At 69.6% G+C, this 57671-nt stretch carries 50 protein-coding genes, 1 tRNA gene and 1 pseudogene (2 of these 52 only partly in view); 35 read left to right on the forward strand and 17 right to left on the reverse strand.

The window, feature by feature from the left end; genetic code table 11:
• Both D581_RS0117520 and D581_RS0117525 read left to right on the forward strand, forming a co-directional pair.
• Positions 1-665 carry the 3' portion of a WYL domain-containing protein gene (locus tag D581_RS0117520; RefSeq protein WP_018958516.1) on the forward strand. Its footprint begins 337 nt before the window's first position, so only the last 665 of its 1002 coding nucleotides appear in the window; the start codon falls outside the window, past its left edge; the stop codon is at positions 663-665.
• Between the two features lie 44 nt (positions 666-709).
• A complete protein-coding gene (locus D581_RS0117525; RefSeq protein WP_018958517.1) occupies positions 710-1351 on the forward strand; it encodes a nucleotidyltransferase domain-containing protein in 642 nt (213 codons plus the stop codon).
• 1467 nt (positions 1352-2818) lie between these two features.
• Here the strand turns inward: D581_RS0117525 and D581_RS1000000141310 are convergent.
• Positions 2819-3688, reverse strand: a complete 870-nt coding sequence (locus D581_RS1000000141310) for an endonuclease/exonuclease/phosphatase family protein (protein WP_486585847.1) — start codon at positions 3686-3688, stop codon at positions 2819-2821.
• A 403-nt stretch (positions 3689-4091) separates the two neighbouring features.
• On the opposite strand from D581_RS1000000141310, the gene D581_RS0117540 reads away from it, so the two are divergent.
• Genes D581_RS0117540 through D581_RS1000000139765 form a run of 3 tightly spaced genes read left to right on the forward strand, consistent with a single transcriptional unit; the run spans position 4092 to position 6824 of the window.
• Positions 4092-4487: a hypothetical protein gene (locus D581_RS0117540; RefSeq protein ID WP_018958520.1), complete on the forward strand. Its 396-nt coding sequence runs from the start codon at positions 4092-4094 to the stop codon at positions 4485-4487.
• 8 nt (positions 4488-4495) lie between these two features.
• Positions 4496-6325: an alpha/beta hydrolase gene (locus tag D581_RS0117545; protein ID WP_026290609.1), complete on the forward strand. Its 1830-nt coding sequence runs from the start codon at positions 4496-4498 to the stop codon at positions 6323-6325.
• Complete coding sequence (locus D581_RS1000000139765; RefSeq protein WP_486585844.1) at positions 6318-6824, forward strand: hypothetical protein; 507 nt, start codon at positions 6318-6320, stop codon at positions 6822-6824. The genes D581_RS0117545 and D581_RS1000000139765 overlap by 8 nt, the downstream gene beginning before the upstream one ends.
• Positions 6825-7033: 209 nt before the next feature.
• On the opposite strand, the gene D581_RS0117550 is transcribed toward D581_RS1000000139765, so the two are convergent.
• From D581_RS0117550 to D581_RS0117560, 3 genes are all read right to left on the reverse strand, one after another.
• Positions 7034-7933, reverse strand: coding sequence for a JmjC domain-containing protein (locus tag D581_RS0117550; protein WP_199787810.1), 900 nt, complete (start codon positions 7931-7933; stop codon positions 7034-7036).
• 41 nt (positions 7934-7974) lie between these two features.
• Positions 7975-8337: a hypothetical protein gene (locus D581_RS0117555; RefSeq protein WP_018958523.1), complete on the reverse strand. Its 363-nt coding sequence runs from the start codon at positions 8335-8337 to the stop codon at positions 7975-7977.
• A 177-nt stretch (positions 8338-8514) separates the two neighbouring features.
• Positions 8515-8757: a DUF397 domain-containing protein gene (locus tag D581_RS0117560; RefSeq protein WP_018958524.1), complete on the reverse strand. Its 243-nt coding sequence runs from the start codon at positions 8755-8757 to the stop codon at positions 8515-8517.
• Positions 8758-9548: 791 nt separating this feature from the next.
• Here D581_RS0117560 and D581_RS0117575 point away from each other — a divergent pair.
• Both D581_RS0117575 and D581_RS0117580 read left to right on the forward strand, forming a co-directional pair.
• Entirely contained in the window at positions 9549-10919 is a 1371-nt protein-coding gene (locus D581_RS0117575; RefSeq protein WP_051114595.1) for an NsdA family TPR-like regulatory protein, read from the forward strand.
• 260 nt (positions 10920-11179) lie between these two features.
• Positions 11180-11932 (forward strand): DUF6879 family protein, encoded by a 753-nt coding sequence (locus D581_RS0117580; protein ID WP_018958527.1) that lies wholly within the window; start codon positions 11180-11182, stop codon positions 11930-11932.
• A gap of 98 nt (positions 11933-12030) precedes the next feature.
• Here D581_RS0117580 and D581_RS1000000139770 read toward each other — a convergent pair whose 3' ends face one another.
• Positions 12031-12240 carry a DUF397 domain-containing protein gene (locus D581_RS1000000139770; protein ID WP_078625864.1) on the reverse strand — a complete coding sequence of 70 codons (210 nt, stop codon included), beginning with the start codon at positions 12238-12240 and terminating at the stop codon, positions 12031-12033.
• Between the two features lie 3 nt (positions 12241-12243).
• A complete protein-coding gene (locus tag D581_RS0117585; protein WP_018958528.1) occupies positions 12244-13092 on the reverse strand; it encodes a Scr1 family TA system antitoxin-like transcriptional regulator in 849 nt (282 codons plus the stop codon).
• A 213-nt stretch (positions 13093-13305) separates the two neighbouring features.
• Here D581_RS0117585 and D581_RS0117590 point away from each other — a divergent pair, with 213 nt between their 5' ends.
• A complete protein-coding gene (locus tag D581_RS0117590; protein ID WP_018958529.1) occupies positions 13306-13932 on the forward strand; it encodes an ATP-binding protein in 627 nt (208 codons plus the stop codon).
• A gap of 12 nt (positions 13933-13944) precedes the next feature.
• Here the strand turns inward: D581_RS0117590 and D581_RS1000000142140 are convergent, their stop codons facing one another.
• Positions 13945-14766 (reverse strand): helix-turn-helix domain-containing protein, encoded by an 822-nt coding sequence (locus D581_RS1000000142140; protein ID WP_486585845.1) that lies wholly within the window; start codon positions 14764-14766, stop codon positions 13945-13947.
• A gap of 233 nt (positions 14767-14999) precedes the next feature.
• Between D581_RS1000000142140 and D581_RS0117600 the strand changes: the two genes are divergently transcribed.
• From D581_RS0117600 to D581_RS1000000139775, 4 genes are all read left to right on the forward strand, one after another.
• Entirely contained in the window at positions 15000-15671 is a 672-nt protein-coding gene (locus tag D581_RS0117600) for a hypothetical protein (RefSeq protein WP_018958531.1), read from the forward strand.
• Between the two features lie 92 nt (positions 15672-15763).
• Entirely contained in the window at positions 15764-17191 is a 1428-nt protein-coding gene (locus D581_RS0117605; protein WP_018958532.1) for a hypothetical protein, read from the forward strand.
• Positions 17188-19023, forward strand: a complete 1836-nt coding sequence (locus tag D581_RS0117610; protein WP_018958533.1) for a DEAD/DEAH box helicase — start codon at positions 17188-17190, stop codon at positions 19021-19023. The genes D581_RS0117605 and D581_RS0117610 overlap by 4 nt, the downstream gene beginning before the upstream one ends.
• Entirely contained in the window at positions 18998-19771 is a 774-nt protein-coding gene (locus D581_RS1000000139775; protein WP_078625865.1) for a protein NO VEIN domain-containing protein, read from the forward strand. The genes D581_RS0117610 and D581_RS1000000139775 overlap by 26 nt, the downstream gene beginning before the upstream one ends.
• Here the strand turns inward: D581_RS1000000139775 and D581_RS0117615 are convergent.
• Complete coding sequence (locus D581_RS0117615; RefSeq protein WP_018958534.1) at positions 19657-20751, reverse strand: DNA (cytosine-5-)-methyltransferase; 1095 nt, start codon at positions 20749-20751, stop codon at positions 19657-19659. The two genes, D581_RS1000000139775 and D581_RS0117615, sit on opposite strands and share 115 nt — an antisense overlap.
• Before the next feature lie 196 nt (positions 20752-20947).
• On the opposite strand from D581_RS0117615, the gene D581_RS0117620 reads away from it, so the two are divergent.
• Together D581_RS0117620 and D581_RS0117625 are read left to right on the forward strand one after the other, a co-directional pair.
• Entirely contained in the window at positions 20948-21601 is a 654-nt protein-coding gene (locus D581_RS0117620; RefSeq protein ID WP_486585846.1) for an HNH endonuclease, read from the forward strand.
• Positions 21602-21699: 98 nt separating this feature from the next.
• Positions 21700-22998, forward strand: a complete 1299-nt coding sequence (locus D581_RS0117625) for a DNA (cytosine-5-)-methyltransferase (RefSeq protein WP_026290614.1) — start codon at positions 21700-21702, stop codon at positions 22996-22998.
• Here the strand turns inward: D581_RS0117625 and D581_RS0117630 are convergent.
• From D581_RS0117630 to D581_RS0117645, 4 genes are all read right to left on the reverse strand, one after another.
• Entirely contained in the window at positions 22933-23391 is a 459-nt protein-coding gene (locus D581_RS0117630; protein WP_026290615.1) for a very short patch repair endonuclease, read from the reverse strand. The genes D581_RS0117625 and D581_RS0117630 overlap by 66 nt on opposite strands.
• A 56-nt stretch (positions 23392-23447) precedes the next feature.
• Positions 23448-26405 (reverse strand): Z1 domain-containing protein, encoded by a 2958-nt coding sequence (locus D581_RS0117635; protein WP_018958538.1) that lies wholly within the window; start codon positions 26403-26405, stop codon positions 23448-23450.
• A gap of 49 nt (positions 26406-26454) precedes the next feature.
• Positions 26455-27984 carry an ATP-binding protein gene (locus D581_RS0117640; protein ID WP_018958539.1) on the reverse strand — a complete coding sequence of 510 codons (1530 nt, stop codon included), beginning with the start codon at positions 27982-27984 and terminating at the stop codon, positions 26455-26457.
• A 210-nt stretch (positions 27985-28194) separates the two neighbouring features.
• Positions 28195-29199, reverse strand: coding sequence for an SEC-C domain-containing protein (locus D581_RS0117645; RefSeq protein ID WP_018958540.1), 1005 nt, complete (start codon positions 29197-29199; stop codon positions 28195-28197).
• A gap of 423 nt (positions 29200-29622) precedes the next feature.
• Between D581_RS0117645 and D581_RS0117650 the strand changes: the two genes are divergently transcribed.
• From D581_RS0117650 to D581_RS0117675, 6 genes are all read left to right on the forward strand, one after another.
• The gene (locus D581_RS0117650; RefSeq protein WP_018958541.1) at positions 29623-30405 is read left to right on the forward strand and encodes a class E sortase; all 783 of its coding nucleotides are present in this window, start codon (positions 29623-29625) and stop codon (positions 30403-30405) included.
• Positions 30406-30442: 37 nt separating this feature from the next.
• On the forward strand, positions 30443-30670 hold the full coding sequence (locus D581_RS0117655; RefSeq protein ID WP_018958542.1) for a DUF3311 domain-containing protein: 228 nt from the start codon (positions 30443-30445) through the stop codon (positions 30668-30670).
• 2 nt (positions 30671-30672) lie between these two features.
• The gene (locus tag D581_RS0117660) at positions 30673-32277 is read left to right on the forward strand and encodes a sodium:solute symporter family transporter (RefSeq protein ID WP_051114600.1); all 1605 of its coding nucleotides are present in this window, start codon (positions 30673-30675) and stop codon (positions 32275-32277) included.
• Positions 32278-32360: 83 nt separating this feature from the next.
• The gene (locus D581_RS0117665; RefSeq protein ID WP_026290616.1) at positions 32361-32693 is read left to right on the forward strand and encodes a DUF6412 domain-containing protein; all 333 of its coding nucleotides are present in this window, start codon (positions 32361-32363) and stop codon (positions 32691-32693) included.
• 117 nt (positions 32694-32810) lie between these two features.
• Positions 32811-33581: a YidC/Oxa1 family membrane protein insertase gene (locus tag D581_RS0117670; protein ID WP_018958545.1), complete on the forward strand. Its 771-nt coding sequence runs from the start codon at positions 32811-32813 to the stop codon at positions 33579-33581.
• A gap of 138 nt (positions 33582-33719) precedes the next feature.
• Complete coding sequence (locus D581_RS0117675) at positions 33720-34580, forward strand: fumarylacetoacetate hydrolase family protein (protein ID WP_018958546.1); 861 nt, start codon at positions 33720-33722, stop codon at positions 34578-34580.
• A gap of 201 nt (positions 34581-34781) precedes the next feature.
• Here the strand turns inward: D581_RS0117675 and D581_RS0117680 are convergent, their stop codons facing one another.
• The gene (locus D581_RS0117680; protein ID WP_018958547.1) at positions 34782-35261 is read right to left on the reverse strand and encodes a heme-degrading domain-containing protein; all 480 of its coding nucleotides are present in this window, start codon (positions 35259-35261) and stop codon (positions 34782-34784) included.
• Entirely contained in the window at positions 35258-36436 is a 1179-nt protein-coding gene (locus tag D581_RS0117685; RefSeq protein WP_018958548.1) for a Gfo/Idh/MocA family oxidoreductase, read from the reverse strand. Before D581_RS0117685 ends, D581_RS0117680 begins: the two co-directional genes overlap by 4 nt.
• A gap of 73 nt (positions 36437-36509) precedes the next feature.
• Between D581_RS0117685 and D581_RS0117690 the strand changes: the two genes are divergently transcribed.
• The 14 genes and pseudogenes from D581_RS0117690 (at position 36510) to D581_RS0117755 (ending at position 52013) form a co-directional block, all read left to right on the forward strand.
• Complete coding sequence (locus D581_RS0117690; RefSeq protein ID WP_018958549.1) at positions 36510-37799, forward strand: ROK family protein; 1290 nt, start codon at positions 36510-36512, stop codon at positions 37797-37799.
• An 82-nt stretch (positions 37800-37881) separates the two neighbouring features.
• The gene (locus D581_RS0117695) at positions 37882-39240 is read left to right on the forward strand and encodes a hypothetical protein (RefSeq protein WP_026290617.1); all 1359 of its coding nucleotides are present in this window, start codon (positions 37882-37884) and stop codon (positions 39238-39240) included.
• Positions 39241-39366: 126 nt separating this feature from the next.
• Positions 39367-40137, forward strand: a complete 771-nt coding sequence (locus D581_RS0117700) for a GntR family transcriptional regulator (protein WP_018958550.1) — start codon at positions 39367-39369, stop codon at positions 40135-40137.
• 152 nt (positions 40138-40289) lie between these two features.
• Positions 40290-41414: a TIGR03364 family FAD-dependent oxidoreductase gene (locus D581_RS0117705; protein WP_018958551.1), complete on the forward strand. Its 1125-nt coding sequence runs from the start codon at positions 40290-40292 to the stop codon at positions 41412-41414.
• A gap of 5 nt (positions 41415-41419) precedes the next feature.
• Positions 41420-42214, forward strand: a complete 795-nt coding sequence (locus tag D581_RS0117710) for a phosphonatase-like hydrolase (protein WP_018958552.1) — start codon at positions 41420-41422, stop codon at positions 42212-42214.
• Positions 42211-43326 (forward strand): annotated as a pseudogene (locus D581_RS01000000137385) (ABC transporter ATP-binding protein); the annotation flags it as partial. The gene D581_RS0117710 and the pseudogene D581_RS01000000137385, both read left to right, overlap by 4 nt.
• Positions 43327-43519: 193 nt before the next feature.
• Positions 43520-44425: a 2-aminoethylphosphonate ABC transporter permease subunit gene (locus tag D581_RS0117720; protein WP_018958554.1), complete on the forward strand. Its 906-nt coding sequence runs from the start codon at positions 43520-43522 to the stop codon at positions 44423-44425.
• Positions 44412-45209, forward strand: coding sequence for an ABC transporter permease (locus D581_RS0117725; RefSeq protein WP_018958555.1), 798 nt, complete (start codon positions 44412-44414; stop codon positions 45207-45209). The genes D581_RS0117720 and D581_RS0117725 overlap by 14 nt, the downstream gene beginning before the upstream one ends.
• Positions 45210-45304: 95 nt before the next feature.
• Entirely contained in the window at positions 45305-46327 is a 1023-nt protein-coding gene (locus D581_RS0117730; RefSeq protein ID WP_026290619.1) for a 2-aminoethylphosphonate ABC transporter substrate-binding protein, read from the forward strand.
• Positions 46328-46568: 241 nt separating this feature from the next.
• Positions 46569-48113 (forward strand): alkaline phosphatase family protein, encoded by a 1545-nt coding sequence (locus D581_RS0117735; RefSeq protein WP_018958557.1) that lies wholly within the window; start codon positions 46569-46571, stop codon positions 48111-48113.
• A gap of 74 nt (positions 48114-48187) precedes the next feature.
• Positions 48188-49057 carry an HAD-IIA family hydrolase gene (locus D581_RS0117740; RefSeq protein ID WP_018958558.1) on the forward strand — a complete coding sequence of 290 codons (870 nt, stop codon included), beginning with the start codon at positions 48188-48190 and terminating at the stop codon, positions 49055-49057.
• 175 nt (positions 49058-49232) lie between these two features.
• Complete coding sequence (locus D581_RS0117745) at positions 49233-49799, forward strand: hypothetical protein (RefSeq protein ID WP_018958559.1); 567 nt, start codon at positions 49233-49235, stop codon at positions 49797-49799.
• Position 49800: 1 nt separating this feature from the next.
• Positions 49801-50535, forward strand: coding sequence for a class F sortase (locus D581_RS0117750; protein ID WP_026290620.1), 735 nt, complete (start codon positions 49801-49803; stop codon positions 50533-50535).
• Between the two features lie 431 nt (positions 50536-50966).
• Positions 50967-52013: a glycoside hydrolase family 6 protein gene (locus tag D581_RS0117755; RefSeq protein WP_018958561.1), complete on the forward strand. Its 1047-nt coding sequence runs from the start codon at positions 50967-50969 to the stop codon at positions 52011-52013.
• Between the two features lie 102 nt (positions 52014-52115).
• Here the strand turns inward: D581_RS0117755 and glxA are convergent, their stop codons facing one another.
• The 3 genes from glxA to D581_RS0117770 form a co-directional block, all read right to left on the reverse strand.
• The gene (gene glxA / locus D581_RS0117760) at positions 52116-54053 is read right to left on the reverse strand and encodes a radical copper oxidase GlxA (protein WP_018958562.1); all 1938 of its coding nucleotides are present in this window, start codon (positions 54051-54053) and stop codon (positions 52116-52118) included.
• A complete protein-coding gene (locus tag D581_RS0117765) occupies positions 54050-55978 on the reverse strand; it encodes a glycosyltransferase family 2 protein (protein WP_018958563.1) in 1929 nt (642 codons plus the stop codon). The genes glxA and D581_RS0117765 overlap by 4 nt, the downstream gene beginning before the upstream one ends.
• A 546-nt stretch (positions 55979-56524) precedes the next feature.
• Positions 56525-56598: transfer RNA gene (locus tag D581_RS0117770), tRNA-Lys, on the reverse strand.
• Positions 56599-56790: 192 nt separating this feature from the next.
• Here D581_RS0117770 and D581_RS0117775 point away from each other — a divergent pair.
• Positions 56791-57671: the 5' portion of a peptidoglycan-binding protein gene (locus tag D581_RS0117775; protein WP_018958564.1), read on the forward strand. The gene runs 409 nt beyond the window's last position; 881 of the gene's 1290 nt are visible here — the first part of the coding sequence; it begins with the start codon at positions 56791-56793; its stop codon lies off the right edge, out of view.

A 57671-nucleotide genomic window follows, 5' to 3' on the forward strand; every position in this document is an offset into this window, starting at 1 on the left:
CACGCCGAGTGCGCGAGCACCTGCCGCTCACCGACGTAGTGCACGTGGACAGCCGCCCCTGGCGTCAGGTACGAGCTTCCGGCACGACTCCGGCTTCGCTGATCGGCGCGGTGCGGCGGGGCCGCCGGTTACGGATCGAGTACGACAGCCCACGCGAGCCACGTCCACGCGAGCTACGGCCACCCGAGCCATACCCACGCGACCTGGTCGTGGATCCCTACGGACTGTTCGCCAAGGCCGGCAGTTGGTACCTCGTCGCCGACCGCGACCGAGTGGCACGGATGTACCGACTCGAACGCATCACGACGTGGAAGGAAGTCGACCAGCCCCGTCGCATCCGCGAGAACCAGACTTTGGCCACCGTCGCCGCGGCGCTCATCGAGCAGTGGGAAGACCGCCACGCGATAGAGGTCAGCGCCACCATCGACGAGACCCAGATCGAGCGTGCGCAGCGGATCTTCGGCCTACGGCTCATCCCGGGCGACCATGAAGAATCCGCCACCGGCCGCACGGTCACGATCTGCTTCCTGCGTCTGGAGGACGTGCGCGCACTCCTGCCGTTCGGCAGCGCCATCACCGTGCACGGCCCCGCCGAAGTCAGGGCTCACCTCCGTGACCTGGCCATCAGCCTCGCGGACCACTATGCGCCGTCACCGACGTCCTGACCCGGGCGTCGGTGTCCGCGGGTAGCTTCCTGTAGCTTCCTGCGATGAGCGAGCAACTGCCGGGCGGCGGCATCGAACTGTCACCCGAAGAGATCGAAGGCCTCGACGCCAGGTGGTCGTCCAGTTGGACTCCGGGTGAGGTCGCGCGGCGGCTCGCCGGGATCAGCACGCCGTGGTGTGTGGCGGCGGGCTGGGCGCTGGACCTGTTCCGGGGCGGGCAGACGCGCGTACACGGGGACATCGAGATCGCCATTCCGGAGGCGGGCTTTCCCGAGGTCCGCGGCCGCTTCCCCGGATACGTCTTCGATGCGGCGGGCAGCGGCCGGATCTGGGAGGACGCCCCGCCGGAGACACTGGCCGCCGTTCACCAGACTTGGCTCCGCGATCCGGCCACCGGCAACTACCTGCTAGACGTGTTCCGGGAACCGCACGACGGCGACACCTGGATCTGCCGACGGGACGAGGGGATCCGGCTCCCGTACCGAGAGATCGTCCACCACGCCCAGGACGGCATCCCGTATCTGGCACCCGAACTCGTACTCCTGTTCAAGGCCAAGCACGGCCGCCCGAAAGATCAGAGGGACTTCGACGTGACCGTCCCGCACCTGACCCGGGCGCAGCGCGCGACTCTGGCGGAGCTGCTCGCCCGCGTACACCCGGGGCATGCCTGGCTCACGGATCTGTAGCAGGGAACGACTGGCGCAACGGCGCACGGTGGTAGTCCGGTTGCGAGCCGGGTGGTGAGCGGGGGCGCACTTTTCGCGGACGTCGTAGCAGGTCGAGAGCGTGCGGTACCGTGACGACGACATCACGCTCTGTGCGCGCACGTAGGCGGGCATAGGGCGGCCCCCGGAGGTGCGTCAACACCCACCCGAGGGCCTAACACCCCCAGTGGAAAGAGGCCACTAGAAATGCTGCGTCATGTTATCGCGCCCTCATCGGGCTGGACCAAAGCCCCGCACACGGTCGTACGCGACCGGCGTATGAACAGCGATGCGAAAGTCCTCCTCCTGTACGTCCAGGGCCTCCCCGACTCCGCCACGGACCGCCCGCTCGGCGAGCTGGCACGGAAACTGGAGATCAAGGGCCGCACCTACCAACTGGCCAAGAAGCAACTGGTGGAGCACGGTTACGTCCACGAGTGGCGGGCCCAGGCCGATGGCGGACGCTGGGCGACGGAGCAGCTGTTCACGAACACGCCGCTGACGAGCGACGAGGCCAGGATCGTACGGGCGACGCTGGAGCCGGACGGCGGGCGCACGCCGGGAGTGGCGGCTGCCGCTGCCGCTGCCGCTTCGCCTCCGCCGCCGGGTAAGCGGTATCCGACGGTCGGCGGACCGGCTCCCCGGGCGGCCGGTGGCTATGAACCGGAGGAAGACCACAGTGATAAGACCACTCCCCACCCACCCTCCGAAGCGGAACGACCGGAGCAGCGCCGAGCGCAGCCGGAACCGGAACCGGGACCGGAACCGGGACCGGGACCGGGACCGGAGTCGGGGCCGGGGCTGAGGCCAGAACCGGAACCGGAACCGGTACCGGGGCTGAGGCCGGAACCGGAGCCGACACCGGAACCGACGCGGGAAGTCCAACCCTCTGCGGCCGATTCCACCGGGGCACCCCACGCGGCCCCGGCACCTCATGCGGCCCCGCCTCCCTACCCCGCCCCGGCACCCCACCCCGCTTCCCAACTGGCCAAGGCGGAACGGCTGCTGCTGTCGCTGCGCCACACACGCCGCGACCTGTTGCTGGGGGTGCGGGAGGCGCGCGGGCTGGCGGTGGAGGCGGTGAAGTGGCTGGAGGGCGGCTTGTCGGAAGAGGATGTACGGCACGCGCTCCTGGCCGCCAGGCCCGAGGGAGGGGTGCACTCGGCGGTGGGCTTCCTGCGCCACCGTCTGATCCAGAAATGCCCGGTGCCCCCGCTGCCCGCTCCGCCGCCCCCACCGCCCGTCAGGGAGCTGATCGCCTGCGCGGGCGAGGGGGAGGAGCACGTCTTCCGCCCGCTGGGCGACGAGACGCTGTGCGTGGAGTGCCGCAGGGCGGCGGCGTACGCGAGCTGGATGGTCGACACGGACACGTACGACTTCCCCGAGGACATGACCTGGAGGCAACGCGTCGAGGCGGTACGGAGGGCCGACGCGCTCCGAGCCGCGCACTCACCTCAGGAGGAGGCGGGCGGCGACGGGCAGATGGTCGCTGCCGGTGGCGGGCAGGGTGCGGATGTGGCCGACGGTGGCGGAGCGGGCCAGGACCTGATCGATCCGGGCCAGCGGGAGGGAGGCGGGGAAGCTGAAGGCGAAGCCGCGCTCGGCCACGTTCAGGCGTGAGGTGAGAGGCTCCAGCCCCCGGTCCTCCACGGTCCCATTGAGATCCCCGAGCAGAATCACCGTGTCGACGCTCTCGGCGGCGATGGCACGCCCGAGCAACTCGGCGCTCTCGTCTCTCCGTTCGGACGCGAGCCCACCCGCGCCGACCCGGACGGAGGGCAGATGGGCGACGTACGCCGCGACGTCCCCGTACGGCGAATCGACGACGGCACGCACGCCACGGCTCCACCCTTCCGCGATGCTCGGCGGCTTGATGTCGACGGCCCGCTCTCCGCTGAGCGGGTACTTGGACCAGAGCCCGACGGTGCCCCGGACGACATGATGCGGATAGTCGGCGGCGAGAGCCTTCTCGTACACGGACAGCTGCGGAACCACCAGCTCCTCCAGCGCGACGAGATCGGCGCCGGTCCCGACCAGCGCCCGGGCGGTCCCGGCAGGATCAGGGTTCTCGTCACTGACGTTGTGCTGGACGACGACGAGCTCGCGCCCCTTGCCTTCCGTACCGGGCAGGAGCAAACCGCCGAAGAGATGCACCCAGACCCCCACGGGGAGCAGCACCGCCACCAGGGTGACGGCGGACCGCCGCACCAGGGCGAGCACCAGCAGCAGAACGACGACCACGCCGGCCCACGGCAGAAAGGACTCCAGCAGACTCCCGACCCGCCCGACGGCGTTGGGTACACCCCGGTGGAACGCCATCACCCCGGCCAGCACCACGGCAAGCACGGCGAGGACCCGTCCCCGCCGGCCGTCTGCCGCTCCCGGGACTTCCTGCCCCGCCACCGCCGCCCCACCGGGGTCTGCCTGCTCCGCCATGTCTTCCCATCCGCTTGGTCCCGCTTGTAGGACGAGTGACCGGGCGGACAGGGTTCCGACCCACCACCAGGATCTGGAGCAGGGAGAACAGGGAGAACACGGAAGGAACAGGGCCGCATTTGATTTGGCCCACGGCAGCCGGAGATCATGTCGGCTCAACCCGAGGCGCCCGGGAACGGGGCTACGGGAAACGGGGATATCGGGGACGACGGGGAGAACTTCTACGGTGGCGTGGGACGAATGGGAGCAAATCAAAGCTGATGTCGCGGTGAGTGGTTCGGCGCAGATGCAGCTGAACCAGGCCCCGGCGGAGGGCGGAACCACGGGCGGCGCGACTTCGGGTGATCTGAAGTCGAACAGGAAGACGTGGGTCAAGGCCGGTGAGGGAGTCGCCGGCCTCAAGGACGGCGTCGGCAAGGCGCTCGCGAAGCTCGCCGACGGTCAGACGGGGCTGGGGGACACCACCGGGTCGCAGAGCGCGGCGGCACAGAAGGAGCTCTACGCCTCGTGGAAGAAGTACGTGAGCGATGTGAGCGGCCGCTGTGAAGCGTTGGGTGGACTTCTGCGGGGAGCGGGCCACGATCTGTCGAAGTCCGACGAGGAAGCTCAGGCGGAGCTGGAGAAGCTCAAGGTGAAATACGGGGACACCGAGCCCGTCGGTGGCCAGGCGAAGGAGAAGTGAGCCCGGTCATGGACCTTGCGACGCTCAAAGCCTTCAAGCCGTCGGAGTACGAAGAGGCCGCGGACGGCTATCGGACGACCGGTGACATGGCCTCCGAGGCCAAGGACGCGCTCGACAACCGGATCAGTGTGGAACTCCGCAACCAGCTGGAGGGCGAAGCGGCGAAGGCGGCAGTCGAGGAACTGAAGAGCCTCTCGAGGAACTTCCACTACACGCAGACCGAGTGCGGCCTGGTGAGCACCGCGCTGAACGGCTTCGCCTTCGACATCGCGGTGGCCAAGCGCAAGCTGGAAGCGGCCATGGAAGACGCACGGGCCGACGGCTGCACGGTGAACGCGAACGGCTCCGTCTCGTATCCGGCGGGCAGGAAGCCCGGTGACGAGAAGACGGCGGACGGCGGCACGGTGACCGGGAGCGCGGGAGGCAGCCCGACGTCCGACGCGCTGGAACGCCAGGCGATGAACATCCACCCGAACCCGTACTACGGCAGGGCGATGGCCTACGCGAACCGCATCGCCGACGCCCTGGAAGAGGCCACGGACGCGGACACGAAGTGGGCGCCGAAGCTGCGCGCACTGAAGGCCGACGACGACTTGGAGGTTTCCCACCCGGACTGGGCGGACGCGCAGTCGGACACGGGCGGAGTCCGCGAGGCGGGCAAGGCCTACCTCGACTCCCTGCCGGAGCCCCCGAAGGACGGCAGCCCGAAGGACAACGCGGCCTGGTGGAAGGGGCTCAGCGCGGAGGAGCAGTCGGCGCACCTCGCCCTGAACGCTGCTTCGATCGGAGCACTGGACGGGCTGCCCGCCGTGACGCGTGACGAGGCCAACCGCACGGTTTTCGCGGAGAAGCGCGGCGAGTACGAACAGGCCCTGAAGGCGATCCCGGCCGCGCCGACGAAGTACACGTACATCAACACCGCCAGAGGCCTGGTCAGGGTGCAATCCGACGAGTACATGGCGTGGGACGACAGATACAGCGACAGGAAAAAGGAGCTAGAGGGCTACCTCAAGGGGATGGACCAGATCCAGGACCGCTTCGACCGGACCGGCGTGCGAGGCCTCCCCGAAGCGTACCTGCTTGGCTACGACCCTGTGGGTCACTCTGACGGAAAAATCATCCTGGCGAACGGGAACCCTGACACCGCAGACCATACGGCCGTATATGTGCCGGGGACTAAAGCCAACATCGAGAAGATCGCTGAGGGCCCTGGCTTGGGTGACTTGGGTAGGAGCGAGAGGCTGTGGGCGGAAAGTGGAATGATGGCTCCGGATAAAAGCTTTTCCACTATCACTTGGCTCGACTACGACGCTCCCGACAAGGTAGTAGGCGAAGCCACTCGCGGGTCGTACGCAGAAGATGCCGGCCCGACGCTGCGCAGCTTCATGGAAGGAAACAGGGCCGCGCATGAAATCAACCCCGGAAACCCAGGCCACACGACGCTTATTGGGCACAGCTATGGAACCACTGTTGTGGGCGTTGCCGCCCAGTCCGACATCGGGCCGGTCGGGGAATTCGGGCCGACCCCACGTATTGCTGATGATGTGATCGTTGTTGGCAGCCCCGGCGTGCAGGCCGACCATGCGGCGGATCTGGGAATCGGCGCTCAGCACGTGTGGGCCATGGGAGGGCCCGGTGACGACCAAATCGTCCGTCAGGGAGGCCGCTTGGTCGGACTCGGCGACAATCTCACGATCCCTACCGACGAAGGTTTCGGCGGAAACATCATGAAGAGCGACTCGGCTGATCACGGTGGGTTTTGGGATCCTGAATCGACCAGCCTCAGAAATCAAGCGGCCGTGATTGCGGGAAAATATGATCGAGTCCAGCATGACTAGCAAGACACGCAAGGCTGCAGCCTGCGTAATCCTCTTCTGCTCGCTTCTTTTGGGGTGTTCCGGGATGAACGAGAATGGCGCCGACGCTCCGGTGCGTGCCAGTTCCGAAGTGCAGGACGAGGTCGAGAAGGTTTCGAGCTCGATCCTGGAGATCCTTTCGCTGAAAGCGAAGATGACCGAAGCGGGTGCCATGATCTCTCCGTGTGAGGGAGGAACCGTTCGGGCACATCACCCCTGGGGCGTCTACGGGCCTCCCGCTGAGAAGCTGGAAGAAGCGATGGGCAGATTGCGGGGCCAGCTGCCCAAGAAGGGGTGGAAGATTGTAAAGGACGGCCCAGATGATAGTCAGGGGAAGAGTCCGCAAATTGTCGCCGATTCGACCGATGGGAAATTCTCCGTCGATGCCCGTTTCCATGGCAGGCAGAGCGACGATCCGGCCCAAATTGAGGTCACCGTTCAATCAGCGTGCTTCCGCCCTGAGGCTGGATCCACGCCCTGAAGCTCCAGTCGGGGTGTGGACAGGGCGAACCCACTTCGCGAAGGGTAAGACGCAAGCCTGGACCTGATGGTGGTGTCCGGCTGCTATCAGGTCCCGGACGGCGAGAAGGTCGACCGGTTCTGAGTACGCCGCAGTGACACCGGAGCGGCGTGAGGCAGCTCGTGCTGCCGATCACGCCGCCCGGTTTGGTCGGCTCCTCGCTCAGCGGATCACGTCGTGTACTCCTTCTCCGATACGGCGGTTCGGGCCAGGAGCCGAGCGAAGTCGTCCACATCGAGACCGGCCAGGTGCTCGACCAGGGCCTGCCGGATGTCCCGCACATGTCGGGGCAGCTGTGGCCCCGTGAAGTCGCGGGGAAGGATGACGCGTCGGAAGGCGTCCTTCTCGATCACGCAGCTGACGAGCTTCTCCGCGACCCAGAGCGGCGTGCGTTCCCGGATCGCGAACGTCAGGTGGATGCTGCGGTCCTGCGCGTCGAGCGTATGAGGGTTGTGCACCCACCCTCTCGGCAGGACCAGGGACTGACCCGGCCGGAGGTCAACCTCCCGATCGGGCCCCACGGCTTCCCACTCCGGGATGAAGTCGGGCTGCCAGACACGGAAGGACTCCTGGTGCTCGCGCATCGGCGCGGGGAACTTCGGCCGCCAGAGCTGCCATCGCTTGACGCCGGCGATCTGCACGATCACGGCCATCTGCTGATCCCAGTGGTGGAGCAGCCCTTGGCTCCCGGGCGGGGTCACGAAGGCGTGGGAGTAGTTGCTGTAACCGGTCTCCTGCTGAATGCCGCGGGAGACGTCCGCCAGGAAGGGGACGACCCGCTGCAGGTTGCCGAGCCGGATCGTGTGGCCGTCCTCGTAGAGGCTCCGCAGCTTCGCCGGGTCGGTCCGGCCCGCCGTGCGATGGCGGTCGGGGTGCAGTGCCGTGCCGTCACTCACGACGGCGATCTCGTCGGCGGGCACGCACCCGGTGTCCAGGTAGTGGTCGATGGTCTCCGGGTTGATCACACGGTCGAGCTCGCCGGCCTCGCGTTCGTACACGCATGGCTCGTCCGGCCAAGAGGTCAGGAGCGCTGTCACGCCCGGTTCGGGCAGTAAGAGGTTGAGTGACACGGATGGCTTCCTCGCTTCACGTCACCGGAGGGGTACGGAGGTCAGGCGGGCGGGAGGGGGCACGGGAGACCGGGGTGGTGGTGGTTGAGGCAGCACACCACCGAGAAGGAGACCAGGCTCTGGGACTTGGTGTAGTGCACCCAGCAGACGTCGACCCCTCGGGGAAGGGAGTCCAGCGCGTGCGCGATCTTGTGCTCCAGGGTGACGTAGGCGCGGCCGCCGTCGTCCCTCTCCGCAGGGGGATTCGCCTCGTACGTGCTCTTCAGCCAGGTGACGGCAGCCACGACACGGGTCCAGGTGCGGTCTGTAGCCGTCTGGTTCTGCCGCATGAGCCAATGGCCGGTCATGAGGGGCGGCAGCGTCGAGGCGACGAAGGCCCGGGTCTGTTCGGAGTTCAGTTCCACACCCGGACGGCGTAGTGCCTCTTGGCCGTACGCGTCCCTGCTGCCGGTCCACGGACCATATCCGTGCCAATGCCCTGACCAGGTCATCTGCGCCCTTCGCTGGGGGAGAAGGGCCGGTCCGGAGACTGTCCGGTCCGGCCCACTACGTGGTGCTTCGTGCTCAGGAAGGGAGCCAGATTAGAGCGTCAGGCCCCTCGTCCTGACCCACCCGGTGGCGAAGTCGTCGAGCTCGGCCTCGGTGAAGCGCAGCTCCTTGCCCGCACCCTCGGGCTTGCTGTCACGGATGACGAAAGAGGCCGCCGCCCCGGGGATCGCGGCGAGGCTCACGCAGGTCTCGTTGGAGCCACCGGCGTTGCCGCCGCAGTAGGCGGCGAAGGCGTCGGCCGACGGGAGCGGCAGTGCGTAGAGGTTTCCGTTCATGGGAGAGTCCCTTTCGGTGCTGATGTCGCGGAGATTCGGTCTCCGCACCGTCGTGCTCCTGGCCCCGCCCGGCTGCCGACCGTCCATGGAGACAGCCGGGCGGGAGTCTGTGAGGCTGGATGGGGTGTGCCATTCAGGCCTGCGGTGCGTGGAGGGGCGCGGTGCCCGGCTACCGGCCTGACCACACCGCCGCGATGATCGACGAGCCGATGGCGGCGAGGCAGACGACGTACCCGATCTGCCAGGTCCGCTCGCTCACCGGCCAGTACCTCGCCCTCGCCCTGGTACCGGCCGTACAGGAAGGGGAGGTCGGGACGAGATCGCCCTTCCCGCATCTTCGGCGTCGTTCATCGCGGCGAGCTTCCGGAGAACCCGGGCCAGCGCTCGGACATGGCAGTGGACCTCATGCGACAGGGCGTCCGGAGCCGGAGGGTTGTCGAGGAGGTGGGTGGCCTCCAGGAGGTAGCCACGGTCAGCCCCACTCATGCCTCGCGCTCCGACCGACAGAGCGCCGGCAACGGCTACCGCCCGACGGCGCAAGGAGGCTGCCGCCTCGTCGAGTTCCGAGCGAGTGGTCGTACCGAGCCGGAAGGCGAGTACGCGCCGCACCTCGTCCTCCGTGTCCGCCTCCTCGCCTGCCGCTACCGCCCTGGGGCGGCCTGCGCCTGTCTTCATCACGTCGGTCACTAGGAATCTCCGCTCATGGCCGCTTTTGATCGCGTTCTGTGTAGAGATAACTGCGCGCCGTGCTCATCCCGGTACCGTTGGAGACAGGCGTAACCGTGAAAGCCATGAATTTCCGGGGAGTTGGTGTGCCCGTGCCACCTAGGAGCAACCGCAACTCAGGCCTTGAGAACCTCCTTGAACAGGCTGGATGGTCCCGGACGCAGCTTGCGAACGCGGTGAACCGCACGGCCGGAGAAGCGGGCCTGGCGTTGAGGTACGACCAGTCCGCCGTCTCGCACTGGCTGAGCGGGACGCAGCCGCGAGCGCAGGTCCGGCCAGTGATCGTCGAAGTGCTCGAACGGAAGCTCGGCCGCCCGGTGACTTACGCCGAAGCGGGCCTGCGCTTGCCGGAGCCGGGCCCGGCAGCGAACTCCGCGGACACCACAGACTCCCTCTTGGACCTCGGAAGGGCTGACATGGACCCCTCACGGCGCGGAGTTGTCGCAGCAGGCCTGTACTCGGCTGCCCTTGCCGTCCCTCTCTTCGCGGGTGAGGCCTACGCCGAGGAACGGGAACGTGCCGTCCGGCCGACCGGGCGCATCGGCGCGGCAGAGGTGGCGACCGTCCGCACGATGACGGACCGCATCGCGGAGATTCTCGACGAGCTCGGCGCCGGACACGCTCGTCCGATGGCCGCTGCGTTTCTCGTCAACACCGTCGCGCCGTACCTGCGGGCTTCCGCGACCGGACCGGTACGACGCGACATGCTCTCCGCAGCGTCCGACCTGACCTACCTCACCGGCTGGATGGCCATGTACGAGCGGGCTCACGGTCTCGGCCAGCAGTATTACGTGAAGGCGTTGCGCCTCGCGCAGGAAGCATCCGACCACGTGACGTACTGCCGTACGTTGCGCGGCATGAGCCTCCAGGCATCCAATCTGCGGTACGGCCGGAGGGCCCTGGAGCTCGCCGACTCGGCAGCTGAGGTGGCACCGGACGCAGGGCCTCGCTTGGTGGCCTTCCTCCGCGGCCAGCAGGCCCACGCCTCCTCGATGGTCGGAGACCGGCGCGCCGCCTTTGAAAGGCTGCGCGAGGCGGAGTCCGCGCTCTCCCGAGCCGATTCCAGGCGGCAGTCGATCGGAGGCTACGACCAGGCCGCCTACCAGTTCCACGTGGCCCACGTTCTGTACGAGACACGTGACCTGCCGGGCTCTATCGCAGCGCTGAAGACCTCACTCCGCGCGCAGCCCAAGCAGGAGAGGCAGGGGCGACTCCACGCCAATGCGGTCATGGCTCAACGGCAGTTCGAGTTCGGCCATATCGAGGAGGCTTGCACCACGTGGGGCACCTTCCTGGACGACTACGTAGGGCTCTCCTCGGCGCGCGGTGACGAGCACTTCACCACCATGCGCAAGCGCATCGCGCCGTACGGCAAGATCCGAGCCGCACGCGAGCTGCAGGAGCGGTCGCGGCAGGTGGCGGGGATGAAGGGGTAGATCGCCTGCCGATCGATTGCCGACTGCGGGTATTCAGCTCGGCTTCCACGGGCACTGAATGCTTCGGAAGGGGCGCTGTACCTGGCCGACTCGGTCATGCCGTTCATGGTCGGGTGACCGATTCGACGGCCGCGGCCGATGTTCGCGAACAGTTTCGTGAGCGGCGCGGTGATGCCGGTGATCCCCTCGGCATTCATGCGGTCCGGCGGCCAACCTTTGAACGGCGGGCGGAACACCCTTCGAAGTGAGAGGAGGCTGTAATGGCACGGCATCTGAGGCCCAGCGTCACGGGTAGCGGTGGCACGGGAAGCTCATCTGTCCATGAGGACGCGGCGAGTGGAGAGGCCATTGTTCACGGACCGCCGTCGACCGCTGCCGACGATATCGGCCAGCTCCAGCGCCTGGCCGAGGGCGAGGTGGCGGGGGTCGTCCCGCGTGAACTGTTGGTCGACTGGACGCCGAAGGGCCCGACCCGTCAGGCTCGGATCATCGGCCTGGACGAGTTCGAGGGGCTCTTCCGTACGTTTCGGCACTCGGCTTGGCGGTTGGAGGCCCGGCGACGCTTCGCCAGTGACGAAGCCACGGACACTTACAGCCAGTTCGTCGAGACCGGCAGTGTTGACTGGCCCGTGGAGGATCCGTACTGCGAGCTGATCCGTTCCCAGACCGCGCAGGGAAAGCGTGTCGAGCGGGTGCGGATCGTTGATCAGCCGCCGACCACAGGACAGCTTTACCTCCTCAACAACGCGAAGCGGAACAGTGGTCTGGGGGAGGACATTCGGAACGTATGGCGAGTGGATGCCGATCGTCTCCAACTCCCGGCCGACGACTACTGGCTGTTCGACAGTCGACTTGCCGCGAAGCTCCGCTTCGACGACGAGGACCACCTCGTGGACGTCGAGTTGATCACCGAGCCGGCTGAGGTCGTCCGATACTCCGTCATCCGTGATGCGGCATGGCACCACGCCGTGCCGTACGAAGAGTTCACGGCGAAGCTGAGCGACAGCGGGTAAGGGCAGAAGGCACAGACGCACGGAACGCGCCCGCATCGCATCCCGAAGTGCACCCGCTGGGTCGGCAGATCAATTGTCAAGGCGTGATCAATAACGGTTCATGCCTCAAGGTGTCCATCCTGAAGGGCCGACACGAAGGAAGCCCATGAGGTCGGCCGGAAGAGCAGAGAGCCCTCTTCGACGGCTTTCGAGTCGCGTATCGCCGTTGCCTCGCTGAGGCGCGCGGCTTCTACGCATTCAGTTGTATTACCGCCGCTGTGTGAGGATTTGAACCAGATCGGGGTGTCGCTGGACGAGGTGGAAGGCATGCTTCAGATCTCCTTGCAGACGCGTTCGATCACAGCTGATGACGCGCCCATGTCCAGCGCTTGCGCGCGCAGGTAGTCGAACGCGAGCCGGTACCGGTCGAGTTCGTGGTCCTTCTCCATGAAAACAGAGCCGACATGGAGATCTACGTAGACGACATCGAGCGAGGGTTCCGCCCCTCCCAGGATGACGAAGCTTCCCAGAGCCGCCGCGTGTGCGCCCTTGGAGAACGGGAGGACCTGGAGGGTGACGCCCGGCGACTCGTTCGCCCTGAGGAGGTGATCGAGCTGCTCCCGCATGATCGCGGGCGAGCCGACCACGCGTCGGATGACCGACTCGTCCAGGATGGCCCAGAGGTGCGGAGGACGTTCTCGGGCGAGGATCTCCTGGCGCTTCATACGGATGTCGACGAGCCGTTCGACTTCCTCTGGCGCCAGGCGCATCTCGTTGGCCTGCTGAATCGCGGTGCTGTACCCCCGCGTCTGCAAGAGTCCTGGTACGTACATGCAGGAGAAGTGGTCCTCGCGCGCCGCCTCGTCTTCCAGTGTGAGGAGGAGGTTCATGTCGGCGGGGATCGAATCGCTGAACGGCCCCCACCAGCCCTGCCGTTTCGCGTCCTTGGCGAGAGCCACGACTGTGCACCGCTCGGCCTCCGTCGCGTCGTACTGTCGGCACAGGGCGTCGACGATGGGCCACTTCACTGGGCCCTCCTGAGTCTCGTACCGACTGACGGTGGCCTTCGATACGCCCACCAGTCGGCCAGCTTCCTCAAGGGTCATGCCTTTGCTTGCTCGCAGCTTCCGCATCATCGCGCCGAGCTGGCGGCGACGCGTGGTGGTCGTCCTGACGGGCATCGAAGGCTCTTTTCCTGGCTGCAAACCACGGGCTGCGCGTGCAACAAGGCTAAAGCCAGGCGAGGTTAGGCACGGTGGATTCACCCGATCGAGGTCTGTGAGAAGTTACATGGCGAGACTTCTCGCTGACATACTCAACCTCGGAACACTACGCAGCGTCGCCGTTCGGATGCGGTGGGCGCGGATCCGTCCTGGTGTGAGGGGAGAGTCGGCATGTGTCACTGCGAGGGCGAGGATGCCTGTCATCGCTATGTGGTGCCGTTCGAAGCGGCGCCGGCCCAGCTGTCCGAGCTGCGCCGGGCGGTGAGATCTCAGCTCGGCTCGTGGGGTGCGTCAGCCGTGACGGAGGAGGCTGAACTCGTCGCTACCGAGCTGGGAGCCAACGTCATCAAGCATGTCGGTCGGGACGTTGCCGCCTCGCTCGTTCTTGAACTGAGGGAGGGGCGAGTCCGGCTTGAGGTCCATGACCGGAGTCCTGCCCTGCCCGCAGCGCCTTTGGGTGAGGCCTGTGCGGACAGTGCTGAGAGCGGTAGAGGTCTGCACCTCATCGCTGCGATGGCGCACGACTGGGGGGCAGTCCGCACGTCAACCGGGAAGGTCATCTGGTGTGAGCTCTCCTTGAAGCCGGCAGGGTGCGAGGCCCGCGTGGGGCGTGTGGCCGCGGTGCTGTCGGTGTACGGCCAATGCGGCAGCACCTCTAGCCTCCTCGACCTTGCCGCGCTTGACGACACGGTTACCGACGTCATTACTGACCTCCTCCATTGGCTTGCTGCCCAGGGAGGAGACCCGAGCGGCGCCCTTGGCCGGGCTCAGATGCACTACGACGCCGAGGCGGCCTGAGGTGACAGGAAGTCAAGCTCGGTCCTCCTGAGCCGCCGCTGCGAGCAGGAGGCCGGCGTCCGCGTACTGCTCGCTGTTGTGAAGTGCGGACGCGATATTGAGAACCGCCTGTGCGTCGCGACGGGCTGCGTTCGTGATCACTTGATCTGCCGCTTCCTCCATGCCCGCCGCTCGGCATTGACCGACGAAAATCTGGACATCACGGGCAGAGAGCGTGGTCGCGGCGCTCCACATCATGATGTCGGCGTCTCTCGACCGGCCAGCGGACAGGCTCTCGGCGAGCGTTCTGATCTCAGGCCAGGCGGCGTCAGCAGGTGTAGTGAGGTGCCGGTCCCCCCCTCGGAAGGGGACCGGCACCTTTGCTTGTGCCGATGCCCGCGGAATGCTGTGGCGCAGAGTCGAAAGCCGGACACGGGGTCGGCGCGGTCGGCGGCGGACGGGCTTAGGGGCCGGCGAACCTGTCACCGTCGGCTGAGGCTCAGGGGAACTGGTAGCGGCTTCGGGCGAACCGGCAGCGCAGCAGTCACAGTGCTTCACCAGCGCTTTGTCACGGAGTTCCAGCAACAAGGCCAACGAACAGGGCATCGGTCTCGATGACGTGGCCGCCTCGTCATCGATGATCTTGTAGAGCTTCTCGACGTGCTCGGCTTCGGGAATCCGGCCCCCGTTGAAGTGGTTCGAGAGCGATGTCGGAGCCAGGTACACGTCCTCTGCGATCTGCGCCTGAGTGCGGTCGCTGACCTCGCGAACCTTTCGCAGCATCAGAACGAAGGCGCGTTGAGCGGGGGAAACCGAGCTGCGCAGCTCTTTCCACTTGTGGGATCTCTTCGGCAATCTCTGCTCCTCAAGAGCGCAGCCGGGCCACTAGTACAGGTCAGTGCGATTGTCCGTGCCACGGTGCGGCTGGGGAAGCGGAGGGGGTTTTCCGTCTGCCCTCGAAACTCCGTCAGGGCTGGCACTGGGGTGCCCACAACCTCCATGGTGTTTCTCACGAGGACCCTCGCGGACTTGCCGCTCGGGACTCGACGCCTGTCGAAGCACCTGAAGTCTGAAGCGAGGAGACCCTGATGACTCTGCCGTCGTGGACGGACCCCAAGTTCGGCACCATGAAGCGCGCCGCCTTGTGGCTGGTCACCGTCGTAGGCGAGGGCAACGTCTTCACGAAGGAAGACGTAAAGGGCGCCTTTCCGGGGGTGAGTCAGGCCGATCGGCGGGTGCGAGATCTCCGCGACCACGGCTGGCAGATCGATACCAACCGTGAGGACGCGGGCCTGGGGCAGCACGAGCAGCGCTTCGTGAAGCCGGGGCTTCCGGTCTGGGAACCCGGCAAGGCTGCGAAGTCCGGGACCTCCGTCACACAGACGCAGCGCCGGGATGTTCTAGCGCGCGACGGACACCTGTGCCGTTCCTGCGGAATCGCCCCCGGAGAGGTGTACGTCGGCAGCTACGAAGCCGCACAGCTGGACATCGCCCGCCGGGTGGTGAAGCAGCCGGCCGGCGGCGAGCAGGTCGAGCTGGTCGCGGAATGCAAGCGGTGCCGTGTCGGTGGCCGTGGGCAGGCAGCCGATCTGAGTGCGATTCTGGGCCGCGCGGGCCGCCTTGGGTCGTTGGAACGCGGCCTTCTCCTGCGCTGGATCGATCAGGACAAGCGCGAGTTCAGCGCCGCCGAAGAACTCTGGGCCGTCTACCGGACGCTTCCGGCTGAGTCGCGGGCCAAGTTCCGTGAGGCACTGTCCTAGCCCGCTTGTACGTGACGGACGACGAACGACCCGCGCTGCCACGCTGACCGGCGCCTGAGCTGCTTCCCCTGAGCACAGAAAGAGAACTGACGATGAGCAAAGACTTCGGGCGCCCGCCTCTGGCCGCCGAGAACCAGGACCTGGTGGAGAACCGTTTGAAGGAGCTGCTCGACGCCGGCGGTGTCCAGGAATCGCTCCGCATCGAATGGCGGGGCCAGCCGACCCAGGTCGAAGTCATCAATATGCCGGTGCACATGCTGTACTACAACCCGGGTACGCACCGGATCCGTGCTCAGCGCACCCACGACCCGGTTCGCGACCGGGGTCTGGACGAGGACGCGTTCAGCACGGACAGCCAGGAGTACCTCCACTTTTTGCTGAAGGCGCTGCCGTCAGACCCGTCCAAGCGGGACCCGGACTTCGACGCTCTCCTGGAGAGCCTCCGCGATTTCAAGCAGAACGACCCCGGGCTCATCACGCGGGACGGCATTCTCGTCAATGGCAACACCCGGCGGGCAGCGCTCAAGGACCTGGGTGAAGCCAACATCCGAGTCGGAGTCCTCCCTTCTTCCTGCACGTGGGACGACATCAACCGAGTCGAGCTGGCGCTTCAGCTGCGTAAGGACCATCGGCGTGACTACTCCTACATCAACCGGCTGCTGGCCATCGACGAGCAGATCGGCCTGGGCCGTACGGTTGCCGACATCGCCCGGGAGTTCCGGACGACCGCGCGCGTCTGCGAGCAGGATCAGTGGATTCTCGCGACGCTCAACGACCTGGTCGAGCGGAGCAGGACCGGCGGTGCGCAGTTGCGGCTGCTCGACTTCGAAGACCACCAGGAGAAGCTGAAGGAGCTTCACCGGCGTTGGGTCAAGGAGTCGGCGTCCAGCCAGGAGAAGGCTGACCTGATGAAGGAGAGCCGGCTGACCGCGATCATCCTCGGATTCTCGAAGACTGATGTACGGCTCATCGAACCGGACTTCAAATCGCGGTACCTCGACACCCGTCTCCCCGAGGCCGTCAGGTCTCAGGTGCCGGCCGCCGCTCCTGCCGCGACGGTGGCGATCCCGGGGCTGAACCGTACGGTTCGTGCTGCTGATCCCAAGGTCGCCGAAGCGCGTGCGCTCACCGACTCCGTTCTCAGGGTGAAGGCGGTGGAGGCCGCGGGCGACAATGCCTCGCTGGAACAGGTCGCCGAGGCTGCCAAGACCATCACGGCAGTGAAGGCGGCAGTGGAAGAGGCGCTGGAGCCTGCGGGAAAGGATGCCCGAGTCCGGAAGCGGAAGCAGGCTGCGCCTGACCGGATCGTGGATGCCTGCCACGACATCGACCAGTGCATCACCGACCTCGTCCTTTCCCGCGCTTCGCGGAGTCTCGACGAGGAGATCTTCGACGAAGCGGTACTCAAACTGCGCGAGAGCCTGGGCAAGCTGGCGGTGGAGGCGGCCCGCAGCATCAAGGAGCCCGGGGACGGGGTCACCTGGCTGCTCGATGCCGCACGCAAGGAGGACGGGGCGTGACGGTCCGGGCAGAACCGTCTCTGCGGATCGCCTTCGACGTGACCCGTACACGTGCGGTCCTCCACGCTAAAGAGGGGCGTCAGTCTGATCTTGCCCAGTTGGCTTCCAGGTTTCCCGGTGGCGGTCAGAGAGGCCCGCTGTCCGCGGAAATCGAGCTTGAGGCGTTTCTGGTCGGCCTTGGCGAACTCGGGACCTGGCCATCGCCCGAGGACGTCGAGTGGGATGACGAACTCGCCCAGTTGGTGGGCGGGGTCCTGGATGACGCGGACGCTGCTCAGCAACAGCTGGAGGGGGCCGGCGGCGGCTCCCACCAGACCATCACTCACGAGGAGATTCCGGCCCTTCTCGGAGCTCAATGGGCCGCGCCGCTCACTGATTTCCAGCAGCGTGACATCGCCCGGCTGCTGTCCCTCCGCCACGGAGCGAACTTCAGTGTGCCGGGGGCTGGCAAGACCCGCGTGGGGCTAGCGGTCTTCGCCGCGATGAGAGAGCGCGGAGAAGCCTTCAGACTGCTCGTCGTGAGCCCCAAATCGGCGTATGAATCATGGGAGTTCGAGAACTCCGTCTGTTTCAAGGAGCCGCTCCGCTTCGGTGTGATGGGCAGCAGCCCCGATGCCACAGCGGAGATCATGGTGATCAACTATGAGCGGCTCGACCGTTCGCTGGCGGCCCTGGCCTCCTGGCTGCGAGCAGCGCCGTCGATGGTGATCCTGGACGAGGCGCATCGCATGAAGCTGGGAACGCGGGGCATCTACGGTTCCGCCTGCATGGCGCTCGGACCGCTCAGCAGACGCCGCCTCATCCTGACGGGTACACCGGCGCCCAACGGTGCCCGGGACCTGGAGAACCTGCTCTCCTTCGTCTGGCCCGGGCACGGTCGCCGCGTCGTCACAGGGGCTGTGGCCGGCGGCGACCTGGCGTACGCGAGCCAAGTGCTGCGCCCGTTGTTCACCCGCACCACGAAATCTGAACTCGGGCTGCCGCCCTTCGACCCGAAGATCCGGTACGTCGAGATGCCCAGCCTGCACCAGGAGATCTACGACGCACTTGTGGGCCGGTATTCAGCTCGCGCGGAGGCGACGCGGGACGACTTCGATGCCTTGGGCAAGGCCATGCTGCGGCTTCTGATGGCGGCGACGAGTCCCGCGCTGCTCGCTGAGGGCACCAGCCGGTACGAACCGCTGACCTATCAGGTACCGCCGCTGGATGTGCCGCACGGGGACTCCCTCTACACCTTGATGAGAGACCTGCCCAGCTACGAATTGTCCCCGAAGTATCAGGAGGCTCTCAGCATCGTCGCGGCCAACGCTGAGCAGGGGAGGAAGACGCTGGTCTGGACGACGTTCGTGCGCAGCCTCAGCACCATGGAGCGGATGTTCGCGGGCTACCAGCCGGCCGTGGTCCACGGAGGAACCCCCGACCGGGCAGAGGAGATCCGCCGTTTCCGTGAGGATCCTGACTGTTCGGTGTTGTTGTCCAATCCGGCAACCCTGGGAGAGGGAATCAGCCTTCACCATGTCTGCCACGACGCTGTGTACGTGGACCGGGACTTCATGGCGGGCCGATTCTTGCAGAGCCTGGACCGTATTCACCGGCTCGGGCTCGCGCCAGGAACGGAAACCAATGTCACGGTGCTGGCTTCGCGCGGAACGGTGGACGAGGTGGTCGCTCTGCGCCTCGAACAGAAGCTGGAGTTCATGGGCAGGATCCTTGATGATCCATCTGTCCAGCAGCTCGCTGACCTTCAGGAGGAGGCTCCGGTCGCTGGAGGGATGGACATGGCGGACGTCCGAGCGCTGCTGAGGCATGTCGATGTTGTCGCTGCCCGGTGACGGCACCCGCGAGGCGGCACTGCGCTGGCTGAGATATCTGCGGATCGCTGACGTCCCCCGGGTGCGCACGCTCTTTACCCATCACCCTCGCTACGCCGACCTCACCCCTGTCCAGTACGCCGAGGCTCTGGAATGGCTGCGCCGGACGGGCCTGATCACCGCAGCAGACCTTCCGGTCGTAGATGTCGGTGATCACTCTCCGCTGAACAGCGCCGTGGTTCCCCGCCTTTTATGGAAAGCGGCCGATGACGAAAAGAGGAGAGCGATCGGCACCGCGGGGGAGAGGGGTCTGCTTGCGCTTCTGCGGAAAGCGGGCCTGACGGCGGTGGAGCACGTTTCAGCGGTGTCTGACGCCTTTGGGTACGACATTGGCGCCACGACCCCGTCTGAAGAGCGGATACATATTGAAGTGAAGGCGACGACGGACCCGACCCGCCTCGTCGTCCACCTGACGCGCCATGAGAGTGAGGTGATGAACGCCGACCCTGGATGGGTCATGGGCGCTGTCCTCGTAGGCGAGCAGGGGGAGGCGCTCAGCGTCGCCACCGTGAGCCGGTCGTGGCTGCTCTCAGCTGTTCCGCATGACCGGTCGTCCCGCGGCAGGTGGGAGTCAGCCCGGCTGGTCGTGCCCTCTCAGGCTCTGACGCCCGGATTGATCATGGAAGGCGGGAAGAGTGTGCTGTCCGGCACATCGTTTGGCTGTCGTGGGGTCTGGGGCATGCGGGGTCGCGAAGTGGTGCCCGTCTGACTAAGAGCGGCAGCCAGACTTCGGCCCACCGCTTCCGCCACGGGCGGCGGGAAGGCGTTGCCCACCTGGCGGTAGACGGAGGTCTTGTTGCCGGCGAAGTACCAGTCATCCGGGAACCCCTGCAGCAAGGCCATGTGCCGGACCGTGAGCCGGACGGGAAGGGCGGTACCCGGCTGCGGGGGATCATCGGCGACGCTGGATCCGTTCACACCGAGTTGCGCCCATGCCTTCCTGGCGCGAGACGGTCCGAGGTCGGCGCCGCCGTGCTTTCGGGAACCTCCGCAGATCGTGGGTGCGATGGTCATCGCACCGTCGGCCCACTGCCGGGCCAGTTCCCAGCCGGCGGAAGCCATCGACTCATAGAGGACGCTGCCCACCGCGGGCGCCGTCTCGGGGCTGCTGGTCGGTGAGGGCCAGCGGAATCGCTTGAACACCTCTGGTCGCATGGCCACCAGGACGGCACGGGGCCGCAACTGCGGAACCTCGTAGTCGCAGGCGCGCAGGAGCCGCCAGTCGGCCGTGTAGCCCAGGCGCGTCAGTACGCTGATCACGTCCGCGCGATAGGCGGCGAACTTCGCCTGAAGGATGCCTTTGACGTTCTCCACCATCACCGCGCTCGGGCGAAGCTCGCCGGTGAGCCGGAGCAGGTCGGGGAACAGGTCCCGTTCGTCCGCAGGTCCCCGCTGCTCACCCGCCAGGGAGAAGGGCGGGCATGGCACTCCTGCTGCCAGCAGTCCTACTGGCTGGTCGTTCACGGTGAGGTCTTTCGCTGAGATGTCACGGACATCGGATTGCGTGATGTTCCAGCTGGGCCGGTTCAGCCGGAGCGTCTGTGCCGCGTCAGGGTCCAGCTCGACGAGAGCCGTGTGCTCGAAGCCCGCACGTTGCAGTCCCAGGGCCTGTCCTCCCGCTCCTGCGCAGATCTCGATGCAGCTGGCCGTGGCGGGCGGCAGGCTCTGGCCAGCGGTCCTGGTGGTCATGTAGGTCCGATCTTCCGGTGACGGGCGACGCTCCACCCAGAGAGAGCTTGCCGCCACTTGCCGCGGCAAGTGGCGGCAAGGTAGCCTCGTCACTCGAAAGAGTTAAGTCCGTTCGCGCGTTCGAATTTTATGGAGGAAGTACATGGCGTCTGATGGTCTGGACTGGCGTGACGGGTCACTTGGGGCCAGGGTCCGGGTGGCGCTGTGGTTGCGCGATGAGGTCGGCGTCGGGAACGTCTTCTCGAAAGCGGCGCTGCGTGCCGCGATCACCGGTACCGAACAGGTCGACCGCAGGATGCGTGATCTCCGACCCGCTGGCTGGGTGATCAGGACGAACCAGGACAAGCCCAGCCTCCAGCCCGAGCAGCTCTTTCTTGAGGAGATCGGGGCGCCGGTGTGGGAGAAGGAGTACCGGGCGGCCGGGCTGCGCCAGATCAGTGCGAAGACGAGGCGCTTCGTTCTTGAGCGGGACCTTCACCGGTGCCGCCGGTGTGGGGTCGGCGCGGCGGAGGCCTATCCGGGCGAGCCGGGTTCCGCGGCCCGGCTTACCCTCGGACATGTTAATCCGCATGCTTCAGGCAGCTCCGCGGGGGCTGAGGATCTCCTCACCGAGTGCGCGCGCTGCAACGAGCTGGTCAAGAACCTCACTGGTGTGCAGATGGACGCTGGTCAGGTGTGGACCAGGGTCAAGGCGCTGCCCCTCGCGCAGAAGCGTGAGCTGATGGAGTGGATGGGGGCTGATGCCCGGCCGCTGCGGCCAGTGGGCCGCGCCTGGGGTATGTACAGGCAACTGCCTGCCGTGCTCCGGGACGAGATGAAGAACGATCTGCGGGACCTGATGGACAGCTGAACGGGTCGCAGGGGGCGGGGCTCGTCTAGGGGGACTCCTGTTGTCACTGGCGGATGCGACACTTGCGTGTCTGTATCAGTCGCACCAGGAGGAGCCTCGTGGCCCCTAGTGATCGTCCGCTGACCTCCATCGAGATCTGCGCAGGGGCCGGCGGACAGGCCATCGGCCTCCACCAGGCAGGCTTCAAGCATCTCGCGCTCGTGGAGATCGATAAGCATGCGGTGGAGACGCTGGAATGGAATATCAAGCGCCGGGAGAAATGGGGCTGGGAACGGGAATACTGTGATGTAATTTCTGATGACGTCAATAATTTTCGGCCCATTCCGTCGGAGGATAGTCGCGACGCTGGTCTGAATAAGCCGATCAAATTTCTTGGACGGCAGCTGCGACGCGGCGAGCTCGACCTCCTTGCTGGTGGCGTTCCCTGCCCGCCCTTCTCGCATGCTGGTAAGCAGCTGGGGAAGGATGACGAGCGAGACCTCTTCCCGCGAATGCTGGAACTGGTTGACGAGCTGCACCCTAAAGCGGTGATGATCGAGAATGTCCGTGGGATCAAGGACGCAAAATTTGTGGACTACCGGACTTATATTGAGGCGCGCCTGGCGGGCGGCCGGGCGAAGAGGCCGGAAACTGGGCTTGAGGAAGATTTCGCTGGCATGGGCTACGAAATCTGCGAGTGGGAAGTCCTGGAAGCTAGCAATTTTGGGGTACCCCAATTGCGTCCGCGTGCAGTTCTTGTAGCCATCCGCGCAGATGTGCTCGGTGATATCAAATTTGTTTGGCCTAGTCCTGTGGGGGACGTGTGCAGCGTCTTCCATGCTCTGGAGAAGAGCATGGAAGAGCGTTATGCACCGTACATTTCGATGGGTGGCAAAACTGGAGCGATCGCCCAGGCTTCACTCGACCGCTGGATGGACAAGGCATTCAAGGCCCGGGCGAAGAGAGATGGGGGAATCGCTCCGACCTTGGTCGGGGGCTCGAAGAAGCACGGTGGGGCTGACCTCGGCCCCAGTAGGGCCAAGGCTGCCTGGGAGACTCTCGGAGTCTCCGGTATGGGAGTGGCAAACAACCACGAGCAAGGGGAAAAGAAGAAGAGCCAGGGGCGGGATCTGTTCGGCCCTGACGGCCCCATGCTGACGGTGGAGCAAGCGGCAATCATCCAAGGATTCCCGGAGGAGTGGGAGTTCACGGGCGGGAAGACCGCCCAGTATCGGCAGATCGGAAACGCCTTCCCGCCCCCTGTCGCCGCCGCGGTAGGCCAGGCGATCGCGGACGTGCTGCGCGCGGCCGACGAGCGTGATGCCGAGAACGGCGCACCTCAGCAGACGCCGCTACCCGAGCAGGTCGTTCCGGCGCTCGCGGACAGCGCTGATGATCGACAGGGCGCAGGCGTCTGAGCTCTGGTGCTCCCAGAATCGCAGGACGAGCCAGCCGGCGGCGGAGAGCCGCTGGTCGGTATCCCGGTCACGGGCGACGTTCTTGGCTACCTTCTCCGACCAGTAACCCGGGTTGGTCTTCGGGGAAACGTAGTGCTCCGGGCAGCCGTGCCAGTAGCAGCCATCGATGAAGACAGCCACCTTCGCTGGACCGAAGACCATGTCAGCGGTCCGGCGAAGGTCAGGCAAGGGCCTTGCGGCCACCCGATAGCGCAGACCGTTCGCATGAACGAGCCTGCGGACCAGACGTTCCGGTTTCGTATCCCTGCTCCGGATCGCCTGCATGTTCCGCCGCCGCGCGGCCGATGATGCCCACGAACCCTCTGGAGGGGTCCATTCATCTGGCTGGGGCACCACTGCTCGCTCCTTACCGGTCCGCCTGAGCTGGCACGCCTGAGGTCTGATCTCCGTTATCTCACGGTGTTGACGACAGCATCACCTGGGCGGGATGAGTCGATGGCACGGAACCGGACGCTGGTCATCTGATTACGCGCCGAGCCGACGGCAGGGATCAGGGCAGCTGCCAACACCACCTTCGCCGGATCGATAGCCCCGTCCGTCACCAGGTTCGCTGGGGCTCCAAGGGCGGGGTCCACCGTTGGGTAAAGGAGCAGCGCGCCGCGTCGTGGCTGGTGGAACTGGGTGGCGAACGGGTCGTCTTCACAGAGTGGCCGACGGCCGGCGATCCGTTCGGCTGACTGACGATGAGAGACGCCGGAGATGCGGTTGAACACTCCCAACGCGTTGCGCTTGCGCTGTACGAGAGTGAGCGCCTCGGTTCCAGGCAACTCCGCCCGGACACTGGTGGCGCCGGAGGTCTGGGGGAGGATCAGAACCCAGTCATCCGTCGCGCAGCCGGCGTCGCTGGCATCGCTCAGGTACTCCATGTGCGGGGCGAGCAGATCGGGCCGGCCCCAGACCAGTTCCCTCATGACGCCGAGCAGTTGGCTGTGGCTGAGCACGGCGGTCCTGGCCGGATAGCGGATGTAGCTGCCCTGGTCTCCCTCGGACAGGGTGACGAACACCTGAGGGTCAGGATCCAGTGACGCCAGCACCGGCCGCCACACCTCCGCGTTGTGGCGCAGGTCCGCCGCGGCGGTCGGGTAGGCCGTCGGTTCGACCCACTCGCCCGGGGAGCGGATCTCCACCAGCTCCGCGTTGAACATCTTGTTGCGGGCGGAGGGCTTCAGCCAGGACAGGTGCTGGGAGACCAGGGGCGGGATCTGGGCCGGAGTCACCTGCGGCTTGCCGTCGATCAGGGTGGCGTAGCGGGTGAGCTGGGCGCGGAACGTCTCCTCGTCGCGGCAGATCGCCTCGAAGGCCTCGTACAGGTCGACCGTTTTGGTCCTGCCCGCAGGTTCCGCACGGCCGATGTAGAGGCGTACCAGGTCGCGGTAGCCGGGGCGGAAGCCGAACCAGCGGCCCATCTGCATCAGGGTGTCTGCCTGCTGGGTTCTGCGGCGGTAGTACGTCACCGTCAGGCCCTCGACCGTGAAGCCGCGCGAGAGCTTCGTACCGCCGACCAGGATCTTCCACACGTGGGGGGTCCGGTCGAAGTCCAGCTCGGGCTGGTCGTAGTCGCGTTCGGTGTCGCCGTTGACGACGAGCACCGGCGTTCCGCCCGAGTTGATCAGTTGGCGGGCGCGGGAGACGTGCGGCCTCAGTTCCTCGTACGAGGCGGGCGTGGGCAGCCCGTCGTCGGCGAAGCGCTGGAAGTCCGAGGTGAAGAGGGCCGCCAGGCGGGCGTGGCCTTCCTGGCTCGTGTAGCCGGCCTGGTGCCATATCGAGCTGATCCGCAGGGCCAGGGCGGCGTGCTCGGCCATCCGGACGGACTCGTGGACGAGCATCGTGTGGTGCCGGAAGCGGCTCTCCAGAGACGGGTCGTGGGCCGCGCGGTACAGCTTCAGCGCGCCGGTGAGGACGAAGGCGTCGAGGGCCTCCGCGAGCCGGTCTCCGTCGGCGTCGTCGTAGATGCCGCGTACGTGTGCCCGCTCGGCGCTCCCGACGGTCGACTCGTCGGTACGGTCCAGGTCGTGGAAGTCCTGGACGCCCATGTAGCCCGTCGGGCGCGGCAGGGATATCAGGAAGTCGCGCGGGAAGATGTCCTCACCGTCGCACGGGTCGACGAAGACGTTGGCGAACGGCGTCGCGGTGTAGCCCACGTACTGGGCGCGGGGGAGGAGTCCCAGCAGTTCGGAGATCTGGCGGTTGATCGCCGTGCGGGTGACCTTGCCCTCCTCCCACTTCTTCGGGTCCGTCGTGTTGACGGACGCCTGGTCCGACTCGTCGTCGATGATCAGCGTCGGGATCTCGGAGAGCAGCGGGCCGCCGATCTTCTTGAGGTCCTTGATGAGCTTGCTCAGGACGGACTTGTTCTTCTTCACGACCATCACGCGGGCGGCGGCGCGGTGGAGGTTGTCCGGCACGTGCAGGGGCTGTGTACGGACCTGTTTGTCGAATTCGAGGGCGCGGATCCCGGTGGCGAGGCTCTGGTAGTCGTCGTCCCGGGTGGTGAGGCGCTCGATGTCGAAGGCGCCGAGCGTGGACGGGCGGCCGTGGTGGCTCACGAACTTCTCCGGCCAGTCCTCGTCGTCCTGGTAGTCGACGCCGATCAGGGCTTCCGGGTCGTCGGGGTCCGCGCCGCGCAGGATGTTCTCCTGGCCGATCAGCTCCATGTCCAGGCGGCGCTGGGTCTGCCCGCGCAGCAGGTTCAGCGTGCCGCCGAGGACGATGACGAGGCGGTAGCCCGCGTCGATGGCCTTCGCCGTGACGCCCGTGAAGTTGGCGGTCTTGCCGGACTGGACGTATCCGACGACCAGGCCCCGGGCGCCGTAGGCGTCGGGGCGCATCGGGTCCGCGAGCCGCTCGACCACGGCGTGGCTCGCCTCGTCGAGGCCCGTCACGGCGGCGTCCGACCAGCCCTTGCGGCGCAGGAGTTGTTCGTAGGCGGTCCAGTAGAAGGACCGGACCGCGGCCGTGTCGCGGGAGTACCAGGAGGTCGGCGTGGTGCTGATGATCGTGGGGCCGGGCTCCTTGAACACCGGGACCGCGTGGTCCAGCACCTTGCGCAGGTCGGCGTCGAAGCCGAGGCGGTCGTACGCGTCCGCTCGCCGCTCGTCCGTACGGGGCGGGGCCGCGGACCAGTCCGCCTTCTCCGCGAGGTCCCAGGCGGTGAGCGTCCGGTGCCACAGCGTGGTCAGTTCGTCGCCCGGCCCCGAGGCCGCGACACGGTCCCGGAACCGGCTCTGTTCGGTGTCGGCGGGCTCTTCCTCGTCGGCGAGGGCGAAGGCGAGCCTGGCGAAGTCCCTGGGCCCCCTGCGCATCGCGGCGAGGACGTCGCCATGGAGGTGGAGCAGGTGGTCGGTCATGTGGCGGATCTCTTCTCCGGCGGGAACGGGGCTGTCGGGACGGAACGGGTCAGCGCGCGAGTTCGCAGCGCGCGGCCGTCACGAGGACGCTGTTCCAGAGGGCGATGTTGTCGATGTGCGTGGCCCGGACCCGTTCCTTCTGGAAGATCTCGTTGACCATGAGGTACAGCATGCTCTTCACCACCGGGGCGTCGTTGAGACCGCCCCGGCGCCCGCCGTTGAAGACCTGGCGGTACTCCTTGTTGAGCTTCACCACCCGTTCCTCGCGGTCGAGTTCGAAGAACACGTCGGAGCGCAGGCTGTCCCAGCGGAACGTGATCGGGTCCTCGCCCTCCAGCTCGGGCAGCTCGTCGCGCAACGTGCGCTTCAGCCGCGGGTCGAGGCCCTTGCCCGCGGGGAGAACCGCCTTGCGCTGGGGTTCGGTGGCGCGCCGGGCCGCCTCCCGGTAGGTCGCCTCCGCCTCCTTGACGTAGGACGCGAAGTCGTTCCCCGCGCCGTCCAGGGCCTGCTCCAGGCCGCGGGCGAAGGCCGGGGTGACGCTCACGCCGTCCTTCTTGACCGTGAGGCTGAAGACGTCGTTCGCCTCGGCCGGCAGGTCGACGGCGATCCGGGCGAGGGCGAGGTGGCCCTCCGGGCTGCGCGTGCTGTTCCAGCCTCCCGCCTGGACGAGCCGGTCGTTGCGGTAGATGTAGAACCCCTGGCGCTCGGCGAGCGGGCCGATACCGCGGAAGCTCACCAGCGGGGACTTCGGCTGCCAGATGTGGGCGGTCAGCGGGACTTCGCCGACGCCCTCCACCGGGGCGGTGAAGGTGCGCGGGTAGCCGGGCCGGCCGGAGAGCCGGTAGCCGAACGGGTCGATCGGCTCGACGCCGCGGTGGTCGAGTTCCTCCCGCGTCGTCACGTCCTCGACGACGATGTCGACGTTGAAGTCGTCGCGGGCCAGGAAGCGGTGGAGGTGGAGACCGAGGTGGGTCTCCAGTTTCTCGATGGCGTCGTTCAGGAAGCGGTCGGCCTGGCCGGCGGTGATCGTCTCGAAGGCCCGGACCCGGTCCCAGCGGACGATCGTGCCGTGCCACTCGATCAGGCCGTCGTAGCGGTCGACGAGCGCCTGGCAGTAGCGGGGGTCCACGATGTCGCACGTGAAGTCGGCCCGGGCGCTGGCGGTCAGCCAGCGGCGGCCGGTCGACGGACTGCGTCGGGTGCGGCTGATCACGGTGAGGGAGTCGGCGTGCGAGAGCGAGGCCGCCTTGAGGCCGGCGCCGAAGTGACCGAGGGCGCTGTCCCCGTACTCCTGGCGTCCGCCGACCGTCATGGCGGTGTCGAGCGTCTCGTCGTTCATGCCGGAGCCGTCGTCCACGACCAGCAGCCCCACGAGCCGCTGGTCGTCGCGGAGGAAGCTGATCACGACGTTACGGGCGCCCGCGTCGATGGAGTTGTCGACGAGGTCGGCGACGGCCGCCTCGAAGCCGTATCCCTGGTGCGTCAGCGACTCGACGTAACGGGCCGCGGGCGGCAGGCGCTTGCTTCCCGCGGTCGGGATCTCGTACTGCCAGTCCGCGGAAGGCTGATAGGGCGGCATGGAGACTTCCTCACACACATGACGGGGCCCGTGTGGGGACGTCGGCCCTGAGTTGACTGTTGAAATGTGATCGTATGGGAAAGGTCGGGCCTCCGGGAATCATCGTGTGAATCGCCCCGTCCTATCGTCGGCCGGCCCCCGCGAACGAAGGGGCCCGGAACCCCGCACCCGTCGTGCGCGGTTCCGGGCCGCAGCCGTCGGAAACGGGGCTCACACCCCGTGGCACCGCCCGTAGACCTCCCCGCCCCCGCACCAGCAAGCGGCCGTGCGCGACGGGGGCCAGGGGACGGCGCGGCCCCGGGCGGCGAGGGTGGTGGCGTACTGGGGGAGGAGACCCGGGGTGGCCGGGGACGCGGCCTCGGAGGCGGCGAACGCCTCGTACGAGGGGACCGTGCCCGTGACGACGCCCAGGTTCGGGGTGCCCGTCGCGTGGAGGTCCCGGAGCGCGGTCTCCAGGCGGTCCAGGTGCGTGGCGCGGTCCACGTACTCCTCGGTCAACGCCGGGTAAGCGGTGAGCAGTTCACGCAGTTCGTCCTCGGGCCAGTGCAGGACGGCGACCGGGAACGGGCGGGAGAGCGCCGTGCGGTAGGTGCCCAGCTCCGCGCGGAGGCGGGTGATCTCGGCCTTCAGCTCGACCGGGTCCGAGGAGCCCAGCGACCACAGGCGCTTGGGGTCGTGGAGCTCGTCCAGGGGGACCGGGGCCGTGTGCAGCTCGCCGGCCAGCTCGTCCCAGGCGTCGTGGTCCAGGCCCATCAGCCTGCGCACCCGGTGGCGGCCGGTCAGCAGGGACTGGACGGCGTACGGGACCTCCTCGCCGGGGGCCAGCAGCAGGGTCAGCGCGGTCGAGAGGAAGTCGTGCGCCGACTCCAGCTCGTCGTGCGCCTCCAGGGTCTCCGCGGCCACCTGCCACGGCGCCGCGTCCAGCGGGCCCGCGGTACGGATGCCGTCGATGATCGCCCGGGCCTCGGCCTCGTGGCCGTACTCCCAGAGGTTGGCCGCCTTCAGGGACTTGATCAGGTGCGGGTGGTCGACGGTGGCCTCGGGGGCCCCGAGCAGGTCGTCGTAGAGCGTGCTCGCGCGGGCTCGGTCGCCCGCGAGTTCCAGGTGGGCCGCGGCCTGGAGGATCAGCGGTTCGTGGTCCTCGGGGTACTGCGCCGCGGTGCGGAGCAGACGCTCGGCTTCGGTGGTGTGGTCGGCAGGCGTGTCGGGGCGCATGGACCACACGGTACTGCCGGACGGCGGCGGCGTGGAGGAGAGGGCGGGGATGAGGAGGGGGATGAGGAGAGGGGATGAGAAGGGGAATGAGGAGCGGGGATGAGGAGGGGAGCAGTCTGGAGAGTTGTGGGGTTTGCCCCTACCGTGCGCGCCAGGTCCGTACGGGTCGCCGTGCGCGCCAGGTCCGTACGGGTCGCCGTGCGCGCCAGGCCCGTACCGGTCGCCGTGCGCCCCATGCCCGTACGGGACCGTGCCCGCCGTACGGGACCGTGCCCGCCGTACGGGACCGTGCCCGCCGTACGGGACCATGCCCGCCGTACGGGGCAGTGCGCGCCGCCGAGGCGAAGCGGAGAGGTGACGTCGATGCCAAGGGAGTGGGGAGCTGTGCCGGGACGCGGACGAGGGGTTCGGAGCCGGTCGGCCGTGCGAAGCCGTGCCGGCGGTGCGTCGCGGCTCTTCGCCCGGGGGCTGTGGGTGTCGGCCGAGGTCGTCGTGACCCTCGGTGTCGTGCTCCTCCTGCTAGTCGCCCACCAGCTGTGGTGGACCAACCGCGAGGCCCGCGCCGAGGCCGGGAGCGCCGTGCGGAGCCTCCAGCGGGAGTGGGACGAGCCGGCCCCGGAGGGCTTTGACGGTGACGCCGGTGAGCGGGAAGGGAGCCCCCGGCCTTCGGCCTCCGGTCGTGGGGCCGAGGCCGAGCCAGTCCCGCGGCCGGTGGCGTCCGACGCCACCGCCCGTACCCGGTCCGCGCGCCGCTGGGACCAGGCGTACGCCGTGCTGCGCATCCCCCGGATCGGGCTCACCGCCCCCGTCGCCGAGGGCACCAGCAAGGGCGGGGTGCTCGACCGGGGGTACGTCGGGCACTACGCCCGCACCGCGCAGGCGGGGCAGGCCGGGAACTTCGCGCTCGCCGGGCACCGCAACACCCACGGCGAACCCTTCCGGCGCATCGACCGGCTGCGGAGCGGCGACCGGATCACCGTCGAGACCCGGGACGCCGTCTACACGTACACCGTCGGCAAACGCCTCGCGCGGACCGCCCCTTCGGACAGCGGGGTCATCGCGCCCGTGCCGCGCAGCAACATCACGACCTCCGTCGGCTACAGCGCGCCCGGCTACTACCTCACGCTGACCACCTGCACCCCCGAGTTCAGCTCCCGCTACCGGCTCATCGTCTGGGGGAAGCTCACCTCCATGCGCCCGCGGTGACGGAGACCCCCGGGCATCGGGGGCGTAGGGTCCCTGGGTGTTCGGAGTGATCAGACGACGCCCCCAGTTGCTGTGGCTGCTCGTCCCTTATGTCCTGTATCTCGGTGCGCTGCCGTTGGCGAACCGGGTCACCCCCCTCGTGTTCGGCGTGCCCTTCCTCTTCGTGTGGCTCCTCGGGGCGACCCTCCTCACGCCGGTCGCCGTGTGGCTCGCGCGGAGAGGGGACCGCCGGGACCAGGACCGGCGCCGGGGTGGTCGCGCGTGAACGTGAACGCCGCCGTCGCCACGTCCGTCTTCGCCGTCTTCATGGTCGCCACCATCGCGCTCGGTCTCCTCGCCCTGCGCGGGCGCGGCAAGGGCGGCGGGCTCGCCGAGTGGTCCGTGGGCGGGCGGAGTCTGGGGCCCGTCTTCATCTGGGTGCTGATGGCGGGCGAGGGCTACACCAGCTTCAGCTATCTGGGGGCCGCCGGCTGGGGCTACAACTACGGGGCGCCCGTGCTGTACGTCGTCGCGTACATGTCGTGCGGTTACGCGATCGGGTACGTCGTCGGGCCGATGCTCTGGGAGTACGCCCGCCGGCACGGCCTCGTCGGGATCACCGACATGGTCGCCCACCGCTTCGGCCGGCCCTGGCTCGGCGCGGTGGTCGCGGTGCTGGCCACCGTCTTCCTGCTGCCGTACATCCAGCTCCAGATCACCGGCATGGGCGTGGTCCTCTCCGTCATCTCCTACGGCGCCGTCAGCCTGAACTGGGCCTACTTCGTCGCCTTCGCCGTCACCACCGGCTTCGTCGTGGTCAGCGGGCTGCGCGGCAGCGCCTGGGTGTCCGTGCTGAAGGACGTCCTGGTCATCGCCACCCTCGGGTTCCTCGCGCTGTACGTCCCGCTGCACTACTTCGACGGGTACGGGCCCTTCCTCGACCGGCTCGTCACCGAGAAGAGCGACTGGCTGACCCTGCCGGGACACGGGGGCGGCGGGGGCGGGGACGAGGGCGGGGACGGGGGCGGCAGCGGGTTCGGGGAGCTGTGGTTCATCAGCACCACGTTCCTGAACTCCCTGACCGTCGTCATCTTCCCGACCACCGTCGCCGGATACCTCGGGGCCCGGAACGCCGACGCGCTGCGCCGCAACGCCATGTACCTGCCCGCGTACAACGTCCTGCTCTTCGTCCCGATGCTGCTCGGCCTCGCCGCCCTGTTCGTGGTGCCGGGGCTGGCCGGGGCGGAGTCGAACCTCGCGCTCTTCAAGCTGGTCGTCGACGCGCTGCCCGCCTGGGCCGTCGGCCTCGTCGGGGTCGCCGCGGCGCTCTCCTCCATCGTGCCCATGGCCGTCTTCATGCTGGTCATCGGGACGATGTGGGGGCGCAGCGTGCTCTCGCTCGTGCCGCGTCTCGCCGAGCGGCAGAAGTCCGCCGCCCAGGTCGTCGTGGTCGTCGCGGGCGGCCTGGCGCTGCTCCTCACGTACACCGCCCCCAACACCCTCGTACGCCTCTCCCTCATCTCGTACGAGGGGATGGCGCAGCTGCTCCCGATGGTGCTGCTCGCCCTGGTCTGGCGGCGGCTCACCTTCCGGGGCGCGTTCAGCGGGCTGATCGTCGGCGTCGCGGTGGTCTGCGTCCTCGTCTTCAGCGGGAACGATCCGGTGGGGGGCGTGAACGCCGGGCTCGTCGCCCTCGCCGCCAATCTGGCTGTCGCGCTCGCCGTCACCTTCGCCGGGTCCCGCGACGCGGATCCGCGGCCCGACGCCGAGGTGCTGGCCCATGATCCGGCGGGGGAGGACGACGAGCCCCTCGCCGCCGCCCGGGCCGCCCGAAGCGCATCCGATGGCGCATCCGATGGCCCACCTGATAGTGCATCCGATCATCGTGTATAACGAATGGAGTGCCGTACGCACCCTCGTACGGCAGCAATGAGCCTCACGGAGAGGCGCTGACGAAGGGGCGGGAGGTGCACACCGTGCGGGACGCCACCGCCCTGCGCCGCGCCTTCGCCCGGCTGCTCCGGCCCGCCGGGTTCCTCGTCCTCTTCCTCACCGAGGTCCTCCTCGCCGAGGGCGGCAGCCTCTCCGCGGCCGTCGCGCTCGCCGCCACCGCCGCCGCCGGATCCGCGCTCCTCGCCTGCTCCGTCATCAGCGCCCGCTGCGCGTCCCCGGTGCCCCGCACCCGGGTCCGTACGGCCATCAGGGACCGGGAGAAGCGCACCGCGTTCCTCCCACAACGCGACCCCGACGCCCGGGGCCGAACGCGGCCCCGAGCACCTGGGCACGCCCTCCTGACGGCCGCCGCGTAGCGAACCCCGCACCTCTTCCCCGTGCGGCGCCCCCGCGCCGGTCGTCATGCCGAGTGATCACCCCGTACCTCCTCGCAGGTACCTCCCGGCACGACGAGACCCCCGGAGGGCTCACCCATGTCCGCCTTCATGTCCGCTTTCGCGAGCCTGGTCGGCTCCCTCGCCGACCTGCTCCAGCCGTTCTTCCAGACCGCGTCCACCGCCGCCGCGATCGTGCTGTTCACCGCGCTCGTCCGGCTGGCCGTCCACCCCCTGTCGCGGGCCGCCGCACGCGGGCAGAAGGCCCGCAGCCGGCTCCAGCCGCAGATCGCCGAACTCCGGAAGAAGCACGGCAAGAACCCGGAGCGGATGCAGAAGGCGATCATGGAGCTGCACGCCGCCGAGAAGGTGTCGCCGCTTTCCGGCTGCCTGCCGAGCCTGCTCCAGATGCCCGCGTTCTTCCTGCTTTACCACCTGTTCTCCAGCAGCTCCATCGGCGGCGAGCCCAACGCGCTGCTCAGCCACGACCTGCTCGGCGCACCGCTCGGCGGGCGCTGGCACGACGCGCTCGCGCACGGCGGCGTGTTCGGCGGCCAGGGCTGGGTCTACCTGGGGCTCTTCGCGATCGTCGCCGCCGTCGCCACGTTCAACTACGGACGTACCAAGCGGCAACTGGCCGCCAACCCGATGACGCCCGCCGCGGGTCCGGACGGACAGGCCGTGCCCGGCATGGGCGCGATGACGAAGGTGATGCCGCTGATGTCGTTCTTCACGCTGATCACCGTGGCCGTCGTGCCGCTGGCCGCCGCCCTGTACGTCGTCACCACGACCACCTGGACCGCCGTCGAGCGGGCCTGGCTGTACCGCGACATGCCGGTCGCCGGCAGCGCCATGGCCACAGCGGCGTAATCGGCCCGCCCGCCCCTGCCGGTCCAGTGTGTGAACGAGGTCTTGCGGAGTGATCGCATCTCTTGGACGATCGGCCAAGTCCTCCGTCGGCCGCAACCCGCCGGAGGGCCACCACCTCGACCAAGAGGAGTTGGACCGTTGAAGCTGCTTCGAGTCGGTACGGCGGGCGCCGAGCGCCCCGCACTTCTCGACCGCGACGGGACTCTGCGTGATCTGTCGGGGATCGTCCCCGACATCGACGGCGAGCTGCTCGCCGAGGCCTCCGCGCTCGCCCGGGTACGGGCGGCCGCCGACGCGCCCGGTGTGCTGCCCGCCCTGGACGCGACGGGGCTGCGGATCGGCCCGCCACTCGGGCGCATCGGCAAGATCGTGTGCATCGGGCTGAACTACCACGACCACGCCGCCGAGACGGGTGCGGAGATCCCGGCGGAGCCGATCCTGTTCTTCAAGGCCCCCGACACCGTCGTCGGGCCCGACGACACGGTCCTGGTGCCGCGCGGCAGCCGCAAGACCGATTGGGAGGTCGAGCTGGCCGTCGTCATCGGGCGCACGGCCCGCTACCTGGAGACGGCCGAGGAGGGCCTCGCGCACGTCGCCGGGTACGCGACGGCGCACGACGTCTCGGAGCGCGAGTTCCAGATCGAGCGCGGCGGCACCTGGGACAAGGGCAAGAACTGCGAGACGTTCAACCCGCTGGGGCCCTGGCTGGTCACCGCCGACGAGGTGCCTGACCCGCAGGCCCTGCCGCTGCGGCTCTGGGTCAACGGCGAGCTGAAGCAGAACGGCACCACGGCCGAGCAGATCTTCCCGGTCGGCGAGGTCGTCCGCTACCTCAGCCACTTCATGACGCTCTACCCGGGCGACGTGATCAACACCGGCACGCCCGCCGGGGTCGCGATGGGGCAGCCCGAACCGAAGCCGTACCTGAGGGCGGGCGATGTGGTGGAGCTGGAGGTGGAGGGGCTCGGCCGGCAGCGGCAGGAGCTGAAGGGGGCGTAGGCCGGAGCGGGCCGGGGGCGCTGTGACCAGGCCCCCGGCCCGGGCGCTGTAACCGCGCCCCGACCCGTACGAATCCTCCGTACCCTCCTATGGCCCCCGGCACGTGCGTACGCTCCTCAGGCCCCCAGCCCCGTGCGTCCGCTCCTCAGGCCGTCGGCCCGTACGTACGCTCCTCAGGCCCCCGGCCCGTGCGTACGCTCCTCAGGCCCCCGGCGTCGCCGCGAACCGCTCCAGCGCCTCGACCACCATCGCGTGGTCCTCGGCCTGCGGCAGCCCGGACACCGTGACCGTGCCGATCACGCCCGCGTCCTCGACCGCGATCGGGAACGAACCGCCGTGCGCCGCGTACGTGTCCGGGTCCAGGCGCGAGGACTCCTCGAACGTGGTGCCCTTCGCCCGGAACCGGGTGCCCACCAGATACGAGCTCTCGCCGTACCGCTCGACGACCCTGCGCTTGCGGTCGATCCACGCGTCGTTGTCCGCACTCGAACCCGGCAGCGCCGCGTGGAAGAGCTGCTGCGCGCCGCGCCGGATGTCGATCGCGACCGGTGCGTACCGCTCCCTGGCCAGCGCGACCAGCAGGCTGCCGAGCGCGAACGCGTCGTCGTGGGAGAAGTGCGGGAGGGTGAGCCGGCGCTCCTGGTCGACCAGCTCGGAGACGGTGGGGGAGACGGTGCTCATGCGCGCTGCTCCTTTGCCTGCCGGCCCTGCGTCTGCTGATCCTGCGCCTGGTGGTCCTCGTCGTGGTGGGGGAGGAGGGTGACGGAGACGCCTTCGCGGGCCGAACGGCGCGCGGCCTCCAGGACGTCCAGCGCGGCGGCCGCCTGTGACGCGGTGACCGGGTTCGGGCCGGCGCCGCGTACGGCGGCGGCGACGGCCGCGTAGTACGCGGGGTAGTCGCCGGGCAGCGTACGGACCGGGGTGCCACCGCCCGTCAGCGGGGACTCGCCGGAGCCGAGGCGGCCCCACAGCTCCTCCGGCTCCTCGCCCCACGGCTCACCGGCCGCCGGGCGCAGGCCCTCGCGCAGGGCCGCCTCCTGCGGGTCCAGGCCGTACTTCACATAGCCCGCCTTCGAGCCCAGCACCCGGAAGCGCGGGCCGAGCTGGGCGGTGGTGGCGCTGACGTACAGATGCGAGCGGACCCCGCACGCGTGGGTGATCGCGATGAAGGTGTCGTCGTCCGCCGCCGCGCCGGGACGCCGTACGTCGGACTCGGCGTACACCTGGACCGCCGGGCCGAACAGCACCAGCGCCTGGTCGACGACATGGCTGCCCAGGTCGTACAGCAGACCGCCGATCTCCTCCGGATCGCCCGACTCGCGCCAGCCGCCCTTCGGCTGCGGCCGCCAGCGCTCGAAGCGGGACTCGAAGCGCTGCACCTCGCCCAGCTCGCCGTCGGCGACCAGCCCGGCGAGCGTGCGGAAGTCGTTGTCCCAGCGGCGGTTCTGGAAGACCGAGAGCAGCAGCCCGCGCTCCTCGCCGAGCGCCGCGAGCTCGCGCGCCTCGGCGGCGGTCCCGGCGACCGGCTTGTCCACGACCACCGGCAGCCCGGCCCTCAGCGCGGCCGTCGCCAGCGGGACGTGCGTCCGGTTCGGCGTGGCGATCACGACGAGGTCCAGCTCGTCGGCGCGCTCCCACAGCTCGTCCGGCGAGGCGGCGAGGCGGACGTCGGGGAACGCGGCGAGGGCCTCGGCCCGGCGCTCCTCGTTCGACGTGACGACCGTGTCGAGGACCAGCCCGTCGGTCGCGGAGACCAGCGGGGCGTGGAAGACGGAGCCGGCCAGGCCGTAGCCGACGAGGGCGACGCGGAGGGGAGTGCCGGTGGCGTCGGGGGCGTTGGGGGCGTTGGGGGTCATGCATTCCACTTAAGCAACGCTGTTGCCAAAGTGCAAGCGACCGGCACAATGGGGCGGTGAAGAGGAGCGAACCGTGAACGGGACCCGCACGAAGGCCCAGGGCGGGGTGAATCTGCCGGCCCTGCGTCACCACAACGCCGCGCTGGTGCTGGACCTGCTGCGTGCCGCCGGGTCGGAGGGCATCAGCAGGCTGGAGCTGGCCGAGGGCACCGGCCTCACCCCGCAGGCCGTCAGCAAGATCACCGCCCGGCTGCGGGAGGACGGGCTCGCCGCCGGCGCGGGCCTGCGCCCCTCCACCGGCGGCAAGCCGCGCACCGTGCTGCGGCTCGTCCCCGACGCGCAGTTCGCCGTCGGGCTGCACCTGGACCGCGACGGGCTCACCGCCGTCCTGGTCGACCTCGCGGGCCGGCCGGTCGCGGTCACCCGCGCGCCGCTCGACCTCGGCGCTCCGGCGGACCGGGTCCTCGCGGGCGCGGCGGACGCGGTACGGGACCTGTGCGCGGCCGAACCGCACAAACCGGTGCTCGGCGTCGGCGTCGCCGTGCCCGGCCCGCTGGACCACCGGGACGGCGTGCTGCGCCGGGTCACCGGATTCCCGCAGTGGGACGGGTACCCGCTGCGCACCGCCCTGGCCGAACGGACCGGGCTGCCGGTGGTGCTGGACAAGGACACCAACGCCGCCGCCCTCGCCCTGGCCCTCTCCCTCGACGAGCCGCGCGGCGACTTCGCCTACCTCCACCTCGGTACGGGGCTCGGCGCGGGCCTGGTCCTCGGCGGCGAGGTGCACCGGGGTGCGCGGACGGGGGCGGGCGAATTCGGCCACCAGACCCTCCAGTTGGACGGCCCGCTCTGCGGCTGCGGCGGACGCGGCTGCATCGAGGCGCTGTGCCTGGCCGCCGAGGCGCGCGGCGACCGGGGGGAGGCCGCCCGGGTCCTGGGCGCGGGCGCGGCGAACCTGGTCGGCCTGCTCGGCATCGACCGGGTGGTGCTGGGCGGCAGGGTGGTGGCCGCCGACGAGGACGCGTACGTACGGGGCGTCCGGGCCGTGATCGAGGAGCGGGCAGCGCGGGGCGGGGCGGGCGCGGGTGTGACCGTCACGGTCGCCCGGGGCGGTGACCGGCCGGTCGCGGAGGGCGCGGCGCAACTGGTGCTCGCGCCGGTGTTCGGGCGGGTGGGGCGCGGATCGGGCGGAGAGTCGGGCAGTGGGCCGGGAAGCGAGGCAGGGAGTCGGGTGGACGGGCGAGGCGGGGAAGCGAGGCGGGGGGAGTCGGGTGGGGGGACGAGGCGGGGAAGCAGGGAAGGGAACGAGGTGGAGGCGCAGTCGGGTGATCCTATGAATCAAGTCGGCATGTCGACTCTCTGAGTCCGCGCGCGCGTGGTGGTGTCGGAGGCCACCACCGAGGCCCCCGCCCCGGTCGTCCGCGAGCAGTGAAGGGTGACCCCCCATGCCCCCCACCTCCGGCGCACGGCTGCGTGACGCCCGTGCGCTCGCCGCCCTCGGGCTGGCCGCCGGGATCACCGTGCCCGCCACGCTCCTGGGCGGTCCGCAGGCCGCCGCCGCCCTGCCGGCCGCGTCCGTACCCGCCTCCTTGGCCGCCGACCGGCAGCCGGTCTGCGGCGACCCGGAGGCCAAGGACTTCCCCATCGAGACCCGGATCCAGGACGCCCCGGACAGATACGCCTCGGGCGGCGGCTACGGCACCTGGTTCCTCGACCTCACCAACACCACCGACACGTCCTGCCGGGCCCTGCACCCGGTCCTCGTCCTCGCCGACCGCGACCGCAGGCTGACGTCGGACCAGATCCAACTGGAGTTTTCCGAGCCCGGCCGCCCCGGGATCGAACACCGGGTCGTCTGGGAGCGAACCGACCGCGACGAGCAGATCGGCGTCTTCGGCGGCGGGCCGGACGATCGGCGCGAGAAGGCGGAGGGCGGGGAAGAAGGCGAGGCGGGGACATCGAGTGGCACGGGCACGGGCACGGGGTCGGGGTCGGGGTCGGGGTCGGACGCGGGCACGGACGCGGACGCAGGCACACGCACAGCCCCCGATGCCGATGCCGATGGCTCCGGCGTCGACGCCTCCGGTGACGCGTTCCTCGGGTTCACCGTTCCCGCCGGCGCGACCGTCTCCGTGCGCGTCCGGATGGCCTTCACCTCCGACACCGCCCCTGGCCCGGTCACCGCCCACGCCGCCGTCGTCCAGCGCCGCCACCAGGACAAGGCCAAGGGCGGCGGGCGCGAGGACGGCGAATGGGTGGGGGAGTCGGAGGACTACCCCTTCGTGATCGTCGACGGCGCCACGGGCGGCATCCGCGAACCGGAACAGCCCCGGTCCGAGCGCCCGCAGCCGGAGAGCCGCCAGCCGGAGAGCCCCCGCTCGGAACGCCCCCGGCCGGAACGTCCCGCCCCGGATTCCGCCGCCCCGGATTCCGCCGATCCGGAACGCGCCGACCCGGAACGCGCCGACCCGGGCGACGACACCCGCACGGACCCGGGCGACGGTCCTCGTGCGGAGGCGGGCGACGGCACCCGCACGGACCCCGGCGCCGGCCGGGACCCGTCCCCGGACCGCGACCCCGGCCCCCGGCCGCCGACCCGTCCCGGAGCCGGGGAGGGGGGCAGGGGCGCCGACGAGGACCACCCCGGACGCCCGCCCCGCGACGGCCTGGGCCGCCCGCTCCCCGAACTCGCCCGCACCGGACCGGAGTCACTGGCCTGGACCGGGGCCGTCGCCGGGGCGCTCCTGCTCGGCGGGGCCGTTCTGCTGAGGTGTGCCCGCCGGGTCCGCCGCACCACGGACTGACGGGCTGTGGCGACCGGCCCTGGCTGTACGGTGCCGTGGCGCGGCCCACCCCGGCCCCGGCGGAGGCGGCGGCCGGAGCGAAGCCCGTAACGCCGCCCGTTCACCCGCGTCTGCAACCATCGGGCCGTGGACTACCCGAACGACCAGGCACCTGGCGCACCGATCCGCTCAGGCATCCCCGAGCACGGCCGTATCCCGAAGTACTACGCGGTCAAGGCCCGTATAGCGGTGCTGCTGGACGAGTTGGGCGAGGGCGGGCTCCTGCCCACCGAGCGGGAGCTCGCCCAGCGGCACGGGGTCGCGCGCGAGACGGTCCGCCAGGCCCTGCGCGAACTCCTCCTGGAAGGGCGGCTGCGGCGTCAGGGGCGCGGGACGGTCGTCGCCGGACCCAAGCTGGAGCAGCCGCTCTCGCTGGCCAGCTACACCGAGGGCGTCCGCCGCCAGGGCCGACGGCCCGGCCGTCACCTCATCGGCCTGGACCGCTTCCCCTGCCCCGAGGCGCTCGCCGCCGAGATCGCGGTCGAGCGGGGCGAGCCGGTCTGGCACCTGGAGCGCGTGTTGCTCGCCGACGACGAGCGCGTCGGCCTGGAGAGCACGTACGTCGGTGTCGCCCGCGTCCCGGACCTGGACACGGAGTTCGACCCGGACTCCTCCTTCTACGCCTACCTGCGCGACCGCCTCCAGATCGCCTTCGGCGACGCCGACGAGCGGATCGAGACCGTGCTCGCGACCCCCCGCGAGGCCCTGCTCATCGGGACCCCGCCCGCCCTGCCGATGCTCCTGATCCACCGGCTCTCCCGGGACGCCGACGGCCGGCCGCTGGAGCGCGTGCGGACCCTGTTCCGGGGCGACCGCTTCTCCTTCTCCGCCCGTCTGCGAGGCGAGGAGCGGAGCTGAGAGGGGCCATTCCTTTGCCTCCTTCGCCACGCGGCCCGACCTCTTCGATATCACGAGAAGGTAACGGGTCTGGTCCAAACTTGCGGGGTCGTTCACCGTCCCGTCGGTGAACGGATGCGCGCGGGACACCCGTCCCGAGGAGCGTGGCCGTCGTGAGAGTCATCGTCGTAGGAGCCGGCGTGGTGGGAACCATGCACGCCTGGCACGCAGTCAGTCGCGGCCACGAGGTCGTACAGATCGAGCGCGAGAGCGAGGCGCGCGGGGCATCGCTCCGCAATTTCGGACAGATATGGGTCAGCGGCCGGGCCGGCGGCGAGGAGCTGGAGACCGCCCTGCGCGCCCGCGAGCTGTGGGAGGCGGTCGGGGAGCGGGTGCCCGGACTCGGCTTCCGGGCCTGCGGTTCGCTCACCCCGCTGCGCACCGCACGCGAGGTCGCCGTCGCCGAGGCGGCCGTAGCCCGGCCCGACGCGGCGGCGCGCGGCTACAAGCTGCTCACCGCCGACGAGGCCCGGGCGCTCAACCCGGCCCTGCGCGGAGCGTTCACCGCCGCCCTGTGGTGCGAGCGCGACGCGGCGGTCGAACCCCGCACCGCCCAACTCGCCCTGAAAGAACACCTGCTGGCCTCCGGCCGGTACACCTACCTCGCCGGCCGTGAGGTGCGTGACGTCGTGGGGGCCGCCTCCGTGCGCGACGACCACGGCGACGTCCACACCGGTGACGCCGTCATCCTCGCGACCGGCGCCTGGCTCGGCGGGCTGGTCCGGGAGCTCGCCGGGCCCGAGCTGCCCGTGCGCCGCGTCCGCCTCCAGATGATGCAGACCGACCCGCTCGGCGAACCGCTCACCACCTCCGTCGCCGACGCCGACAGCTTCCGCTACTACCCCGCCTACCGGGGCGAGGCGCTCGACGCCCTCAACGCCGGACAGGCCCAGGACCCGATCGCCGCAGAGCACCGCATGCAGCTCCTCATGGTGCAGCGCCGCGACGGAGGGCTGACCATCGGCGACACCCACGAGTACGAGCACCCCTTCGCCTTCGACACCGTCGAGGAGCCCTACGAGCACCTCACCCGGGTAGTCGAGGCCTTCCTCGGCCGCCCGCTGCCGCGCGTCCGCCACCGCTGGGCGGGCGTCTACGCCCAGTGCACCGATACCTCACGCGTCGTCCACCGGCAGCAGGTGTCCGACGGGGTCTGGCTCGTCACCGGGCCCGGCGGGCGCGGCATGACGTGCTCGCCCGCCATCGCCGAAACGACCGCCGACCAACTGGGCTGGTGAACCACATGACTTCCCCGACCGACATCACGCGCGACCCCTACCGCCTCGTCGTCCTCGACATGGCCGGCACCACCGTCGCCGACGGCGGACTCGTCGAGCAGGCCTTCTCCGCGGCCGCCCAACGCCTCGGCGTGCGCCCCGGGTCCGACGAGCACGCCCGCCAACTCGCCTACGTACACGCCACCATGGGCGAATCCAAGATCACCGTCTTCCGGCACCTCTTCGCCGACGAGCACGGCGAGGACGGTGAGCACGGCGAGGACGGCGAAGGCGGCGAGGCCAAGGCCCAGCGCGCCAACACCGCCTTCGAGGAGGCGTACGGAGAACTCGTCGACGGCGGCCGTATCGCCCCGCTCCCCGGCGCCCGCGAGGCCGTCGAACGGCTCGCGTCCGAGGGCCGCACCGTCGTCCTGACCACCGGCTTCGCCCGCGCCACCCAGGACGCCATCCTCGCCGCCCTCGGCTGGCAGGACCTCGTCCCGCTCACCCTCTGCCCCGCCGACGCGGGCGGCCGGGGCCGGCCCTTCCCGGACATGGTGCTGGCCGCCTTCCTGCGCACCGGAGCCGTGGACGACGTCCGGCGGACCGTGGTGGCCGGCGACACCTCGTACGACATGCTCAGCGGCGTACGCTCCGGCGCCGGGATCGTCGCCGGGGTCCTCACCGGCGCCCACGACAGGGGCCAGCTGACCCGGCACGGCGCGACCCACGTGCTCGGGTCCGTCGCCGAGCTCCCCGGCCTCATCGCGCGCGCCGAGGCGGCCGGGCTGCCCGCCGCCGCTGTCCGGGCCGAGGCATGAGCGCCCCGGCCCCCGCCGGCGGTGGGCGCGGCCCCGGGCGGGCCGCCCCCGCCGCCCCCAGCGGCATCCGCTTCGAGGGCGTCACCGTCGCCTACGGCGGGAACGTCGTCCTCGACCGGCTCGACCTCACCGTCGAACCCGGCGAGGTGATGGCCCTCCTCGGGCCGTCCGGCTCGGGCAAGACCACCGCCCTGCGGGCCGTCGCCGGGTTCGTCCGCCCGGCCTCGGGACGGGTGTTCCTCGGCGGCCGGGACGTCACCGCCCTGCCCCCGCACCGGCGCGGCATCGGCATGGTCGTCCAGAGTTACGCCCTCTTCCCGCACCTCAAGGTCAAGGACAACGTGGCCTTCGGGCTGAAGGCCCACCGCACCCCGAAGGCCGAGATCCCCGGCCGGGTCACCGAGGCCCTCGAACTCGTCGGCATGGCCGCGTACGCCGAGCGCCACCCGCGCGAGCTCTCCGGCGGCCAGCAGCAGCGCGTCGCCATCGCCCGGGCGCTCGCCATCCGCCCCGGCGTCCTGCTCCTCGACGAACCGCTCTCCGCCCTCGACGCCCGGCTCCGCTCCGGGATGCTCGCCGAACTGGCCCGGCTGCACCGGGAGTTGCCGGACGTGTCGATCCTGTACGTCACCCACGACCAGGTCGAGGCCCTCACCCTCGCCGACCGGATCGCCGTCATGGACCGGGCCCGGCTCCAGGACTGCGGCACCCCCCAGGAGCTCTACCGCCGCCCGCGCACCGAGTTCACCGCCTCGTTCGTCGGCAACGCCAACCTCCTCCCGGTCACGGTCACCGGTGAAGGAGCCGTCGAGTTCGGCGGCCACGCGCTCGCCGCCCCCACCGACACCGCCGCCCCCGGAGCCACCGCGACCCTCTGCGTCCGGCCGCACCTGGTCGGCCTCGGCGACGGGCCCAACGCGCTCACCGGCAGCGTCGCCGAGGTCCAGTGGCGCGGCTCCACCCACCGCGTCCACGCCGACGTCGACGGCCACCGCCTCATGGCCGACCTCCGCGAACTGCGCGATCCCCCGGCCATCGGAGACCCGGTCACCCTGCACTTCGCGGCCGAGGACGCCGTGCTGCTCCCGGCGGGAACGGCGGGAACAGCGGGAGCGGCGGGAACGGCGGGAGCGGCGGGAACGGCGGGAACGGCAGAGGCGGCGGGAGCGGCAGGGGCGGCAGGAGCGGCGGGAACAGCGGGGGAAGCAGGAGCAGCGGGAGCAGCAGGAGCAGCAAGAGGAGGCCCGGACGCGACCCGCCCCGCGGGCTCCGCGTCGGCGCGGGAGAAGGCGGGGGTGGTTCGCGGTGGCTAGTGCCGTCCTCGACCGGAAGCGGACGCCGGGGCCCGGGCAACCGGACCCCGCCCCCACCCCCGCCCCCGCACGGTCCCGCTCCGTCCCCACCTGGGTCTGGGCGCTGCCGCCCGTCGCCGTCCTCGCGCTCGCGTTCCTCTACCCGCTGGCCCTCGTCGTCCAGCAGTCCGTCACTCCCGACGAGGGCGGTGTCTCGCTCGACCCGTACGCCGACGTCTTCGCCTCCGAGGTCTTCCGCGACGCGCTCACCACCACCGTGTGGCTCGCCGTCGGCTCGACCGTGGGATGCCTCGTCCTCGGGTTCGTCCTCGCGCTGATCATCGCGTTCGTCCCGTTCCCCGGCGGGAAGGCGGTGGCCCGGTTCATCGACGTGTTCCTCTCCTTCCCGTCCTTCCTCATCACCCTGGCCCTGCTGTTCATCTACGGATCCGTCGGGATGGCCAACGGGCTCTGGACCGACGTCACCGGGGCGGCCGAGGGGCCCTTCCACTTCCTGACCACCCCCTGGGGCGTCCTGCTCGCCGAGATCACCTACTTCACGCCGTTCGTGATGCGCCCGCTGCTCGCCGCGTTTTCCCAGCTCGACACCGGACAGCTGGAGGTCGCCTCCTCGCTCGGCGCCGGGCCCGTCCGGATCATCCGGCAGGTCATCCTGCCCGAGGCGCTCCCGGCCCTCGCGGCGGGCGGCAGCCTCGTCCTGGTGATGTGCCTCAACGAGTTCGGGATCGTCCTGTTCACCGGGGCGAAGGACGTCACGACGCTGCCGATGCTCGTCTACAGCAAGGCGATCCTTGAGTCGGACTACCCGGCCGCCTGCGTCGTCGCCGTCGTCAACATCGCGATCTCCGTGGGCCTCTACAGCCTCTACCGGGTGGTGAGTCGTCGTGCTGGTGCATAGCCGGGCCGGGAAGTGGGCCACCTGGGCCGTCTTCCTCCTCTTCTTCGTCCCGCTGTTCGCGGTGCCCCTGCTCGTCATCCTCGCCGCGTCCCTCGCCACGAACTGGTCCGGCGCCTTCCCCTCCGGACCCACCGTCGAGCGCTACTCCGCCGCGACGAGCGGCGACTCCCTCCAGGCGCTGACCACCAGCCTGGTCACGGCCGTGGCCGCGAGCGTGCTGGCGCTCACCCTCGGCGGCTGGGCCGCTCTCGCCGCCGCCTCTCTCCGTAAGCGCGGAAAGCGGCTCCTGGACGCCCTGTTCATCCTGCCGGTCGCCGTGCCCTCGGTGGTCGTCGGCCTCGCGGTGCTGGTGGCCTACAGCCAGCCGCCCGTGCTGCTCAACGGGACGCGCTGGATCGTGATCCTCGCCCACACCGTCCTCGTCACCGCGTTCGCGTACCAGTCGGTCTCCGCCGCCGTGCGCCGTCTGGACCCGATGTACGAACAGGCCGCCGCCGGCCTCGGAGCGAGCCCCGCCCGGGTCCTGTGGCGGATCCGGCTGCCGCTCCTGCTGCCCTCGCTCACCTCGGCCGCCGGGCTCTGCTTTGCCCTGTCCATGGGGGAGTTGAGCGCCACGATGATGCTCTACCCGCCGGACTGGACCCCGCTGCCGGTGCAGATCTTCGCCGCCACCGATCGGGGCTCGCTCTTCACCGGCGCCGCCCTCGCCGTGGTCCTGATGACGACGACGCTCCTCGTCCTGGCCGCCGTCTCCCGCATCCGGACCCGCGCCTCCTACCGCTGATCCCCGCCCCGTACTCCCCCTGGAGAAACCTCATGCGCCACCACAACCACAACCGCGACCACAACCACAACCGTGCCCGTGCTCTCGCCCTCCCCATGGCCGCCCTCGCCGCCGTCACCCTCACCGCCTGCGGCGGCTCCTCCGCCGCGTCCGACGAGAAGTCCGTCACCGTCTACAGCGCCGACGGCCTCAAGGGCGAGAACGGCGACGGCTGGTACGACAAGGTCTTCAAGGACTTCGAGAAGAAGACCGGCATCGAGGTGAAGTACGTGGAGGGCGGCTCCGGCGAGATGGTGCAGCGCGCCGTCCGCGAGAAGTCCAACACCCAGGCCGACGTGCTCGTCACCCTGCCGCCCTTCATCCAGCAGGCCGACGCCAAGGGCCTCCTCACCGCGTACGAGCCGAAGGGCGCGGAGCAGGTCGACGGCGCCGACCGGGCGGCCGACGGGAAGTGGACCTCCGTCGTCAACAACTACTTCGGGTTCATCCACAACAAGAAGGAGCTGAAGAGCCCGCCCAGGACCTGGGAGGACCTGCTCGACCCGTCGTACAAGGAGAAGGTGCAGTACTCCACCCCCGGCGTCGCGGGCGACGGCACCGCCGTCCTCATCAAGGCGATGCACGACTTCGGCGGGCAGGAGCCGGCCATGGCGTACCTGAAGAAGCTCCAGACCAACAACGTCGGGCCGTCCGCCTCCACCGGCAAGCTCGCCCCCAAGGTCGACAAGGGGGAACTCCTCGCCGCCAACGGGGACGTCCAGATGAACTTCGCCCAGTCCCAGGACATGCCCAACCTCGGCATCTGGTTCCCCGCCCAGGGCGACGGGAAGCCCACCAGCTTCGCCCTGCCGTACGCGGCGGGCCTCGTCGCGAAGGGCCCGCACAGCGAGAACGGCAAGAAGCTGCTCGACTTCATGCTCTCCGAGCAGGCCCAGCGCGACGTCAGCGCGGTCGGCGGGGGCTTCGCCGCCCGCAAGGACATCGAGGCCACCGACGCCAACGCCGTCGAACTGGCCCGGCTGATGGAGGGCGTGGAGATCTTCGAGCCCGACTGGGCGGACATCGGCGCCAACCTGGACACGTACATCGACGCCTGGAAGTCGGCCACCGGAAGCTGACCGGCCACCTCCCCGCCACGGACTCCTGCGAAGGTCTGGACTCAGCCCGCTGGTCTCGCGAAGGTAACGGGTCTGGTCCAGAGGTGCCAGAAGGTCCAGAGCTCCAGAAGGCAGTTCACGTACGCAGTTCACGTACGCAGCTCACGTAGGCAGTGCACGTACGCAGCTCATGTAGGCAGTTCACGAAGGCAGTTCGCGCCCAGCCCCGTCCGTCCGACCCGCCCCCTCCCTGGAGGATCACGTGTCCCGGTCCCTGTCCCGCCGCTCCGTGCTCGCCACCACCGCCGCCGCGGCCACGGCCGCCGCCGTCGGCGGCTCCCTCGCCACCGCCACCCCCGCGCACGCCGCGCCGACCCTCCCCGACGGCACCAGCGAGGACAAGGTGCTCGTCGTCGGCATGGACGGGCTGCGCCACGACGTCATCGCCGCCGCCAAGGCCCCGCACCTCAAGTCGATGATGGCGAACGGGACGTACGGCACCTCGCTGCTGTACGCCAACCCGATGGCCGCCACCTCCTCCGGCCCCGGCTGGTCGACGATCTCCACCGGCGTCTGGCCCGACAAGCACGGCGTCAAGGACAACTCCTTCGCCGGGAAGAACTACGGGAAGTACCCCGGCCTCCTCGCCCGCCTCGCCCAGGTCCGCCCCCAGCTCTCCACCTACGCGGCCGTCGACTGGAAGCCCCTGGACGCCCAGGGCACGGTCACCCCGGGCGCCGACGCCAAGCTCGTCCTCGACGGCGACGCCGACGGCTACACCGGCCACGACGCCACCATCGCCGCCGAGACCGAGTCGATCCTCCGGAACCAGAACCCGGACGTCCTCTTCGTCTACTTCGGCCAGACCGACATCGCCGGCCACAACTCCGGTGCGGCCGGCGCCGCGTACCGCACGGCGATCGACGTCCAGGACGGCTACCTCGGCCGCCTCCTGACCGCGATCAGGGCCCGCCCCTCCTACGCCACCGAACGCTGGACCGTCATCGTCACCACCGACCACGGCCACACCGACGCCGGCGGCCACGGCGGCAGCGCGATCGAGGAGCGGCGCACCTTCGTCCTCGCCCAGGGCCCCGGCATCGCGGCCGGCGCCCGACCCGCCGACACCCGCCTCGTGGACGTCGCCGCCACCGTCTTCAAGCAGCTCGGCATCACACCCGACCCCGCGTGGGGCCTGGACGGCAAGCCGATCCAGCAGCGCGCCACCGACCCGTTCGAGGCCCTGTACCCCGCCCTCGCCGCACGCGCCGACGAGACCGGCATCCCGGCCGGCGTCCTCGGCTGGACCCACACCGCGCCCAGCGGCTGGTCGGTCGTGAACTCCGCGATGGGCACCGGAGGCGTGGCCGAGTGGCGCGGCTGGTCCTTCGCCACCGACGAGTTCTGGAGCCGCAGCCAGCGCGACCAGTCCCGTGAGCTGAACGTCCGCTCGCGCGGGATCTTCGCGGTCGCCGACTCCGACGAGTGGGCCGACAAGTCCTCCTCGGGCCCGTACGACTCCACGCTCGTCACTCCGGCGTACGCGGTCGGCGGCACGTCCACCGTCACGCTCGGCTTCACCACCCTCTACCGGCAGGAGGGCAGCCAGAGCGCCCGCGTCCTCGCCTCCTGGAACGGCGGCACGCCCGTCGAGGTGAAGCGCTACACCTCCGACGTGATCTCCCAGCCCCAGTCGCTCACCCTGGACGTCCCGTCCGGGGCCGCCAACGTGAGCTTCCGGTTCCACTACACCGGCGGCAACAACTGGTACTGGGTGATCGACGGGGTCACAGTCGCCGCAGCCTAATTATGCTGGGGGTGCCGGGACGGCGTGGTCCGGGCACCCCCAGCACGCAGTGCGTACGGCAGGAGTCCCGACACATGGCAGAGCGCAAGCCCATCTCATCCTGGCTGACCGACATGGACGGCGTCCTCATCCACGAGGGCACCCCCATCCCCGGCGCCGATGCCTTCATCAAGCGGCTGCGGGATTCCGGGCTGCCCTTCCTCGTCCTCACCAACAACTCCATCTACACCGCGCGCGATCTGCACGCCCGGCTGAAGCGCATGGGCCTGGACGTGCCCGTGGAGAACATCTGGACCTCCGCGCTCGCCACCGCCCAGTTCCTCGACGACCAGCGCCCCGGCGGCACGGCGTACGTCATCGGCGAGGCCGGTCTCACCACCGCCCTGCACGACATCGGGTACGTCCTCACCGACCACGACCCGGATTACGTGGTGCTCGGCGAGACGCGGACGTACAGCTTCGAGGCGCTCACCAAAGCGATCCGGCTGATCAACGCGGGCGCCCGTTTCATCTGCACCAACCCCGACGAGACCGGCCCGTCCGCCGAGGGCCCGCTGCCCGCCACCGGTTCGGTCGCCGCCCTCATCACCAAGGCCACCGGCAAGGACCCGTACTTCGCGGGCAAGCCGAACCCCCTGATGATGCGGACCGGTCTCAACGCCATCGGCGCGCACTCCGAGACCAGCGCCATGATCGGCGACCGGATGGACACCGACGTCCTCGCGGGCCTGGAAGCGGGCATGCAGACCTTCCTGGTCCTCACCGGGCTGACGTCCGTCGCCGACATCGACCGCTACCCGTACGGCCCCTCGCACGTCGTCGAGTCCATCGCCGACCTGGTGGACCTCATCGACCTGCCGGACCAGGTGGACCAGGGGAAGCAGGCGGGCGAGGCCGATAGGACGGACAAGGCAGGCAAGGCCAAGGCGGACGGGGCCGCGTAGCCGGACAGCCGCTGACCTGCGCGGACCGCATCCGCAAGCGTCCGAACCGGCGCCGAACCGGCGTCGGACTGGCGTCGGAACCGCCATCGGAGCCGTCGCCCTGACGTCGCTCGAATGGAGGACTGCGGATGCGGGCCGCCGCCGCAGGCGTGAACCTTCCCGTAGGAGGTTCACGATGCGTTCCATGCCCCTCACGTTCTGTGCCGCAGCGGCGGCCGTGCTCATAGCCGTGCCCGCCCCCGCCGCTCTGGCGTCCCCGGCCGCCCCGGCCGGTGACGACGACCGGCGCACCGGCACCGTCTCGGTCACCCCGTCCACCATCGCCCCGGGCGGGAAGGTGGAGCTGTGGGTCGATGTCTGCGGCAAGGGCCGCGAGGCGACCGGCAACTCCGACGCCTTCTCCGCGGAGGCCCGTTTCCGTCCCGCCGATGACAAGGGCCTCTTCGCCGAGGCCCGGATCCGGGACGACGCCGAACCCCGCTCCTACGACGTCTGGGTGACGTGCAAGGACGGCCGGGGGAAGGCGACCGGCACCCTCACCGTCGTCCACCACCACCGCCCCTCGCCCGCCGCACCCGTCAAGGCGGGCGGCGGAGGCGCCGCCACCCTGGCCGAACGGTCCACCGAGGCCGAGGGCCCCGGCACCCGGCACGCGGTGATCGGTCTGGTGCTCGCCGCCGTCGCGGCCGTCGCCGTCGCCCTGCGCACCTCGCGCCGGCGCCGCGGCCCGGCCGGCAGCTGACATGGGAGCCCCGGACCGCCCGGCAGGCAACGGGCGACTGCTCACCGGAGTGACCTGGGCCGTGCTGCTGCTCGGCCTGTGGATCTGGGGCCGGGAGGCCGGCGGCGGGCTCGGCGGCCTGTCGGGGCCCACCACCGGCGATGTGGCCGCGGTCGGCCGCCCCCTCGGGGCGGAGCTGCCCCCGGCCCACGAACCGCTCGACGGGGCGGCCCCCGAACGCGTCGAGGTCCCCTCCGTGGGGATCTCGGCCCCCGTCATCACCCGCGGCCTCGACCGGGACGGGGCCATCGACCCGCCCCCGTACGGCATGCCGAAGACCGCCGGCTGGTACGGCGACGGCACCCGGCCGGGCGCGAAGGGCGCGGCCCTGTTCGTCGGCCACGTCGACACCGACACCAAGCCCGCGGTCTTCTACGGGCTGAGCGCGGTGAAGCCGGGGGCCCGGATCGAGGTCGCCCGGACCGACGGCAGCGTCGCGGAGTTCACCGTGGACGACGTCCAGCTCGTCACCCGCGAACGCTTCGACGCGCGGAAGGCGTACGGACCCCGAGAGGACGGCCGGGCCGAGCTGCGGCTGATCACCTGCGGCGGAACGTACGACCACGAAACCCGCTCCTACACGGCGAACGTGGTCGTCTCCGCCTACCTCACCGGCGCGCAGGACGCGCAGGACGCGCAGGAGGCCGGGGAGGGCGGGGAACGCGTACAGGCCGTGGGCCACGGAAGCCGCGGCTGACCCGACGTACCACGCGCACCACGCACCACGCACCACGCGCACCACACGTCGCGCGGCACACGGTCAACCCGGCCCGGCCGGCCGCCTCTCGCGGGGCGTGCGGGCCGGGCCGGTCCTCGACCGCGTGCGCCCGGCCGCGGGAGTCGCCCGGCGCGGTACGGGAGGTCGGTGCGGTGAGGGGTGGCCCGGGCCGGGGTGCCCGCCACTGTAGGGGGAACCGCCGCACGGATGACCGGCTTTGGAACAGGATGTCCGGAACCAGTGCCCCGGTGTGACCGTTGTACGGGTGGGAGCGTGGGTGCCCGGCGGCTGTGCCAGGATGGATCGGACCGGCAGCACACATCGGTGCAACCAGTGAGCAGGGGTCCCCGCGCGTGCGGGGACGGTCCCCAGTGAGCGACAGTGCAGGCAGTGCACCCAAGGGGGAGTGGATGTACGGCAGTTACACCGGCCGGTCCCGGACGCGCGGGCGCGCGGCGGGCCTGCGGACGACCGGTACGGCGGCGGCGCTCGGAGCGGCCCTGCTGCTGGCGGGATGCTCCGGTGACGGGGAGGGCGACGAGAAGAAGAGCGCGCCGACCGTCGAGCAGCAGCCCAAGGACAAGGATCCGTACTGGGTCAACCCCGACGGCAACGCGGCCCGTCAGGTCGCCGCGTACAGCGAGGACGGCGACGAGAAGAACGCCGAGCTGATCCGGAAGATAGCGCGGCAGCCGGTCGGCGAGTGGATCGGCCCGGACGACCCCGAGGCCGAGGTCAAGGGCGTCACCGAGGCGGCGGCCGCCGTCGACCGGGACGCCCTGCTGGTCCTCTACAACATCCCGCACCGCGACTGCGGCCAATTCTCCAAGGGCGGCGCCGCCGACGGCAACGCCTACCGGGCCTGGCTGGACGGCGTCGCCAAGGGCATCGGGGACCGCGGCGCCACCGTGATCCTGGAGCCGGACGCCCTGCTCCACCTGGTCGACGGCTGCACCCCCCAGGAGTTCCACGAGGAGCGGTACGACCTCCTCAAGGGCGCGATCCAGCGGCTGAAGCAGCAGCCCGCCACCAAGGTCTACCTGGACGCGGGCAACGCGGGCTGGCAGTCGCCCGACGCCCTGTACCAGCCGCTCCAGCGGGCCGGGATCGCCGAGGCGGACGGCTTCTCGCTGAACGTCTCCAACTTCCAGACGACGGCCGTCTCCACGGAGTTCGGCAAGAAGCTGTCGGCGAAGATCGGCAACAAGCCCTTCGTCATCGACACCAGCCGCAACGGCAACGGCCCCTACACGGGCGGCGACCCCGCCGAGAGCTGGTGCAACCCCCCGGGCCGCGCGCTGGGCGAGGCCCCGACCACGCGGACCGGCGACGAACAGGTCGACGCCTACCTGTGGATCAAGCGACCCGGCGAGTCCGACGGCGACTGCAAGGGCGGTCCGAAGGCCGGCGCCTGGTGGCCGGAGTACGCCCTGGGCCTTGCCGGCGCCACGAAGTAGCCGGACACGACGAAGGCCGTGTCCGGGAGGGACAGAGGAACAGCTCCTCCCGGACACGGCCCCGCCACGTGCGTACGAGCCCTGAGGACTGTCGGGACAGCCCTACTCGGGCACCTCCACCCACATGCCCTCGGACGGGGTGCCCTGGTCGTCGGTGACGAACAGCATGTACCAACCGGACGGCACCAGCGCCCGGTTCTCCGGCACGGTGACGGTGATCCCGTCCTCCGACTTCTCCATCTCCAGCGCGATGGTGCGCTGGTCGGTGTCGGTGACATGGGTGACCGCCGAGGGCCGCATCAGCTTCGCGGAGGCGATCGAGGAGGCGTGCTGGGTGGTGAACAGGCCCGTACCGCCGCGCTCGATCTTCTTGGGCCCGGCCGTCAGCTCCGGCTTGGAGTCCCGGTAGAGGTAGGGAGGGGTGTAGATCTCGATGCGCTGCTCGAAGACGCCGGGCCGGGTGTTGGCCTTGTCGGAGTAGAGCGAGTCGGAGCCGAAGATCATGACCCGGCCGTCCGGCAGCAGCAGGGAGCCCGAGTGGTAGTTCCGGCCGACCGCGGGGTCCGCCACCTTCTTGTAGGTATCGCTCTTCGCGTCGTAGAGCCGGGCCTGGAGCACGTCCGAGCCGCCGCGCCCCCGGTAGTCGCTGGAGCCGCCGGTGACCAGCAGGGAGTCGTCGGGCAGCAGCGAGGCGCTGGGATAGCGGGTGCCTTCGGAGAGGGACGCCCCGTCGGTGAACTCCGGGTTCTTCTTCCGGAGGTCGACCAGCCGGGACTTCTCGCTGGACTCCTCCGACTCGCCGACCCCGCCGCCGCCGATCACCATGAACTTCTCGTCCTGGGCCGGGGGCAGCCGCACGGTCGCCGAGGTCTCCATCTGGTCCGGGTCGCTCAGCCCGGGGATCTTCTTGAACTTGTTCGTCGACAGGTCCCAGACGCCCGGGTCACGGCCCACGTCCGCCGGACCGTACCCGGCGTTGGAGCCGGAGTAGAAGAGCTTGCCGTCGTTCAGCAGGAAGATCGCCGGATAGGTGGGGAACTTCCGGACGATGCCGGTGTACTCCCACTCCTTGGTCTCCGGGTCGTAGATCTCGTCCTTGCCGGGGACGATCTGCCCGATCTCGTCGAGACCCGACAGCGCGAGGACCTTGCCGTCCTCCAGCGTCGTCAGTGTCGGGTACCAGCGGGCCTCGTTCATCGGGTCGACGGGTATGTACCTCTCCGCGACCGGGTCGAACTCGAAGGCGTCCTTGATCCCCTGGAAGTCCTTCTTGTCCAGGGCCAGCTTCTGCGCGATGCCGTAGACGTTGCGGGTGTCCGAGCCGGACAGGCCCGCGACCCGGTAGTTGTCCTCGGTGCCGGTCTCGTACTGCTTGCCGGTCTTCTGCGCCTCGACGTAGATCCGGCCGAGCCCGGGATCGTTGCGCAGGAACGCGCCGGTCTGCTTGTCGAAGACCTTCTTCGCCTTCTCCACCAGCACCGGGTCCTTGGAGACGTACGTCTTGCCGTTCTCCTTGCCGGTGAACCGGGTGCCCGCGGGCAGGGTGATCGGCTTGTCCGGGTTCTCGTTGTGGACGATCATCAGGCCGCCGGCCTTGGTGACGTCGCCCTGGAGCTTCTCGTAGCGCTTGGTGCCGCCGGCTATGAGGAGCTTGCCGTCGGGCAGCTGGGTGTGCCCGGCGCAGAACATGTCCTCGGGTGTGGGGATGTCCTTGAAGACGTTCGTCTTCGGGTCCCACAGCACCGAGCGGAAGCTCTTCGCGTCGAAGTTCTTCTGGTTGTTCCCGGAGCCCGCGACGAGCAGCACCTTGCCGGTGTGCAGCAGCGCGGCGTGGATCGTGTTGATCCGGTGCTCGGAGGGGACGTCCAGGAAGTCCCAGTGGCCGTTGGCCGCCTTGTACTCCGGCTGGTTGATCTTGTACTCGTGGTAGCGCTCGGTGCTGAAGCGGTACAGCCACGGCCCGTTCGCCCCCGCGAGCGCGAGAACCACCGCCGTACTGATCGCCAGGCGGCGGGTACGGCGGCTCGGACGGTACTTCATTTCTTACGTCCCCCAAGGGCGATCTGGGCGATCTGCATGGTCTGGTCGTTGCCCGGCGCCCCGGGCAGGGGTGCGGGGCGGGGCTGTGGGGCCGGCCCTCCGCCGCGGTGGGATCCGCCCGCCCGGCGCTTCTTCTTCTCCGCGCGGATCGTGTGCCGCCAGCCGATGATCGGCGCCGCGGTGATCAGCAGCGCCAGCGTGGCCCAGGTGACCATCGCGGGGTGGCTGTGGCCCAGGAAGAACGAGGAGATGATCGACGCGGCGAAGACGACGATGAAGAACAGGTGGATGCGGAAGGTGCCGAACAGGGTGTCCGGGCTGGACGAGTCGCCCTTGGGGGTCACCACGAACGAGCTCTTGCGGCGCAGTACCGCGTCCATGAGCGAGCGGGCGTAGATCGGCGCGGAGAGCGCGGACATCGCCATGCCGGCCAGGCCGCCGGAGCCCTCGGGCTCGTGCGGCGAGACGTTGTGGCGGCGGTTCCAGATGTACAGGCCGATCTGGAGCGCGGAGGCGTTGCCGTACAGCATCATCCAGATCGTCGGGTCGATCTGGACGCCGGAGGCGCCCATGCCGAGGAACAGCGCGCAACTGAGGGCCGCGAGGATCCAGTTCATGGCCGACATCGGATAGAAGATGATCATCATCGTGTAGTTGAAGAGCTTGCCGGGCGGCATGGTCCCGAAGCCCTTCCAGAACTGCCCGATGATCGTCTCGTAGGTGCCCCGGGACCAGCGCAGCTGCTGGGTGAAGAAGTCCGTCCACGCGGTCGGGCCCTCGCCGACGGCCAGGACGTCCGGGGTGTAGACCGAGCGCCACTTCCTGCCCGTGGCCGGGTTGCGGTGGCGGTGGATCTCGAAGCCGGTGGCCATGTCCTCGGTGATCGAGTCGTACAGGCCGCCGATCTGCTTGAGCGCCGAGATGCGGACCGCGTTGCTGGTGCCGACGAACATGGGCGAGCCGTAGCGGTTGCCCGCGCGCTGGATCAGGGCGTGGAAGAGGAACTGCTGCGACTCGGCGGCCTTGGTGACGAAGGTGTCGTAGTTGCCGTAGACCTGCGGGCCGATGACGAAGCCGACGTCCGGGTCGCGGAAGTAGCCGAGCATCCGCTCCAGGTAGTTCGCCATCGGGATGTGGTCGGTGTCGACCGAGGCGAAGAAGTCGTAGTCGCCGCCGTGCGCGTCCAGCCAGGCGTTGTAGTTGCCGTGCTTGGTCTTGGCGCGGTGCGGGCCCTTGGCCTGGTTCCAGTGCGCCACGCCCTTGCGGGAGAAGTGGTGCACGCCGAGCCGGGCGCAGACCTCCTTGACCGCGGGGTCGTCGCCCTCGTCCAGCAGCCACACGTGCATCAGACCGCGGTGGCGGATTCTTACGGCCGCCTCCAGGGTCTTCGTCACCATGGCCAGCGGTTCCTTGCCGGGGACGAAGGAGGTGAGGAAGGCGACCTTGGTGCCGGACTCCGGGATCACCGGGACCGGGTCGCGGGCGACCAGGGTGGCGTGCGCGTTCGACAGGACGTTCATCGTGCGGAACAGCTCGATCAGACCGATCGAGACCAGCATGACGATGTCGAGGACCAGCAGGAGGTCGTTGTCCAGGTTCGGATCGCGGTCCGTCCAGTGGCTGGGCTGCATCAGCCAGGCGAAGAGAGCGAGCGAGACGAGGGGAGCCGCGCCGAGCAGGAGCGCCGCGCGCACCCGGTGCGGCTCCTGCGATATGAGCGAGCGGTACTGGACCTTGTACGGCTTGCCCGCGGGGGGCTGCGTCAGCGGTCCGGCGAGCCGGCTGTAGTGCTCGTAGTCGTAGCGCGGCAGCTCTTTCTTGGCACGCCGCCGTGCCGCGCCGGTCCGCAGCCCCGCGGGTATCCGGAGCTGCGTCGTCCGGGAAGCGTCGTTCTCCTGCCGGTCGCCTGGCGGCGTCGACGTCATGGGTACATCCCCCCGCACGCATGCTGATGCGTGCCTGTTCGGTCTCTCTCTTCGTGCGCGGCGGGTCCCCGGCTCTTCACCGGGCACGCACACGGTGGCAGACCACCGTCGCCACAGACATGGATCGGCAGCCTTCCGGTTGCATGATGCCCCCCTCGGCGTCCGCCCTTGAGCGGGACTCCACCCCGCGGCGCAGACAACCGGAACGTCACAGTCTGCTGCGCCAACTGTACGAATCAGCAGCCGCTTTGGACCTGACGGTCTTCAGACAGATTGTCCGAGACCGAACGGGATCGCAAGGGTGAAACAGGCTGTTTGTCGGTCATGCGCACGATTTGACCACACCTTGTGGAGGGGGTGTGACGAAGTGGAGACCGGCGCTCGCTCTCCCTCTGTCGCCGCCCCGCCACCGCTCTGTCACCGCTCCGCGACGGTCCGGAGTCGGGTGCGTAGCTGAGCGTGCGCGCGGGCGTCGGGTGTCACCGGACGCCGGGCGGGGAATGATCAAAGCCCCCTCACTGAACGTGAGGGGGCTTTGACTGTGCGTGCGCCGTCAGGGACTCGAACCCCGGACCCGCTGATTAAGAGTCAGCTGCTCTAACCAACTGAGCTAACGGCGCCTGCTGACCTGGAGAACTCTACCCGACTCCCAGGGGTGCTCCGAACCATTTATCGGCCGCCACGCCCCGTCAGATAGTCGTTTTTTTCCTTTGTTCCGTCAAAATGCGATATGTCGGGAGAGTTGAGACACTGACGCCCGTTGCGGCTGCGCCCAAAGATCTTGACGAATGACGAGTGCGGAGGGGAATCGCATGAGTGTGCCGGTCTTCGAGGAGTACGAACCCGCTGTCGACTGCGGATGCGCGGGGTGCGCCGTGCGGCGGCGCTCCGCCGCGAGGGCCCTGCCGGCGCGGCGCGGCGGCCACCCCGCCGCGCACGGCGCACGCCGCGCCCTGGTGCTGGCCACGGCCGCCGGGGTGGTGCTCTCCTGCGGAGCCGCGGGCGCGGCCGCGGCCGGGCAGGTCCCCGGGCCCCCGCGCGCCGACGGGGGCGCCGACCCCGAACCGTCGACCCCGCAGGGTGAGCAGGGGCCGCTGCGGGGCACCGGCGCTTCGGGCCCGCCGTCCGCCGGATCGGCCGCACCGAAGACGACCCGGGCCGAGATCATCGACCGGGCCAAGCGGTGGGTGAGCGCGAAGGTCCCGTACAGCCTGGAGAAGTACTGGTCGGACGGCTACCGCCAGGACTGCTCGGGCTATGTCTCGATGGCCTGGAACCTCGGCAGCAACGAGTGGACCGGCAGCCTCGCCGCCTACGGGACCCGGATCGCCCGCGCCGACCTCCAGCCCGGCGACATCCTCCTCTTCCACAACCCGGCCGACCCCTCCCAGGGCTCGCACGTCACGATCTTCGGCGGCTGGACCGACGCCACGCGCACCCATTACGTCGCCTACGAGCAGGCGCGCCCGCGGACGCGGAAGCAGTCGACGCCCCTGGCGTACTGGAACAACTCCGACCGTTACGTGGCGTACCGGTACAAGGGGGTCACGGGTGGATCGCCCGGCTCCGGATCGTCCACCGGCTTCCCCGGGGCCGAGCGGTTCGGCCCCGGCGTCGACAACGAGTACGTGACCCGGCTCGGGCGGATGCTGGTCGAGCGGGGCGGCAGGCGTTTCTACGCGGTCGGCCCCGG

Source organism: Streptomyces sp. CNB091 (assembly GCF_000377965.1).

Coding starts and splice junctions, on each gene's coding strand:
- D581_RS0117525 (WP_018958517.1), top strand. CDS start 710: ATGAGCGAGCAACTGCCGGGCGGCGGCATCGAACTGTCACCCGAAGAG.
- D581_RS1000000141310 (WP_486585847.1), bottom strand. CDS start 3,688: ATGGCGTTCCACCGGGGTGTACCCAACGCCGTCGGGCGGGTCGGGAGT.
- D581_RS0117540 (WP_018958520.1), top strand. CDS start 4,092: ATGCAGCTGAACCAGGCCCCGGCGGAGGGCGGAACCACGGGCGGCGCG.
- D581_RS0117545 (WP_026290609.1), top strand. CDS start 4,496: ATGGACCTTGCGACGCTCAAAGCCTTCAAGCCGTCGGAGTACGAAGAG.
- D581_RS1000000139765 (WP_486585844.1), top strand. CDS start 6,318: ATGACTAGCAAGACACGCAAGGCTGCAGCCTGCGTAATCCTCTTCTGC.
- D581_RS0117560 (WP_018958524.1), bottom strand. CDS start 8,757: ATGAACGGAAACCTCTACGCACTGCCGCTCCCGTCGGCCGACGCCTTC.
- D581_RS0117575 (WP_051114595.1), top strand. CDS start 9,549: ATGAATTTCCGGGGAGTTGGTGTGCCCGTGCCACCTAGGAGCAACCGC.
- D581_RS0117580 (WP_018958527.1), top strand. CDS start 11,180: ATGGCACGGCATCTGAGGCCCAGCGTCACGGGTAGCGGTGGCACGGGA.
- D581_RS1000000139770 (WP_078625864.1), bottom strand. CDS start 12,240: ATGCCTTCCACCTCGTCCAGCGACACCCCGATCTGGTTCAAATCCTCA.
- D581_RS0117585 (WP_018958528.1), bottom strand. CDS start 13,092: ATGCCCGTCAGGACGACCACCACGCGTCGCCGCCAGCTCGGCGCGATG.
- D581_RS0117590 (WP_018958529.1), top strand. CDS start 13,306: ATGTGTCACTGCGAGGGCGAGGATGCCTGTCATCGCTATGTGGTGCCG.
- D581_RS0117600 (WP_018958531.1), top strand. CDS start 15,000: ATGACTCTGCCGTCGTGGACGGACCCCAAGTTCGGCACCATGAAGCGC.
- D581_RS0117605 (WP_018958532.1), top strand. CDS start 15,764: ATGAGCAAAGACTTCGGGCGCCCGCCTCTGGCCGCCGAGAACCAGGAC.
- D581_RS1000000139775 (WP_078625865.1), top strand. CDS start 18,998: ATGTCGATGTTGTCGCTGCCCGGTGACGGCACCCGCGAGGCGGCACTG.
- D581_RS0117615 (WP_018958534.1), bottom strand. CDS start 20,751: ATGACCACCAGGACCGCTGGCCAGAGCCTGCCGCCCGCCACGGCCAGC.
- D581_RS0117635 (WP_018958538.1), bottom strand. CDS start 26,405: ATGACCGACCACCTGCTCCACCTCCATGGCGACGTCCTCGCCGCGATG.
- D581_RS0117640 (WP_018958539.1), bottom strand. CDS start 27,984: ATGCCGCCCTATCAGCCTTCCGCGGACTGGCAGTACGAGATCCCGACC.
- D581_RS0117645 (WP_018958540.1), bottom strand. CDS start 29,199: ATGCGCCCCGACACGCCTGCCGACCACACCACCGAAGCCGAGCGTCTG.
- D581_RS0117670 (WP_018958545.1), top strand. CDS start 32,811: ATGTCCGCCTTCATGTCCGCTTTCGCGAGCCTGGTCGGCTCCCTCGCC.
- D581_RS0117680 (WP_018958547.1), bottom strand. CDS start 35,261: ATGAGCACCGTCTCCCCCACCGTCTCCGAGCTGGTCGACCAGGAGCGC.
- D581_RS0117685 (WP_018958548.1), bottom strand. CDS start 36,436: ATGACCCCCAACGCCCCCAACGCCCCCGACGCCACCGGCACTCCCCTC.
- D581_RS0117695 (WP_026290617.1), top strand. CDS start 37,882: ATGCCCCCCACCTCCGGCGCACGGCTGCGTGACGCCCGTGCGCTCGCC.
- D581_RS0117710 (WP_018958552.1), top strand. CDS start 41,420: ATGACTTCCCCGACCGACATCACGCGCGACCCCTACCGCCTCGTCGTC.
- D581_RS0117730 (WP_026290619.1), top strand. CDS start 45,305: ATGGCCGCCCTCGCCGCCGTCACCCTCACCGCCTGCGGCGGCTCCTCC.
- D581_RS0117740 (WP_018958558.1), top strand. CDS start 48,188: ATGGCAGAGCGCAAGCCCATCTCATCCTGGCTGACCGACATGGACGGC.
- D581_RS0117745 (WP_018958559.1), top strand. CDS start 49,233: ATGCGTTCCATGCCCCTCACGTTCTGTGCCGCAGCGGCGGCCGTGCTC.
- D581_RS0117750 (WP_026290620.1), top strand. CDS start 49,801: ATGGGAGCCCCGGACCGCCCGGCAGGCAACGGGCGACTGCTCACCGGA.
- D581_RS0117755 (WP_018958561.1), top strand. CDS start 50,967: ATGTACGGCAGTTACACCGGCCGGTCCCGGACGCGCGGGCGCGCGGCG.
- glxA (WP_018958562.1), bottom strand. CDS start 54,053: ATGAAGTACCGTCCGAGCCGCCGTACCCGCCGCCTGGCGATCAGTACG.
- D581_RS0117765 (WP_018958563.1), bottom strand. CDS start 55,978: ATGACGTCGACGCCGCCAGGCGACCGGCAGGAGAACGACGCTTCCCGG.